A 57,671-nucleotide genomic window follows, 5' to 3' on the forward strand; every position below is an offset into this window, starting at 1 on the left:
ATTAATTCTCTGTAATAAAGTTTACGTTGCGTACCATTGGTTCCATTATCAAATACACCCACATTTTCATTTTCTGCAGTTTTAAAGTGTAGATACAATCCTTTTTTATCAGCATACTCAAAAATACGTTCCCATTGCGCCATCTTGGAAACATCAAACCTGTTTTTATGAACACCTTGATTCCACTGTTTTACGTCATTAAAACCGTTGTAGGTAGCCATTGGAACTTTTAATAGATGTGGAAATACATTTTGATCATCCCCATGTAAACTAAAGGTTAAAAACGAAAAAGCGTTGGCTCCTTTGGAGGCTAAATAATTAATAACACCTAGTAATTCGGTTCCTTTTCCGTTTTTCCAAGTATAAGCACCTGCATCGTTTGCATTGTAATCTTTTTGGTGTGGGTTCCAGTTTTTTCTACGTCCCCCTCTATTTGGTGTATTATCAAAATCTTCGTAGGCCAAGGTATTTTCAGGAGAATCTGCTCCTGCCTTAACGAACCATTTTCCATTTGGGTTACCCGGTGTCGTTCCGGAATGCCTTAAATAATGTTCCCCTACATATTGAAGACGTCCGTTAGTGGGTGCTCTAAAGTCCCTACCGGTTTTATCAGATTCGGCAATGGTAAATGACCCTTTGTCGCCATCCATAAAACCAGCGCTGGTTCCGGTATTACTTACCGCAACGTTACTTCCTTTTTTAAAAGCAACAGACCAGTTCCAAACCCCAGTACGATCAGGAGCAAAATTTACTTTCCAGATATTTCCGGAGTTACAACTACTTTCTTCCGGATTTTTACAACCGGAATAAAATCCGGGAACTTTATATGATTTATTAGATCCTGCATGGGTAAAAGTAACATCCAGTCGAAAATCAGAAAATGGATTAGGAGTTGCCGTTTCAGAAGTATTAGGTCCATTAAAGGACAAACTAATTTTATGCCATCGTTTTAATTCTCCCTCTGGGTTTTGGGAAAATAAAAAAGAAGTGCACAAGGTCAATAGAAGGAATAGTGTTTGTGTTTTCATTTTAGTTAAATTAGTTAAAAAGAATTTTAAGGTAGTTAATAGAATGCTTAAAAACTTTACGGTCAAATTTTAATAGTATCAGTTACATACATGTATTAAAACTTCAAAATGTATTTTATATTATCTTAGTTATTGATAATTTCATATTTTATTTAGGGAAAATTTAACAAATTATTAGAGTGGTTACAAAAATATGTATTTAAACCCTAAAAAACTAAATAAAAATCATATACACTACCAATTACATAATTAATCGATAAAAAGAAAGAATTTCTTTATGAAAGTATATTAAAATGTAATATTTTGAACATAAGTAGGTATTTAAGGAGTAATAGCATTTATATGTTACTCATAAATAAAAATACTTTTCTTGATCAAACTTCTAATTTGTACAGTTGCTTTAAAGCTGAGTAATAACCTGTTGAAAACCAACATTTAGAATTAATCCGGGTACAAATAAAAAGCAATCTAGGTTTTGTCAAGGCATAAATCCACTAGAAATGCAATAGACAATAATGAATGAATAGATTAAATTCGGATAGATAGAACATAGAATTAAGAAGGAAACTAAAAAATTTAATGTTTTATACTTACTTCAATTCATTGCAAAGTGATGAGAAGCATATAGATGATATATGTAGATAAAAACAACGAGCCTTTTAATTTAATTCAAGGTAGAAAGCTTGTTTGATCTAAAAACGTACTTTGTCCTAAACGTAATTAAAAGGCTCGATAAATCTTTTATTATAAAAAAGTGTATGTTATTCTTCTACTGTAACTTTTTCAGCATCTTCCTGCATCATTTTCTTATCTTCTTCAGCAATTTTAGTATGCTCCACTTTTAACGTCTGGTGCTCTTTTTCCATCTTTTCATGCTCCGCCTTCATTGCCTCATGTTCTTCTTTTAAAGCTTCCAGAGTGATTTCACCAGAGGTATGCTTAGTTTCCAGTTCAGCATGTTTTGCAAGAAGTTCCGTATGAGAGTCAATTAACTCCTGATGTTTTGAAAGTATATCACTATGTTGCTTTTCCATAACCAGGTGAAGACTATCATCTTCAATCTCTTTATGCGCATTAAGCATTTCATCATGATTATCTTTCATCGTATTATGCTCTGCCGTCATGGATTCATGTGCCGTTTCCATAGCTTCATGCGAGGCTACCATTTCTTTATGTTCGGCAGTTTCCGCAGGATTTTGTTTACAAGAAAATACTGCTAGTGTTAATAGAAAAATTACAATGTTTTTCATAAAATTATCTTTTTTTGGTTTTAACCTATAAAGATATTTAATTCCAAAAAACGCTGATGAATATAGGCTAAGTATGGCAAAACTTTAACTGTCTTAAAGCATTAAGATTAATTTTAAGTAACTGATATACAGTATTTTAAATAATTATTAAAGTTATAGGTATCTTAAAAATCACTGCTATACCATATTATATGTTTGGAAATGATTAGTTTTGACCTTTATTCATGTAAGATGCAACGTCCGATAAGTATTTATATTAGTACTTTTTTATTCCTGGTGACTTTTTTAGCACCAAGAGTTGCAAATCTACATGCCTTAGACCATTTTTCTGATGATGAAGATTCGATCTCATGCGAACTTTGTGACATTACATCCAGTTCGCAACAATTTGACTTGTATTTAGGACATACCCCTTCCCAAACTGATTATATTTTAAATTATCCCAGCCCTTATGTGGTGGATAGTTTCTATAACAGTCCTACGGCAAAAATTGCTTCTCCTTCTTCAATTTATAATAAACCTCCACCTGTTTTATAAACTCTTTATTTCTAAATATTTGAATATAGTAGTAAACTCATGGTGCATTTAAAAAATAATTATTACAAAATACGTCAGTTCGAGTGCTTCGACCAAAGGAAGAAGTATATCGAGAACAAGGATTTTGGTCAAAAAAGCTATGTAATCCTGAGTTAAACCGAAGGACTCGATATCCTCGATCAAGTCAAGAACAAGCTATTTTTTCTTCATTTCATTACGAAAAAACACTCGAATTGACGCTTTTTTCCCTAGATGCACCAGAGGTAATAGTAAATACTATTTTATATACCAATTTGTAAAAAATCTGGTAAATATTTCAGCCTAGTTGGTTTTATACTTTACCTCCCTTCGGTACCAGCTAACTTTTAGAAATAATGTAGTTTATCCTGTCTATCATTCCAAATGACCCTCTGTACTTCGCTTGGTAAGGGTTGATAAGGAACAATTCCAATTATTTCTAAAGTTAAAATTCTAAATAGTTATGTTATGATAGTTCGTATTACGGTTATTACCTTATTTATAATATCTCTTATTTCCTGCCAAAATAAAAATCAAAAAGAGTACGACCCTTCCTTTATTGACCGAAGAAAATTAGATTCGATGCTGACAAGTGATGTTTCCAAAATTTTATTAGATCATTTGTACATCGTGGTGGATAGTGCTACTTATCAAAGTTTAACCAAAAATAAACAGTGGAGAAAGACCTATGCCGCCATGGATATGGGACTACCTGACTTTGCCCCTCCCAAGGAGAACGCTACTTCCTGTTATCTAAGAGGACATAAACATTATATTGAAATCTTAGGGCCAAACAATAGCTACAACGAACCTGTAGGGAAAAGCGGTATCGGCTTTTCGCTAGAAAATGAGGGAGAACACTTTCACCTGGGGGTTAAACCAAAATTAAGGGTAGAACAAGATGCCTTTCTATATGCTACTGAAACGGTAAAAATGCCCCTTGTAAATGATGAACCAACCTGGTTTAAGGCATTTTACACCCCGAGTCCGGGTACCTCTTTACACACCTGGTATGGTTTTTACAATCCTGGTTTTTTAGATCACCTACATAAAGAGCAACACACTTCATATACCAGAGAAAAGTTTCTGGAAAACACGTATAAAGATCACAAATTATTTAATGGTATTCAGACTATTCAGCTGACTTGTACTCCTACTGATTTTCAACGCATTGCAAATGAATTAGCCTATTTAAAATGCGAATTAATTCAAAGAGAACAGAATGTATATACCATTAAAAGCGGGGATATCCATTTAGTCATTGAATACTCTGATCAGGTGGAATACAGCAGAATTAGTAAAATCACCTGTGACTTAAATAAAAAAGACAATAGTGTTAACCATCTAGGAAATCTCACGATTACTAATCAGGATAAAGTATCTGTCTGGGACTTTGATCAGATACATCAAAATCAAATCATCGAACAGTAAAATTCATACCTCATTCTTTTAAATAAACACATATGCTCGAAGCTAGAGACCTCACAAAAACCTATGGTAACCACCATGCACTTAGGCAACTTAACCTATCAGTGGACAAAGGAGAAATTTTTTGTTTACTAGGTCAAAATGGCGCCGGTAAAACGACCACCCTTAATTTATTTTTAGGATTGATTGCCCCTACCAGTGGAGAAGCGGTCATTAATGGAATTACCGTAAAACCAAATAGTAATAAAACTACCAAAATGATCGCGTATATCCCGGAAGTAGTGCAGTTATACGGTAACCTTTCGGGTATCGAAAATCTTGATTTCTTTAGCAGATTGGCTGGATTTACCTATTCAAATAAGGATTTATCTGATTTTTTAATAAAAGCAGGCTTACAAAAGAGCGCACATCAAAATAAAATTTCCTCCTACTCTAAAGGAATGCGGCAAAAGGTAGGGATCGCAATTGCCTTATCAAAAAATGCCGAATATATTATTATGGATGAACCTATCTCCGGCCTGGACCCTAAAGCAACTCAGGAATTTACTAAAATCTGTAAAGAATTAAGTGCGGAAGGTAAAGCCATCATCATGGCGACACATGACATTTTTAATGCGGTAAATGTGGGAACTAAAATTGGGATTATGAAGGAAGGAAAACTAGTCCATACTTCAGATACCGGAACTATTAACGCAACAGAATTACAAGACTTATACTTAAAAACCATCTAAACTTACAATCAAATCACTCATACAATGAACACAATTAAATTAATAACTTTCTTATTATTCCTAACAGCCAGCAGTATTTCTTTTGCGCAAGTAAGCGTTAAAGGAACTGTGGTTGACTCCCAAAATACCCCAATGCCAGGAGTCTCAATTATGTTAAAGAATGCTGAAAAAACCTTTGGCAGACTTACGGACGAGTCCGGGCAATTTGAGATTAACGCACCTTCCGGAACATATAATATCGAAATCCGCTACTTAGGGTTTCAACCCTATAAAAAAAATTTGGATTTAAATGATAAACCCTTATTTGACCTGGGAACCATTCAGTTGAATGAAGGTACCGAACAATTACAAAGCGTAGAAGTAGTAGGTCGAGCCCGGACGGATTATAATAGTGATTACTCCTTTTCGTCTACTAAAGTGGCTATAAAAAACCGGGAATTACCACAAGCAGTATCTACGATTACTAAAGAATTAATGAATGACCGACAAGCCTTTCAGATTGCAGATGCTATAAAAACTTCTAGTAGTGTGACCCACACCGGGAACTATAACCACTTTAATATCAGGGGGATTATCCAGGCAGAAGACGGACAATTGATTAACGGTCTGAGAACACGACAATATTATTTTTTACAGCCCATTACTTCTCATATTGAAAGAGCAGAAGTCATTAAAGGACCATCCTCGGTTTCCTTTTCAAGTGTAGACCCGGGGGGATCGGTAAATTTAGTAACTAAAAAACCCTTAAAAGAATCAAGAAATGAAGTAAGTGCTACAGCCGGAAGTTTTGGTACCCTTCGAGCTACCGCGGATTTTACCGGGCCGTTAAATGAGTCCGGCTCTCTACTATACCGCCTGAATGCGGCGGTTCAGGAAGCCCGGTCTTTCAGAAATCTGGTTCAAAACAATCAATTTTTAATCACACCTTCTATTACGTTTTTACCCAATAGTACGACCGCACTTAACGTAGAAATGATTTACAGTAATGGTGTAGGAAATTTGGATCGTGGTCAGCCACTTTTTGGGGCTATCAACGGAGAATTTGATTTGAATAGTACGGATATTGAAACCAACGTGGCAGCAGCAAATGACTTTTATGCTTCTAAAGAATTTATGGTCATCAGTAATTTTAGTAAGAAAATAACAGATAACATTGGGTTCAACGCCTCTTATATGAAGCAAACCTGGGAAGAAGACCTGGCTGAACACCGGGTAGCAGGTTCGGCTGCGGTAGATATTAATGGAAATAGCATCCCTACTCTAGCTGAATTGCGTTATACAGAACGACAACAATTTTGGGTGACTGATAATTACGGTGCTTTTATCAACTTTGACCTGGAGAATGAAAAAATTACTAATAAATTATTGGTAGGATATGACGGTAGCCGATGGGAACGTACTATTGGCGGAGCTTCCAACGGAGCAAGACGCTACTTAAGATTAGACGGTACTGCTACTGGATTTGATCCCGCAGAAGCAGCACTGTTTGAAACCATAGAAATTGATGGAGTACTTGCCCCCAGGCCGAATGTTGCTCATTTTAACTTGGCGGATCCTAATAATACGGCAAGAGAAACGTCAAATTACAGGATTTCAGAGTTTGCTATTCCGGCGAACCTTACTACCTCTAATGGCATTTACATTCAGAACCAATTTAAAATAGGCCGGTTTTCGGCTTTGCTAAACTTGCGTTACGACTGGTATGAAGATATATTTGATTATGAATCAGACGATGAACAATCCTTTAAAAACGAAGCTTTTATACCCAGGATAGGCTTGACCTATAAAGCTACGGATGCCGTAAGTGTCTATGGTTCGTATGTACAGGGATTTCAACCGCAGTCGAATACGGTGACCTTATCTCCATTTACAGGGGACTTTTTCTTTGCTGCTTCTCCGGCCAGTTTTGACCCTCTGGAAAGTAATAATATTGAATTCGGAGCAAAAGGTGAATTTTTCGGCGGAAGGTTAGCGACCAGTGCCTCCATATATCAAATCACCCAAAAAAACCTGTTATTACAGGACCCTAATGACGAATCCGTTTTAACCGAACGAGGGGAACAACGTAGTCGTGGTTTTGAATGGGATTTGAATGGTCACGTATTACCTAATCTGCAGTTAAGTGCTTCCTATGCCTACATCGATGCTGAAATTGTAGAAGATGATGACCCTGCTTTAGTCGGTGAACGTATCGGAGGAGCTCCGGAACATAGTGCGAATCTTTGGGGCAGGTATGATTTTACCAGTGGCGCACTACGGAATATGGGAGTGGGATTAGGTATGGAATATCGCGGAGAACGTTTTTCATGGTTTGGAGACCGTTTACTACTACCAGCCTATACTGTATTTGATGCTGCACTATATTATCGTCCAACGGGAATTGATATGCAGATTGCCTTAAAGTTTAATAATTTATTAGACGAAACCTATTGGAACGGTGCCTTAAATGCCTCTCGGGTTTTTCCGGGAGCACCTAGAAATATACTCTTGACTACAACCTATAAATTTTAACAAATGAAATGGTATGTGATTCGTTTATTCGCCCTGAACTTCTGGCGTAATGCCACCACTCCAAAGTCTTTTTATATACTGTATGCGATCTTTATAGTACTTACAGGCTATGCGACTGTGAGTGGCGTGCAAAACCATCTTACGCAAAACAAAATTCGGCAGGAACATCAAATAAAAGCCCGGAAAAGCTGGGAAGCAAATCCCGATAAACATCCTCACAGAATGTCCCATTTCGGGACCTTTGCCTTTCGTACACACCCTCCCCTGGCCATGTTTGATTATGGGTTGGAGAGTTTTACCGGGAATGCGGTGTTTTTAGAAGCCCATCAGCAAAACAGCGTTAATTTTTCTGAAGCTACTTTTTCTACTGGCAGTTTACGGTTTGGAGAATTAAGCTTGGCATTACTGTTACAATTGGTGCTACCTTTGCTCTTGTTTTTTATAGGATTTTCAAGCGTAGCAACAGATAGGCAAAACGGTACCTTAAAAATCCTACTGGCTCAGGGAGCAAGGTGGAAAGAACTTTTATTCGGTAAATCCTTAGGGCTACTGGCAATCGCTTTGTCTTTTTTTCTTCCTGTATTAATATTGCTGACCGTTGCACTTATAGCTTTTGGTGATCCGACCATGATTGATCACCTTTGGCTACGTTTTATATTGATTGGGTTAGGATATCTTATATTTTTGGTGATTATTTCCGTTTTAACAATTGTAGTTTCAGCTAGCAGTAACAATCCTAAAAATGCACTTTTACGCTTATTAGGCATCTGGTTACTGCTTTTAATATTATTGCCTAAATCTGCTCAGGCACTGGGGAATTACTGGTTTCCTACCCCTAGTAAGATAGCATTTCAATCTACTATTGAAGAACAAGTGATTGCAGAAGGTGATAGTCATGATCCTGATGACCCACATTATCAACATTTAAAAGATTCGGTTTTAAAAGTTCATCAAGTAAAAGATGTGACGGATTTACCCTTTAACTATGCAGGCTTTGTAATGCGTGAAGGAGAAAAAATAACGACGGATTTATATCATAAGAACTATGCAAAATTAATTAACATCTACGAAAAACAAAATAACGTAACCCGGTTTACTTCATTTATCAATCCGTTTACTGCTATCAAATTAGCATCCATGAGCCTGGCGGGAACTGATTTCTCCGCATATCTGGATTTTCAGGATAAAGCAGATACCTATCGTTATGAATTGGCGCAAACCATGAATGAACTACAGATGGATTATATCAGTCCAAAAAAAGAAAGTGGTTCCGAAGGAAAAAAGCACGTTATCGATCATAAACACTGGGAAGAATTTCAGGATTTTAAACACCAACCTATGGCATTTGGTAAATCCCTTTCCATAGCTTTTCCTGCAATCCTGTCCTTACTCTTATGGACGGTGATAGTGCTTATATTGTTAGTAGTTACTTCAAAAAGAGCAAAAGCAATATGAAAAAATATACCTTATTTTTACTGCAATGCATTCGGTCAAAAGAAGTCCGGATCAGTTTGCTACTTATCACCGTATTAGGTATCATTTCGATTTTTATCGGAAACAAACACCTGGAACGGCAACAACAAGCAATCGTCGAGGTGAGTTCTTACCAAAAAAAACATTTTGATCGGCAGGTAGCCTTACATCAAGATGATCTGGGGTTGCTGTTGTATTACACAAAATTTAGTTATATCAATTCATTAGACCCGTTAGCCGGGGTATCGATTGGTCAGGCAGATGTGAACCCAACGGTAAAACAAATCACCATAAAAACCTTTGAAGCCCAAAGGTTTGATACGGATTTAGTCAATCCTATGAATTTACAATCCGGGAACCTTGATCTTTCTTTTGTAATCATCTATTTATTTCCGTTGTTAGCCATAGTCCTAACGTTTAACGTAGTTTCTGAAGAAACGGAAACCGGTACCTGGTCGTTATTGGCTATTCAGGCAAAATCCAAACTTGGTTTTATCATTTCTAAACTTGCTGTTCGGTTTTTGTTATTAACCTTAATACTTGTACTGCTCTTTAGTATCGCAAAGTTTACTCTGGACATTCCTTTTACCGCTAATTTTTTAGCAATGATAGCTCTGGCTATTTTTTACCTTGTTTTTTGGTTTGTACTTTCCTTTTTTGTCATAATTTTTAAGAAGTCTTCCGGGTTTAATGCCTTACTTCTTTTATCTGTATGGTTGGTCTTAATTATACTGATACCTGCTGGTATTAATAGTTATGTATCAGCAAAATACCCAATCCCCGAAGCACTGAGTACTGCCATAGCACAACGGGATGGATATCATGTAAAGTGGGATACGGACAAGGCAACAACCATAGAAAAGTTTTATCAACATTATCCGCAATTTAAAGAATACGGGTACCCTACCGAAGGATTTAACTGGTTATGGTATTATGCCATGCAACAAATGGGCGACGATGATTCAAAAAAAGAACGGGATGCGCTAAACGAAAAAATAAAGTTAAGAGAACAGGCAAGCCGAAATCTGGCAAAGCTGGTTCCCAATATGTACCTACAGCTGATGTTTAATCAATTGGCCGGAACCGGTATTAGCCAACAACTAGATTACCTGGAGGCAACCCGTCAATTTCATGAAAAACTACGCTTGTTTTTCTATCCCAAAATATTCGAAAGTAAATCAGCTGATGTGATAGATTGGAACCAATTTACTCCTGAATATTATAACCCTACATCAAAAATAAGTCCATGGCAAAGTAGCATTCCGGTACTAATCGCATCGGTATTTATCGTACTATTTGCAATTCCAAGAATTAAAAAATTGTAAAGTTCTATGTATCTGTAATTCTATATAGAACAACTCATGGTACATTAAGGGAAAAAAGCGTCAACCCGCCTTGACCGGACGGGCAGGTTCGCGTATTTTTTCGTAATGAAATGAAGAAAAATAGCCTGTCCTTGATTTGATCGAAGATATCGAACCCTTCGATTGAACTCAGAATAACATAGCTTTCTTGACTAAACTCAACCAAGGACTTTTTGATAAGCAGCGATATAAGAAGTAATCATTTGATCCAGGCTAAATTTCTGAACAGCATATGCCCTACATTTTACAGGATTGATCTTATTTAATTTTTTAACCGCATCAACCGCTTCAGAAATGGTATGTACTACAAAACCGGAAACATTTTCTTTAATAAGTTCGGGCATACTCCCTCTGGCAAAGGCAATGACCGGGGTACCGCACATCATGGTTTCTAATACGCTAAGGCCAAAAGGTTCTTCAAAAGAGATAGGATGTAAAAGCGCTTTTGCTTCGCCCAGCAAAGTATCACGAATTACCGGACCTACATTGCCCAGATATGTGACATGGGTATCATCTATATGAGGTTGTACCTGCGTTTCAAAATAAGACTGATCTTGTATCAATCCGGCAATTTTTAAAGGGAACCCTGACTTTTTAGCAATTTCGATAGCTCGATGTGTTCCTTTATCAGGATGAATCCTTCCAAAATAAAGCAGGTAATCCTTTTTATGAGTAACAAGCGTAAACTGCTCCGGATCTACGCCATGATAAATAGTATCCAAATAAGTAAGTTCTTCATGCCTATCCGCATTTGATATGGAAATATAAGCAGAGGTACTATTATATTTTTTATAAACCGGAATGATCTTGGGAGAAGAAAAGCCGTGAATGGTCGTTATCATAGGTGTTTTTATCAACCCTGAATACGATAGTGGTAGAAAATCAAAATGGTTATGAATAATATCATACTTATCAGCCTGTTCCATGAGATGACTAATATGCAAGCATTCCAACACTTTAGGATCATTCGTACGATCTTCCTCATAAGGTAATTCGCAAACCGATTCCAACTTGGCAGAAGTAATTGAATTACCACTGGCAAAAAGTGTCACCTCAAAACCCCTTTTAACCAAACCTTCCGTGATATTGGAAGCTACCTGCTCCCAGGGACCATACTCTGTAGGAGGGGTTCTCCAGGCAATAGGTGATAACACTGCTACTCTCATTTTTTTTACGGTTAATTTAGTATAAATTTCTTGGTTACCACTAATAATTGTATTTATTACTAAAAACTGCTATTTACAATTTTTGGTGTCCGTTCAAAATAAATAAAAGTTCATAAAAATATTAAAATAAGGTGGTTTTAAACTAAAAGTAAATTGTCGTACAGAACAAGCAAGACCCCAAAGGTTTTGAAAACCTTTGGGGTCTAACTCCAGTTAAACTTGTCAAAAGTATTTTTTTTACCTTGAATAATGCTATAATATTGATTTTCAATATTATCATAATTAGTCTTGATTCTTGGTTCTAAGAGCAATAGCGACCTGCCCGTCCGCAAGTGTGTCTTGAATCTTTACCGGACAATAAGGTTTTAAAATCATATAAACCTGAAAATAGGCAAGACTTTACCATCTTTTTTCTATTTTTAAAGAACAAATGTTAGTTTTTATTAAAATAATGTTAATCTAAGAAGCTTTTGTAACATTTTGTTACGGGAAGCATCTTATATTTATATCATTCATCAAATGCTTTGGGGGGCGCTTTTGGATGCAACTTTCCTTTTCTTTAGTGGATGAATATAGATTTTACATTAGGTAATTACCTCATGTATATAAGTTTTATCAAACACTAAACATATACTTACTAAGTCATAAAGATTATAAACTACTATTCAATGAAGAGAAGAAACTTTATTCAATACGCCGGAATGGGTGCAGGGGCGTTACTAGTGCCTTCGATGCTTTTAGGGAAAGATATTTCTGCAGAAGCGTTGCTCTACCCGGGTATGGACACCGTACTGAAAAAACAAATGGCTGATATTGCCTTAAATACCGCAAAATCCTTAGGTGCTACTTATGCCGATGCCCGTATCGGCAGGTATCTTAATCAATATGTATTCACCCGCGAGGATAAAGTTCAGAATGTGGTGAATACAGAGTCTTTTGGGATTGGAATTCGGGTGATTGCAAATGGTACCTGGGGATTTGCTTCTACTAACAGTGTCACTCCCGGTGGGATTAAAAAAGCAACTGAACAGGCAGTAGCTATCGCTAAAGCTAATTCAAAAATTCAGAAAGAGCCGGTTGTATTAGCACCGGTACAATCTCATGGTGAAGTCTCCTGGAAAACCCCTATAAAAAAAGATTTTAAGGAAGTACCGGTCTCAGAAAAAGTAGAACTACTGCTATCAGCAAATGATGCTGCTTTAAAGAATGGAGCTGATTATGTAAATTCCGCATTGTTTATGGTCAATGAACAAAAATACTTTGCTTCTACGGACGGTTCCTATATTGATCAGGATGTACATAGAATTTGGCCCACCTTTACCGTTACTGCCATTGACAAAGCTACTGGTACTTTTAAGTCCAGGGAAGCTATGAGTGCCCCTGTAGGTATGGGATATGAATATATGGAAGGATTAGATAGCGAAAAGATTAAAAGTCCGGCAGGTTTTAATTTATACCGAAATAGCTATGATATGGTAGAAGATGCTACCGTAGCTGCTAAACAAGCCAAAGAGAGATTAACTGCAAAATCCGTAGAACCTGGTAAATACGATTTGGTTTTAGAACCTAATCATTTAGGATTAACCATTCACGAATCCGTGGGACATCCTCTGGAACTTGACCGGGTATTAGGTTATGAAGCAAATTATGCCGGAACAAGCTTTGCCACCCTGGATAAATGGAAATCTAAAGATTTTAAATACGGAAGCGAAATTGTAAACCTGGTCGCAGATAAAACGCAACAAGGATCCTTAGGGGCTGTAGGATATGATGATGAGGGAGTAAAAACTAAAAAATGGGATTTAGTCCGTGGTGGAATTTTAACAAATTACCAGGCCATTCGGGATCAGGTTCATATGATCAACCAAAATGAATCGCACGGTTGCTGTTATTCTCAAAGCTGGAATGACGTACAGTTTCAAAGAATGCCTAATGTATCTCTGGAACCTGGTAAGGACCCATACTCTGTAGAAGATATGATTAAAGATGTAAAGAAAGGAATTTACATAGCAGGAAGAGGTTCTTTTTCTATTGATCAGCAACGCTATAACTTTCAGTTTGGAGGTACGGTATTTTACGAAATTAAAGATGGTAAGATAGTAGGTATGTTGGATGATGTTGCTTACCAATCCAATACGCAGGAATTCTGGAACTCTTGTGCAAAAATTTGTGATAAAGATGATTATCGATTATTTGGGTCTTTCTTTGACGGTAAAGGACAACCCCCCCAGGTGAGCGCTGTTTCTCATGGTAGTTCAACCACGCGATTTAATGGTGTTAATGTTATTAATACCGGAAGAAAAATTTAATAAACCCTCAAATAATATAAAATAGAATGGCTATATATAGTAAAGAAGAAGCAAAGCAAATTATGGAGAAAGCTTTGAGCTTTTCATCAGCAGATGCTTGCGAAATAAATTTGAGTGGTAGTGAAAGTGGTAATATACGCTATGCTCGAAATACGGTTTCTACCGCAGGTCATAATTCAAATCAAACCCTGGTTGTCCAATCTAATTTTGGAAAAAAAATGGGAACGGCTACTATTGATGAATTTGATGATGCCTCCTTACAAAAAGTAGTAAAAAGAGCAGAAGAATTAGCTAAATTATCTCCGGATAACCCGGAATTTATGTCTATTATGGAACCTCAAACCTATGATACTTCGGTAACTTTTATTGAAGATACCGCTAAGATTTCACCGGAGTACAGAGCTGAAGTTGCAAATAAAAGCATTCAGCCTGCAGCGGTAAAAGAGGTAACGGCAGCCGGATTTTTTGACGATTCGTCAGGATTTGATGCCATGATGAACTCCAAAGGTTTATTTGCCTATAACAAATCTACGGATTGTAACTTTACCGTCACTATGCGAACTAATGATGGTACGGGTTCCGGTTGGGTTTCTCGAGATTTTAACGATGTTAAAAAATTCAATGCAGAAGAAGCTTCAAACATCGCTATTGAGAAAGCGATCATGTCAAAAAACGCCAAAGCTATTGAACCCGGAAAGTATACGGTAATATTAGAACCCGCGGCATCGGTGGGCTTACTTCAGAATATGGGCTATTCTTTTAGCGCCAGAAGAGCAGATGAAGGTCGAAGTTTTATGTCTAAAGAAGGTGGGGGTACCAAACTTGGAGAAAAAATTGTAGATGAACGAGTAAAAATATGGTCTGACCCACTTAATAAAGAAGTACCTACTAGTACCTGGAGCGGCGATGGGCAAGCCTTAAAAAAGACAAGTTGGATTGAAAACGGAGTGGTAAAAAATCTGGCATATAGCCGGTATTGGGCAGATCAGAAAAAAGTATCCCCAGTTCCATTTCCAAATAATTTTATCATGGCGGGTGGTACTGCTTCCTTAGATGATCTAATTAAAGATACTAAAAAAGGAATTTTGGTAACACGGATGTGGTATATTCGTAGTGTAGATCCGCAAACCCTGTTATATACCGGGTTGACCAGGGATGGTACTTTTTATATTGAAAACGGAGAAATTAAGTATCCAATCAAAAACATGCGCTTTAACGAGAGTCCGATTATCATGTTAAACAACTTAGAGACCTTAGGACAACAGGTACGTATTGACGGAAACCTGGTACCGTATATGAAAATTAGGGATTTTACTTTTAGTAGTTTATCTGATGCGGTTTAGTTTTTAAATTATAAACTCACAAAACTGGTTATCTTAAACAATTTGAGATAACCAGTTTTCCTTTTAGTAATGAATAAATTCTTCTTCACACGCCTGCAATACGAATCCGGAGACTGGGATGTTGATCAGCGCATGCCTTCTAATGTGTTAAATTCGTTGGTAGAATATACTACCCTTCCGATAGATACGCAGGAAAAGATTGTTTCTTTAGGTAGTGATGAATTATTTACAAGTCCGTTTTGCTATTTATCCGGACATAAATTAGTGGAGTTTACAACTGCTGAAGCTGCTAACTTTAAAAAATACGTAGAACGTGGCGGTTTTGTATTTGTAGATGATTGTAATCATGATATTGACGGATTGTTTGCAAAATCTTTTGAACGCCAGATGGAACGAAGCTTCGGACCTGGAGCTTTAAAAAAAATAGCAAATAATCATGCGCTCTACAATTCTTTTTTTGAGTTTGAAAACGGCCCTCCTACTACATCACAGGAGTTAAACGGCTGGGGTGATGATTTGGTTCATGATTATCTAAAAGCTATTGAAATAAATAACAGAATAGGTGTTTTATATAGTAATAAAGATTACGGGTGCGAATGGGATTATGATTTCCGAAATAAAAGATGGTATAAAAACGATAATACGCGATTTGCTATTAATATTGTAATGTATGCCCTAACCTCATAAAGTAAAGTATGGACAACGAATTAGCAACGGTAGCGCAAGAAGTAAAAGACTTGGTAGCAAAAATTGAGGTAGTTAAAAAAGAAGTCGGTAAAAAAATAGTAGGGCAGTCAGAAGTACTGGAGCAACTATTAATTGCGTTTCTGGCAGGAGGACATGCATTACTGGAAGGTGTGCCGGGACTGGCAAAAACCTTAATGATCCGTTCGCTATCAGAAACTATGGACCTGGGGTTTAAAAGGATCCAGTTTACCCCGGATTTAATGCCGTCTGATATTATTGGTACGGAAGTACTGGAAGATGATCTCTCTACCGGAAAAAAAACATTTCGGTTTACTAAAGGCCCTTTATTTTCAAATATGATATTAGCCGATGAGATTAACCGGACACCACCTAAAACTCAAGCTGCTTTATTAGAAGCCATGCAGGAATTTGAAGTTACCTACGCCAACAAAACCTATAAGCTCGATCAACCTTTCTTTATCCTAGCTACACAAAACCCTATCGAGCAATCCGGGACCTTTGTACTACCGGAAGCACAACAAGATCGATTTCTTTTATATATTAAAGTAGGCTATCCGGATGCCTCCGAAGAAGAAAAAATATTAAAAAGTACCACAGGAATAACTTCTAAAGAAATTCAAAAATCTATAGGGGCAGATGATATTCTTAAATTACAAAAAATGGTACGGGAAGTATATATAAGTGACGACCTTGTCAAAGCCGTAAGTACCATGGTTAGAAATACAAGACCGGAAACTACGGATAATGAATATATAAAAAAGTGGGTAAGTTGGGGAGCTGGCCCACGTGCGGGTCAAGCAATGATTTTAACGGCAAAAGCCACAGCTTTAATTAACAACAGACTCTCTGTAATTCCCGGAGATTTAAAAAAGGTTGCTTATCCGGTATTAAGACACCGGATATTAATGAATTTTAATGCAGAATCTGAAGGAATAACATCAGATAAAATAGTGGATGAGTTGATTAAAATAGTAGTATAAAATTTTAATTAGAATTAAAAGATATGAGGATGTGTAGAGGTTAGGCGGTGGTTTCTAGTTTTAGCGGTATGATAATGCTGATAGCAACATATTACTATAAAGGTTCATCCCTTACCCTTCCCCAGAAAAAGGGAACCTAAAAGTTCTTTCCTAAAGGAAAAATTTGAGATGAATTTTGATCAAACTAAACCTATGTATATAAAGTCAAAGCAAATCTAATAGTTCACTAATGCCACTTTTTAAAATGATCGAAAAATACAAATTGTTAGATACCTATCAATGACTAACAAAAAAAATCATACAATATTAGAACCTGCAACTATTCAGTCTGTAGTGGGATTACAACTATTAGCAAAGTCCATTGCTAATGGCTATACCTATGGTTTACATAATAGTCGAAGAAAAGGTTTGGGTATTGAGTTTAGCCAGTTCAGGTCTTATGAAAAAGGGGATGATCTAAGACAATTGGATTGGAAAATGCTGGCAAGGTCCGGTAAGTATTTTATCAAAGAATCCGAGGTAGAAACTAATATTCAGGTACAATTCATTGTAGATGCCAGTAATTCTATGCGGCATGAAGAACAAAATATATCCAAACTTGACTATGCAAAAGTTTTCATTGCAACTTTAGCCTATATTTTTGATAAACAAGGTGACAAAATAGGTTTGGCTAGTCTTAACGATACTGGTTTTCGACAGATACCTGTTACAGATCATAAAAATCAATGGAACTATTTATTAAAAAATCTTCATGAGATAAAGCCCGGGGGTACGTGGCCGATAGATTTACAATGGGCAGAAAAATTACATCAGCGTGCACATAAAGAACTTTTTATCTGTATAAGTGACGGTTACCAGGAACATGATGAATTAACTAAGTTTTTTTGTTATTTAAAAAATCCAAGAAATGAAGTAATTGTCATTCACGTATTAGGAGATAACGAACTGAATTTCTCTTATAACAAACAAGTAATCTTTGAAGACCTGGAAACCGGAAAGAAAAAAAAGGTGGATACGCAGGCGGCCAAAGAATCATACCTTAAAGCTTTACAACAGGGAACAGATAAAATTAAGCAAAAGTTACAAGTAAAAGGAATTCAATATTTTCTTTGTAACTACTCGAAACCAATAGAAGAAACGATATATCAATTTGTTGCATTAAGAAATAGGTTATTGTAATATGAGTTTTTTAAATCCTACATATCTTTGGTGCTTTTTAGGATTACTATTACCCTTGCTTATTCATTTGTGGAGTAAAAAACAACACACCACTATAAAAGTAGGTAGTACTCAATTTATTGAACCCACTTCATCTAATAGAGCCAGTAGCATACAATTAAACGAATGGATATTATTACTACTTCGATTACTACTAATCGGCGGAGTAACCCTGTTAGTTTCCGGAATGCAATTGCATAAAATCCCAAGTCAAAAAAGTATTGCTTACTTTGTGGATCCCTCCTTACAATCCCTTCCGGAGGTGCAAAAGCTTATAGATTCTCTACAAAAAAAAGAAGTAGTATTTAGTTTTAAAAAAGGCTTTCCAAAAGTTAAGTCAAACTATCAAGAAGATTCCATATCAAAAAACATTTTTCATTGGCAATTAGCCCGGGACTTAGAACATTTTCCGGCAGATAGCCTGGTGGTATTTACAAGGGCTTACTTAAAAAATACCAGAGGAAAACGACCGAAACTATCCCGAGATATTAAATGGGTAAAAATTGACGAAAATATACAAAGTACTTTTAAACCAATAGCAGCAAAGCAATCCGATAAAGGAACTACTATCTATAGAGTAAAAAGTAATGCTACGACAACTCTATTTAATAAAGAATTTTTAGAAAACAATACTGCTATAAATACTAATGGAACTGGCGATAGTATTCTTACCACTGGTTCTTATGAAAAGGTTTTAATTACTCCTACTAAAAAACTAAAAATCGGATTAAAAGTAGATGACTCCTTTAAAAACCAGAAATCTTATCTAACCGCTTCCTTAGCCGTTGTTTCAGAATACATAAATACTACCGCTGTAATCGAGAATATAAATACTGATGGTGAAATTGAAAATCTGGATATTCTCTTTTGGATAAGTACAGAGCCTTCTCCTGCCACAGAGGCTACCTTAGTGTATTACCAACCGGATCAATTTGCCGATGACTTGCTTATAAAAGAAAACAAAAAGAAATATAGATTAACGGCTCTCTTACATGCTGAAAACAGCATTCGGCAACATTTAATGGACGCGTTGGTTACCCTTTTAGGACCATCTCAAGAAATTCTAAAAACAGCCGAAAATGATGACCAAAGAACCATAGCTCCTGAAGAACTAAGAACAAATTACTCCGTTAAAAAAAAGATAATATCAGAGGTCCAGAAGTTTGACATGAATTCCTATCTATGGATAGTATTATTAGTACTTCTGGTATCAGAACGAGTTCTTGCTAAAAAACGGGTACAATAGTTATGCAACAACCTACTAACTATATCAACAAATTTAAAAACCAATGGAAAACTCAAATTCTTATAGTGATCGGGATGTATGGGTTTAGCGGAGCCATTTGTACGTTTTTAATCTTAGGCAATGTTAGTATAGCCGTGGCTACTTTTTTTATACTTATTGGTTTATTTTATTTGATCAAAAAACCGCAAAAAATTACTACGGCTAGAACAATACGTTTTATCGATCGGAATTTGCAAGAAATAGCATACAGTTCAGGCTTATTCATTAAGGAGTACAGCGAATTGTCCCGGTTGGAAAAAATCCAATACCATACTATACAGAACGCTGTAGCATTTGAATTACCGAAGTTAAAACCTCCGGTTCCTTTTAAAATTCCTATGATAGTTGCAGTAGTTTCCGGAGTAATCGGACTTATCGTAAATAATTATTTACATACGGATACCATAGAAAATAAAGATACACCACCGGTCAAAGAATTTATAAACTTTACTTCAGCTGATTCCTTATTGAATATAGCAAAACCTAAAATTACAGATCAATTTGTAATACTTCAATATCCAAGTTATACGGGTATCCCCAAAGATACACTTACTACTTTTGACCTTAAAGTTGTCGAAGGCACAGTAGCCATATGGAATTTAGAATTTGACCAACTCCCGGATTCTTTAAGCTTTCAATCTAATACCAGAAATAAAAACTTAGATGCAATACATAACGCTTATGTTTACCAACAAGAGCTACGGATTTCTGACTTTTATAATTTTACTTTTTTAAAAGATACAACATGGTTTTCTTCAGATTTACATGCCATTCAAATCATTCCGGATGAAAAACCTTCGATAGAAATTCAAAATCTGGATAAGTTTAATACGCTTGGTCAAGATGATGATAAAAACCTTCGATTTACTGCTGTTTTAGAAGATGACTTTGGCCTGAATACGGCTTATATCATCGCTACAGTTAGTAACGGCTCAGGAGAATCCGTAAAGTTTCGTGAAGAAAAATTAAATTTTGACACTACTCCTAGAAAAGGGAGTAAATACCAAAAATTAACTAAAAATATAAACCTGGACTTTTTAAAGATGGTACCTGGCGACGAACTTTACTTTTATGTAGAAGTTAGCGATCAAAAAACTCCAGCACCCAATATTTCTAGAAGCGAAACCTATTTTGCTAAAATTCGGGATACTGTTACGGATATTTTTGCAGTAGAAGGGGCAATGGCAGTTGATCTGATGCCAGCCTATTTTCGTAGTCAACGACAGTTAATTATCGATACTGAAAAATTGATTAAAGAAAGGCCTAAAATCCTTAAATCAGAATTTAACCGAAGAAGTAATAACCTGGGCTATGAACAAAAAGCATTACGGATAAAGTACGGACAATTTATGGGGGACGAATCAGAATTGGAAGTTGAAGGGGGACAAGTCCAGGAAACTCATGAACATGAGGATGAAAACTTAGTTGATCAATACACGCATAAACACGATACTGAAAATGAACATAATCTGGTTGAAGAAAAACACGATCATGAACATGAACATGATAATACTGAAAATGAAGGAGAAGCAACGCAAGAAGACCCGCTGGAATCCTACTTACATAATCACGATGATCCCGAAGAATCTACGTTGTTCACCGCATCCTTAAAAAGTAAACTACGGATTGCATTATCTCAAATGTGGGATGCTGAACTACAATTACGTCTGTACCAACCTAAAAAATCGTTACCCTATCAATACAGAGCACTCCGGATGTTGCAAGAAATTAAGAATAGTGCGAGAATCTATGTACATCGTATTGGTTTTGATCCGGAGCCTATTAAAGAAGAAACTCGGCTTACTGGAGATTTAAAGAATATAAAAACAGGTAAAGAAAAAAGAAATCATACGGACGAAAAGTTGTATCCGTACATACAGAAAGCTATTCAAAAAATTTCTGAATCTCCTATAGATAAAGAGTTTGTAGTTGTCAAAGATGAGTATTTATTGTTTAAAAATGCAGGTAAAGAACTTGCGCAAATTGCCATTGACCAGCCCGGTCGCTATTTACAGGCTTTACAAATTTTAAAAAAGCTTACGGATGGAAAAAAGATAACCACTCCGGAAGTAGAAGTGCTAAAAAAAGCATTATTCGAAGCTATCCCCAATCAGTCTAAGCAGATAGAACCAGATTCTTTTATCATAACTCCTTTAGATCATAACTACCTTAAAACTTTACAGGTAAATGGGTGAACGCATATACTTTTCAGATACTAACTATATTATTCCATGTATACTTATTAGTATATTATGTTGGTTATTATTTCTATGGAAAGAAGGATTTCTGATAAAGAAGACTAGCTTCTGGGTAAACGCTATAGTTGCGCTACTGGCAATTTTGGCTTTATTATTTTTATATACAAAACCTTATTACCTAGGAAGTTCAATAGGTAAAAGAAACCTTCTTCTAACCGAAAACTCTCAGCAATCAAAATACCGAGATAGTCTTTTACAATTATATCCTGGTATTGAAGAAATTTTCTATCAACCCAATCAACCTATTTTTAAAGAAGATAAACTTCCTAAGGAGCTTTTCATCCTGGGTGACGGGGTCAAAACCTATGATTTTTGGCAGCTCGAATCAATTCCTACTATTCACTATTTATTTTCCGATTCGTTACAAGGAATTAGTCAGGTTACTTACAACGATAACCTCGTGGAAGGAAATAAGCTTAAAGTTTCAGGGGTTTATCAAAATTCAATAGTATCCAACAGCCTTTTTTTAGAATCAGAAGGAGGTTTCGCTTTAGATTCAGTCCTTCTTAGAGGGCATCAGCTCGATACATTTTCCCTTTCTTCTACCATCAAGGTTTCCGGTAGTTATGTATATCAATTAGTAGAAAAAGACTCTTTACAGCAGATTTTAAGAACCGAACCTCTTCCGGTTCAAGTTAAAACGGCTCAAGCCTTAAATATTGTGCTACTTAACACCTTCCCTAATTTTGAGAGTAAGTACTTAAAGAATTTTTTATCCGATCAGGGACATCGCTTAGTGGTTCGTAATCAAATTAGTAAAGGAAAATTTAAATACGAATATATCAACGACCCGGACTTTCAATTTTTAGGATTTAAAAAAGAAAGCCTAACATCTCCTGACTTGATCATAATGAGTTCTTCGGTTCTTAATGTAATGTCTCAAAGTGAAAAAAATGCGCTTCACAATTCAGTAAAAAAAGAGGGGATCGGCGTTTTAATTTTACCTAGTTTCAAAGTTTCCCTAAAATCAATTCAGGAGTTTACCGGTTTTACTTTACGAAGAAATCAAAAAGAAACAGCTAACTTAAGTGAAGAAATCAACATCGAATTAGAGACCTACCCTTTTGAGATTAAACGAAGCTTACCTACCCTACCTATCTGGAAAAGTAGCGATGAACGGGTGGTTGCAGCTTACCAACAGCTTAAGAATGGTAGAATTGGTATATCTCTAATTAAAAATACCTATCCCTTATTGTTAAAAGGAAATGAAAAAGCGTATCAAGCATATTGGGTCAAATTAATTAATGCTATCATAAAGTTGCCCAACAGTAAAGTTCAATGGGAGGACAAACCAAATTTTATTTTTAAAGATAAACCCTATACCTTTCATTTTCGATCAAACTTAGCCTTACCAGAAGTTTATTTAAATAATAGCCACCAAATTCCTCTATTACAAGATCCGGAACTATCTTATCTCTGGAATGGTACTACATATCCCAAAGAAATAGGCTGGAATACCTTACAAATGGTTCAGGACACGCTACATACCCAACAATTTTATGTGTTAGATTCATCAAGATGGAAAACATGGCAAAAATTTCATCAACGTAAACAAAATAAAAACCTGGAACGATCCTTAAACACTACTCATACCAATTTTGAGCAACAAAGACCTGTCCCACTTTGGTATTTTTACTTGTTGTTTTTAATAAGTATGGGGTGGTTATGGTTTGATGGAAAAAGAAGAAGTTTATAAGTATTCTGTGGTGCCAAATTATGGAATTGCTACTCTTTTTCCCTGCTATTAAACAACAACTGATAGCAAGTAGTATATTAGATATGCAAATTAAACAGAAACCTCTTCTAGCAGTCATCTCTAAGAGAGAAAATTTGCAACAACTGAAAGCGATGATGGTTTTATATAAAAAATAAACCTAAAGCGTAAGCCATTAATATAGTAGGTACACCTTTTCTAATTGTACTTCTGTTCTCACCTTTAATAATCATTATAGGTCAGGAAAATAAGGTAATCTTAACCGGTACCGTTACCCATCGAGATACTCCGATTTCAACTATCTCAGTAGTCAATATAACTTCCGGAGAATCATCTATTACAAATAGTGAAGGAGTTTTTACTATTAAGGTTGAAGTATTAGATACACTGCGATTTAGTGCCGTCCAATTTAACAAAAAGAAAATAATAGTCATTGAAACTATAGTGGCGCAGAACAACCTCCAAGTTAAATTAGAAGAAAAAGTGATTGCTTTAGAAGAAGTGGTTGTTCGACCACATAACTTGACCGGTCATATTACTACTGATTTAAGATCATTTAACACTAAACCTGTTATCACTTCCGCATCTTTAGGATTACCAAAAGCCGAGTTAAAAGTAAAAACTAGAAATGAGCGATTGTTATTTGAAGTAGATAATGGAAAATTGATTCGTTTTCGTAAAAGAGCAATTTCTGTAAACTCAATAAAATTAATTAGTAAAATTTCCGGTAGAACAAAAATGCTTAAAAACCGAATTGAACTTGATAAAAGACTTGAAACTGAAAATAAAATATATAACTTATATTCAGAAAAGACGCTATCCGAAGAATTAAAAATTCCACTAGAACACGTTCCTCGTTTCGTAAACTTTCTTATAAATCAAGCTAATTTTTTAAAATTAGTAGAGAATATGAATGATTTGCAACTTTTAGATTATTTAAAAAATCAAGGTAAAATATACAAGAAAGCAAATCAGTTACAGTAAAGTTTTTACTTACCATAAATATCTACAATTAAAAAGTACATTTTGGGGTTTACTTATTTTTATGAAAGTACCAATCTATAAAATCCTTTCATTGGTGTCCAGTTAAAATAAATAAAAGTTTATAAGGATATTAAAATAAGGTGATTTTAAACTAAAAGTAAATTGACATACAGAATAAGCAAGACCCCAAAGGTTTCCAAAACCTTTGGGATCTAACTCCAGTTAAACTTGTTAAAAGTAATTTTTTTTAACGTGAATATCTTATAATATTGATTTTCAATATCATTATAATTAGTCTTGATTCTTGGTTCTAAGAGCAATAGTGACCTGCCCGTCCGCAAGTGGGTCTTGAATCTTTACCCAAAACTTATATAGATAAATCATCATCTTACCTCCTTTCAATTTACTGATTTTTTCGAATAGCCGAAAGTTGTTCCGCAATTAATCCCAATAGGAAAATTAGAAGTCCGGCTAAAATTAAAGTACTGCCTCCAATACTAATACCTAACCCCTGAACAAAAAAGTAGATTCCCCATATGAATCCGGAGGTGAATAGCAAAATAGCAATAGGTAAAAATATTTTTGCCGGATTAAATAGAATAACAATATTTATAATTTCAATAAATGTTTCAAATGCCGTACGAACACCTATTGTACTTTTACCCATAATCCTTTTTTTAATTAAAATAGGCTCCTCCACCACCAGATGTTTATTATTAATAAAGATTAAAGTAATAATATCGCTAAACGACATCGTGTCCGGAGTAAGCTTTAGGTATTTTTTCACCAAATCACTTCGATACAACTTCATACCTGAATTAATGTCGTAAATAGAAAAATTCATTAAAAGTTTAGCAACAGCCCTTAGAATATTCTTTCCAAATCCCCTTAAGTACGTAGCGTTAGCATTTCCCTTACGACTACCAATAACCAGATCAGCATCTACAGCTAATAATTTTTTATATAATTTAATAATATCCTCAAGATAATGTTGGCCATCAGCATCTATGGTAATTACAAGATCAGTTAAACTTTGCAGAATACCTGTTTTGATTGCCCCTCCATATCCTTTATTCACCTTATGTGTAATAATTTGCACTTGAGCAACATTTTCAAAGTCAGAAAGTATTTTTCCTGTGGTATCCGTAGAGCCATCATTCACTAATATGAGCTGATAATTGTTTTCAGTACAAAATGAAATTACCTCCGGAAGAAATATAGGTAAAGATTCTTCTTCATTATAAATAGGTATAATAACGGTTATTTCCGAATTCATTAAGGACATGGATACTATAGAAGTACTAAATTAAGGCAATATCAGACTTTTTAATGAAATAACTTAAGAAGTAGATATGAAAATATAAGAATATAAAAATTCTTACAAAAAGTAAGGTTTAATTATAAACCTAAGAATGAAAAACCACATCCAAATATAAAATCAATACCAATATTACTCATTTAATCGAATTTTATTGCACTTTATCTAAAAAAGCATATTTTTGTGAATAAGCTTGAATGGTTTTAAAATCTAATTATTTCACTTTACAAAAGAAATGAACATAACATCAATTTTACATAAATACAGGTTTTTTGTTTTATTGATCATTTTACTAACCACATTATTTATTTACAAAAATCACTTTGACAACCCCTTTTTTTTTGATGATTCTCACACTATAGTCCAAAATGAATCAATAACTACTTTAAACAATTGGACAAATTTTTTTACGGATGCTAGTACGTTTAGTTCCTTACCAGCAAATCAATCCTACCGACCGTTAATCACATTAAAAAATGCAATAGACTATCAACTAGGAAATGGACTTGATCCAGTATTTTTTCATATTCATATATTTATTTGGTATTTGGTTTTAATCGTTTTGTTTTTTTTTCTGACGATCCGCTTATATACATCAAGCGAAGAAACAAATTATAGGTTATCGGCAATTGCTTTATTTAGTACGTCCTGGTTCGCTTTTCATACCGTAAATGCGGAAACTATAAATTATATCTGTGCGCGATCTGATTCCTTTTCTGCTTTATGTACCGTTGCCTCCCTCTTGTTGTTTATGAATAAGTCCTTAAGAAAATATGGTATTTACCTAATTCCAGTTGTACTAGGAATATGGACCAAACAAACCGGGGTAATGATTGTACCTATAGTCATTGCTTACTTATTACTTTTTGAAGATCAACACTTTATTTACAATTTTAAGAAAATCTCAAAATCGGATATTATAAACTTTGGATTAAAAATTTCACCCTTGTCAGTAATTGCTGTAGGCCTATTTTGCATCAATCAATATTATCTTACTCCGGAAGTTACAGTTTCTACCAACTATACAGTAAGTAGGTTTGAATATATAAGTACACAATTTTATATCATTCTACATTATCTAGGAAGCTTTATACTTCCTATTAATTTGAGTGCAGATCCGGATTTTACTATCATCAAGCCTTGGTACGACTTTCGTATCTTAACAGGATTAGTAGTTATTTTAATTCTTGTTACAATTATGGTAAAAACAAGTTTTTACAAAAAATGGCGACCTGTAAGTTTTGGTATTGCCTGGTTTTTTATTGCCCTTTTACCTACTACGCTCAATCCGTTATTTCAAATTGCTAATGACCATAGAATGTTTTTTCCGTTTATAGGTTTATTCATTGCGGTTCCATGGACAGTATATTTAATAGTGTGTAACTATAAGGTATCAACAAACCCAATTTTTAAAATTGTACTATCCGTTCTAGTAATGTTCATATTATTTGGACATGCCTATGGTACTATGCAGAGGACTGAGGTCTGGGATAGTAGAGCATCTTTATGGAAAGATGTTTCTATAAAAAGCCCAAAGAATGGAAGGGGTTTAATGAATTACGGATTAACTTTTATGGAAAAAGGTAATTATAAAGAAGCAATTAGATTATTTGAAGAAGCTCTTCTTCTAGAACCTAATTACTATTCATTACAAATTAATTTAGGAGTTGCCTATGCAGCGATCAAAAAAAAGCAATTAGCTGAAAAATACTTTAAATCTGCCATAGCGATAAAGTCTTCCTCTCCATCTCCCGAATACTTTTACGCTAGGTATTTATTTAGAAATAACAAAATTGGTGTTTCAAAAAAATATGTTCAGTATGCTTTAAAAAAAAGTCCTAATCATTTACCTTCAAAAGAATTACTAGAAAAAATCGAAGAAAAACAGCAGATAGCCTCAGAAGAATGGCAGGAATTAAAAGTTAATATTACTACTAATTATACCGAAGAGGAATTACTGAACCTGAGTTTAAAATATTATACCAAAGGATTATACGATAAAGTAATTTCCATTTGTACTATTCTACTAGAAAAATACCCAAAAAATTCAAGAGCTTATAACAATCTTTGTTCTGCTTACAATCAAATGGGTAAATGGCAACTGGGTGCAAATGCTTGCAGAAAAGCTTTGGAGTTAGACCCTGACTATAAACTCGCCCAAAATAATTTAAACTGGTCTTTAAAAAATATCAATTGAAACATGTTAAACAATAAAACAATTGCAGTTGTCATTCCTTGTTATAACGAGGCTACTCAAATTTCTATGGTAATCGATAGCATGCCAGACTTTGTAGATAGAATTATTGTGATTGATGATGTTTCAAAGGATAAAACTATAGATGTAGTAAAAAAATATCTAAATCCTTCTAATAAATCACAACTAAAATTAGTCTCAAACCTCTTTACTAATATTGTACCCAATATATATAACCAGGCGGACATTGAGGTCCACCGTAAAAATGTAGAAGAAGTTAGTAAATTTACTCCTGTTAGGATTCATAATCAAAATCCCGAAGAAGATAAAATAATTCTTATTGAGCATATTAAAAACGGTGGGGTTGGAGCGGCGGTAGCCACAGGTTATAAATGGTGTAAAGATCATGATATCGACTGCTCTGTAGTAATGAATGGTGACGGACAAATGGATCCGGCAGAATTACACTCAATTTGTAGCCCTATTGTTTACGAAAATATCGATTATGTAAAAGGTAATCGATTGATTCATAAAAGTGCCTGGATAATTATTCCTAAAATTAGGTTTTTAGGAAACTCCATACTTAGTATCTTAACTAAAATAGTTTCCGGGTATTGGGGAATTTCAGATACGCAAAGTGGTTATACAGCTATGTCTAATAACGCATTAAATTCCATACCCCTATATAATATTTATAAAAGATATGGTATGCCAAATGATATTCTTGTAAAACTAAATATAGCATTCTGTACCATTCGAGAAGTAAAAATAAAACCAGTTTATGGAGTTGGTGAACAGTCCACTTTAAAAATAAGGAAAGTTACATTTCCTATATTATTTCTTTTGATTCGCTCTTTTTTCAAGCGTTTACGTGTGAAGTACTTATATAAAAGTTTCCATCCTCTGTTTTTATTGTATTGGATTGCTATTATTATAGGTACTATCAATTTATATTTTTTATACCATTTACTATATAATTTCTTTATTCCAAATTCAAAGACACCTACGGACTATCTTATCATATTTATATTTTTAACCATATCCGGATTTCAATCTTTTTTATTTGCTATGTGGATGGATATTCAGGATAACGAAAGTCTATCGAAATAATTAACCTAAATTTATTTAAAATTTGAATAAAATTGATCATTCCAAATTACGGGCAACTCCGGAGTTAGAGGATTTCTCCGGAAAATATGAAGATGAAAATTTTATTTCTAAGTATTTAGTTGAATCTTATTTTAAGTCGGTTCAAAAACTAATAGATAAAATAAAACCTATTAGATCCGCTCATGAAATTGGCTGTGGCGAAGGAAGATCTACTAAAAAATTGAAGAAGATGGTATCCTCTTTAACCGCTTCTGAGTTTGTTCCAAAACTGGTAAAGAAAGCAACACTTTTAAATCCGGAGTTAAAAATTTTTGAAGAAAGTGTTTACGATTTAAAATATGAAAATGCCAGCGTGAATTTACTATTTCTATTAGAAGTTTTAGAACACCTTGACCATCCTGAGACAGCTTTAGAAGAATTACAAAGAGTCTCCGGACAATATTTAATCTTAGGAGTACCACGTGAACCCTTATGGCGTTTTTTAAATTTGTGCCGATTTAAGTATTTAAAAGATTTAGGAAATACACCCGGACATTTAAATCACTGGTCTAAAAGATCTATAATTAAGCTGATAGAAAAAAAATTTGGTGAAGTGATAGCAGTACAATCTCCTCTTCCTTGGACAATTGTTTTAGCTCGTAAAAAGGCATAAATTTTAAATGTGTGCACTAATTAAAAAATTGTTGATAAATAATAGAAACAGACAATTAACCCAGCGATACTTAGTAGTAAGTTTACTTAGTTATTCGTTTGTCTTTTCCGGATTATTTTTTCTCATACAAATTTTAGGCTTAAATGAATCTCTATCTTTTTTTATAGTATATGGTATGAACTACTTATTTCTTTATACGGTTCAGCTAAAAATTATATTTAAAACTAATCATAGTAGAGTAAAATTAATAAGATTTATAATTTTTATTTTGACCTTTTACCTCCTAAGTAATATTATTTATAACTACGCTTTAATACTTGGCTTTAATTATTTTATCGCCACTTTAATAACTATAATCATATTATTTCCTTGTAGAATAATAATTTCTAAACACTTCGTATTTAAGTGAAATTATTATATTTTATTTAACAACTTCAAACAGACTTTAATTGTAGCTAAAATACGGTTTTTACTTACTTAAAAAACTTAAATATTGCTTTTTATCGTATTTTAATACCTTTAAACGAAAAAAAATACTATTTTTGTAAATATTATATTGTTAAATAAATTTTAAAATATTTGAAATCTTAAAAGTATTTAAAGGTATAAGAACTTTTGTTAACTATAATTTAAGAGATCTAAGATTTTCTAAAACAATTGCCCTACTTATGAAAATAAAATTACTCATCGTTTTTTTATTAATTTTTGTTTGTTTCAACACTCAGGCACAAGTAAAAATTGGTGACAATCCAAATCAAATTGATAGTTCTTCCATATTAGAGTTAGAAAGTGCTGACAAAGTATTTGTTCTCACAAGAATTTCTGAAAATCAAATGAATGCTATTAGCCCATTACCGGGTGCAATGGTTTTTAATACTACTGCAAATTGTGTTTATCAATTTAATGGTACTGTTTGGGAGTCCTTATGTAGTTCGGGTACCGGATCAGAGACCGTAACTTTTGTATTAGATAATAATGATGGAACTTTTTCCTATAGAAATGAAAATAATATAACTACCAATATAAATAAGGCACAACTTGTTCAAAATTCAGACGGAACCCTAACGTTTTCGAATGGAAATGGCGTACCGATTACTTTTATAGGTACCGATAATCAAATAGCCAGCGAAGTTACATATAACAATTCTTCATCTTCTTTAACTGCTACAAACGTACAAAGCGCAATTGACGAACTTGCAAACGGAACTATTAATGGTATTGATGGAATAAACTGTTGGGATTTAAACGGTAATGGTATTAATGACTCTTCTGAAGATATTAATAATGATGGATTGTACAATACTCTAGATTGTCAAGGATCTTCAGGAAGTACGGGAGCTACGGGTGCGACCGGAGCGCAAGGACCGCAAGGTAATACGGGTGCTACTGGGGCAACCGGAGCACAAGGAACGCAGGGTAACACTGGAGCAACTGGAGCTACAGGAGCACAAGGACCACAAGGGAACACGGGTGCTACTGGGGCAACCGGAGCACAAGGACCGCAAGGGAATACGGGTGCTACTGGGGCAACGGGTGCGACTGGAGCGCAAGGAGCGCAAGGAGCGCAAGGTAATACTGGAGCAACTGGGGCAACCGGAGCACAAGGACCGCAAGGTAATACGGGTGCTACTGGGGCGACCGGAGCACAAGGACCACAAGGAAATACGGGTGCTACTGGGGCAACGGGTGCGACTGGAGCGCAAGGACCGCAAGGTAATACTGGAGCAACGGGTACGACCGGAGCACAAGGACCACAAGGTAATACTGGAGCAACAGGTGCAACCGGAGCACAGGGAGCACAAGGTAACCCTGGAGCTACTGGGGCAACCGGAGCGCAAGGACTACAAGGAGATACGGGTGCTACGGGTGCGACTGGAGCACAAGGACCGCAAGGTAATACTGGTGCTACTGGGGCAACAGGGGCAACCGGAGCACAAGGACCGCAAGGGAACACGGGTGCGACCGGAGCTACCGGAGCACAAGGACCACAAGGGAACACGGGTGCTACTGGGGCAACCGGAGCACAGGGACCACAAGGTAATACGGGTACTACCGGGGCGACCGGAGCACAAGGACCACAAGGAAATACGGGTGCTACAGGGGCAACCGGAGCACAAGGACCGCAAGGAAATACGGGTGCTACTGGGGCAACGGGGGCAACCGGAGCACAAGGACCGCAAGGTAATACAGGTGCTACTGGGGCAACGGGGGCAACCGGAGCGCAGGGACCACAAGGGAACACGGGTACTACTGGAGCTACTGGGGCAACCGGAGCACAAGGACCGCAGGGTAATACGGGTGCTACTGGGGCGACCGGAGCACAAGGACCGCAAGGTAATACGGGTGCTACTGGGGCAACCGGAGCACAAGGACCGCAAGGTAATACGGGTGCTACTGGGGCAACCGGAGCACAAGGACCGCAAGGACCGCAAGGTAATACAGGTGCTACAGGTGCTACCGGAGCACAAGGAGCGCAAGGTAACACGGGTGCTACCGGAGCACAAGGACCGCAAGGAAATACGGGTGCTACTGGGGCAACGGGTGCTACTGGAGCACAAGGACCACAAGGAAATACGGGTGCTACTGGGGCAACCGGAGCGCAAGGACCGCAAGGTAATACTGGAGCAACGGGTGCGACCGGAGCGCAAGGACCGCAAGGTAATACTGGAGCAACGGGTGCGACCGGAGCACAAGGACCGCAAGGTAATACTGGAGCAACGGGGGCGACCGGAGCACAAGGATCGCAAGGTAATACTGGAGCAACGGGTGCGACCGGAGCACAAGGACCGCAAGGTAATACTGGAGCTACTGGGGCAACCGGAGCACAAGGACCGCAAGGTAATACAGGTGCTACTGGGGCAACCGGAGCGCAGGGACCACAAGGGAACACGGGTGCTACTGGGGCAACCGGAGCACAGGGACCACAAGGACCGCAAGGTAACACTGGAGTAACGGGTGCGACCGGAGCACAAGGACCGCAAGGTAATACCGGGGCAACGGGGGCAACTGGAGCACAGGGACCACAAGGTAATACGGGTACTACTGGGGCAACCGGAGCACAAGGACCGCAAGGTAATACAGGTGCGACCGGAGCACAGGGACCACAAGGAAATACGGGTGCTACTGGGGCAACCGGAGCACAGGGACCACAAGGAAATACGGGTGCTACGGGTGCGACCGGAGCACAAGGAGCACAAGGAAATACGGGTGCTACTGGGGCAACCGGAGCGCAAGGACCGCAAGGTAATACGGGTGCTACAGGTGCAACCGGAGCACAAGGACCGCAAGGACCGCAAGGTAATACAGGTGCTACAGGTGCGACCGGAGCACAGGGACCGCAGGGAGCACAAGGAAATACGGGTGCTATTGGGGCGACCGGAGCACAGGGACCGCAAGGTAATACTGGAGCAACCGGAGCGCAGGGACCACAAGGAAATACTGGAGCTACTGGGGCAACGGGGGCAACCGGAGCACAAGGACCGCAAGGTGACACTGGAGCTACTGGGGCAACTGGAGCACAGGGACCGCAAGGCAATACCGGGGCAACGGGGGCAACTGGAGCACAAGGACCACAAGGTAACACGGGTGCTACTGGGGCAACGGGGGCGACCGGAGCACAAGGACCACAAGGTAATACAGGTGCGACCGGGGCAACGGGTGCGACCGGAGCGCAAGGACCACAAGGAAATACGGGTGCTACTGGGGCGACCGGAGCACAAGGACCACAAGGTAATACAGGTGCGACCGGAGCAACGGGGGCAACCGGAGCACAAGGACCGCAAGGTAACACTGGAGCAACAGGTGCGACCGGAGCTACAGGAGCACAGGGACCACAAGGAAATACTGGAGCTACTGGGGCAACGGGTGCGACCGGAGCACAAGGACCACAAGGAAATACGGGTGCTACTGGGGCAACCGGAGCGCAAGGACCGCAAGGTAATACTGGAGCAACGGGTGCGACCGGAGCACAAGGACCACAAGGAAATACGGGTGCTACTGGGGCAACCGGAGCACAAGGACCACAAGGAAATACGGGTGCTACTGGGGCAACCGGAGCACAAGGATCGCAAGGTAATACTGGAGCAACGGGTGCGACCGGAGCACAAGGACCGCAAGGTAATACTGGAGCTACTGGGACAACCGGAGCACAAGGACCGCAAGGTAATACCGGAGCAACGGGGGCAACCGGAGCACAAGGACCGCAAGGGAACACGGGTGCGACTGGGGCAACGGGTGCGACTGGAGCACAAGGACCACAAGGAAATACGGGTGCTACAGGTGCAACCGGAGCGCAAGGACCGCAAGGTAATACAGGTGCAACCGGAGCACAAGGACCGCAAGGAGACACTGGAGCTACTGGGGTAACTGGAGCACAGGGACCACAAGGAGATACGGGTGCTACAGGGGCGACCGGAGCACAAGGACCGCAGGGTAACACTGGAGCAACAGGGGCGACCGGAGCACAAGGACCGCAAGGTAATACGGGTGCTACAGGGGCGACCGGAGCACAAGGACCGCAAGGAAATACAGGTGCGACCGGAGCACAAGGACCACAAGGTAATACAGGTGCGACCGGAGCAACGGGGGCAACCGGAGCACAAGGACCGCAAGGGAATACGGGTGCTACTGGGGCGACCGGAGCACAAGGACCACAAGGTAATACAGGTGCGACCGGGGCAACGGGTGCGACCGGAGCGCAAGGACCACAAGGAAATACGGGTGCTACTGGGGCGACCGGAGCACAAGGACCACAAGGTAATACAGGTGCGACCGGGGCAACGGGGGCAACCGGAGCACAGGGACTGCAAGGTAACACTGGAGCAACAGGTGCGACCGGAGCACAAGGACCGCAAGGTAATACCGGGGCAACGGGGGCAACCGGAGCACAAGGACCGCAAGGTAACACTGGAGCAACAGGTGCGACCGGAGCACAGGGACCGCAGGGACCACAAGGTAATACAGGTGCTACTGGGGCAACCGGAGCGCAGGGACCACAAGGTAATACGGGTACTACTGGGGCAACCGGAGCACAAGGACCGCAGGGTAACACTGGAGCAACCGGAGCACAGGGACCGCAAGGAAACACTGGAACTACTGGGGCAACCGGAGCACAAGGACCACAAGGTAATACGGGTGCTACCGGGGCAACCGGAGCTACAGGAGCACAAGGAAATACTGGGGCAACTGGAGCACAGGGACCGCAAGGGAACACGGGTGCTACTGGGGCAACCGGAGCACAGGGACCGCAAGGTAATACCGGGGCAACGGGTGCAACAGGGGTAACCGGAGCACAAGGACTACAAGGAAATACTGGAGCTACTGGGGCAACCGGAGCACAAGGACCACAAGGTAATACGGGTGCTACCGGGGCAACTGGAGCACAAGGACCACAAGGTAATACTGGAGCTACTGGGGCAACTGGAGCACAAGGACCGCAGGGTAACACTGGAGCAACGGGTGCGACCGGAGCTACAGGAGCACAGGGACCACAAGGAAATACCGGGGCAACGGGGGCAACTGGAGCGCAAGGACCGCAAGGGAATACGGGTGCTACTGGGGCAACCGGAGCACAAGGACCGCAAGGTGACACTGGAGCTACTGGGGCAACCGGAGCACAAGGTAACCCTGGAGCAACGGGGGCGACCGGAGCACAAGGAAATATGGGTGCTACTGGGGCGACCGGAGCACAAGGAGCACAAGGAAATACAGGTGCTACTGGGGCAACTGGAGCACAAGGACCACAAGGAAATACGGGTGCTACAGGTGCGACCGGAGCACAAGGACCACAAGGTAATACTGGAGCTACTGGGGCAACCGGAGCACAAGGACCGCAAGGTAACACTGGAGCAACAGGTGCGACCGGAGCTACAGGAGCACAGGGACCACAAGGAAATACTGGAGCTACTGGGGCAACGGGTGCGACCGGAGCACAAGGACCACAAGGAAATACGGGTGCTACTGGGGCACAAGGACCGCAAGGTAATATCGGGGCAACGGGGGCAACCGGAGCTACAGGAGCACAGGGACCACAAGGAAATACTGGAGCTACTGGAGCAACCGGAGCTACAGGAGCACAGGGACCACAAGGAAATACTGGAGCTACTGGAGCAACCGGAGCTACAGGAGCACAGGGACCGCAAGGAAATACTGGAGCTACTGGAGCAACCGGAGCTACAGGAGCACAGGGACCGCAAGGTAATATGGGTGCTACTGGGGCGACCGGAGCACAAGGACCACAAGGTAACACGGGTGCTACCGGGGCAACCGGAGCGCAAGGACCACAAGGTAACACGGGTGCTACTGGGGCACAAGGACCGCAAGGTAACACTGGAGCAACAGGTGCGACCGGAGCTACAGGAGCACAGGGACCACAAGGAAATACTGGAGCTACTGGGGCAACGGGTGCGACCGGAGCTACAGGAGCACAAGGACCACAAGGTAACACTGGAGCAACCGGTGCTACAGGAGCACAAGGACCGCAAGGTAATACCGGGGCAACGGGTGCGACTGGAGCACAGGGACCGCAAGGTAATACTGGAGCAACCGGAGCGCAGGGACCACAAGGAAATACTGGAGCTACTGGGGCAACGGGGGCAACCGGAGCACAAGGACCGCAAGGTGACACTGGAGCTACTGGGGCAACTGGAGCACAGGGACCACAAGGGAACACGGGTGCTACTGGGGCGACCGGAGCACAAGGACCACAAGGTATTACAGGTGCAAGAGGCCCAAGAGGTTTAACCGGTCCCGCAGGACCTAGTGGACCTGCCGGAGCAAACGGAGCAAATGGTTCCAATGGAACTAATGGAATCAATTGTTGGGATACTAATGCTAATGGTGTAAACGATATTGCAGAAGATACTAATGGTGATGGTAATTACGATACCTTAGATTGTCAGGGGGATCCTGCCTCTGATGACCAGGAATCTGATGAAGTGGATCTTTCTACTGATTTAACTATTGGAGGAACCTTAACTGAAAATGTACAAGAAGCATTAGTAGCATTAAATAATAAACCTTTTGAAAATATATATACTACCGATGGAAGCTTAACTGGGAACCGTAGAATGGATATGGCTGGGTTTAACCTTCAATTTGATACGGACACTAATGCTGATACAAATGGTACTATTAATCTAAGAAGGACTAACAATGGGAATAGTATCGGTATAGCCTTTAGAAATTCAGGAAATAATTATGATGCAGCTATTACTATGCCAGGGAATGTAAGTAATGGACTTGAATTTAGAACACTAAATAATCAACCTAATATACAAAATGTTGGTATTGCCATGGAATTAGATGATATCGGACAAATGGCACTTCCTGAATATGGTGAGACTCCGGTAAAATTTGAAGGTACAAATAGTGCGGTAAAAGCATTAGGTGTGGAAGCTGATGGAAAAGTGGTAGAGTTAAATACGGCAAAATCTTCCAGAATCTTCTATCCTCCTTCTATTGAGGTGGATGTATCAGCTAATACTACCTATACCATTGATTTATACGCGCAGTATATAGCACAGTATGCAACACCTACAGTAGGAAGTGCCGGAGCTCCTCCTGCCATCCCTACCTATGGTGCAACCGAATTGTATTATTATGTAACCTATGCGGATCCAACGGTATTTAATACGGGGAGTATGGTAATCACTAATGATGGAAAACTCACCTATACGGTGGTGAACCAACCTTCTGATTATAATACTTTGATTAATGTAGTATTTGTAGTAAAGTAATAGTAACCTGGTAAAACTAAAATTGATGATCGTTCCTATAAAAACGAATATAAAATACCTGACTATTCTAATGACTTTAAGTTTTGTGACCATTACTCAAAACTTATGGAGCCAGGATACTTATAGAGATAATTTTAATGGTGTTAGTTACAATAGAAACAACGGAAACCAAAATTGGAACGGAGCCTGGTATGAAGGAAATGGAGAAACTACGGATCCTAATAACGGTAGAATACGGATTGTCAATAATCAATTACGATTTAGAAATTTAGATAATGCGTTTATAGGTAGAAATGTCGATTTATCCGGTTATGAGGTAGCCATACTTACTTTAAACTATAACCGTACGAATGGAAGTGAAAATATACTGCTATGGTTACTGGACGGAACTGGTAACTTTCAATCCATTCAGCCTATTTTAACTGGAAATACCGGAACTTTTACTTATTTTATCCCTGCTATTTATTTACATACAAATAGTGCCATCGCTTTTAACTCCGCTACAGGAGATTGGGGAGATAATAATACTATATTTTTTGATAATGTTCAGATAACTGCGTATGATGCTACTATCTCCATTAATAATGTATCAGTGACTGAAGATGTTGGATCGACTAACTTTACCGTTTCTTTAGAAGGAAATACTGCTGCCTTTTCTATTGACTATAATTTTACCAATGGAACGGCTACCAATACGAATGATTTCAACGGTACTAATGGAACTTTAAATTTTAACGCCAATGCTAGCCAAACTCGAACTATTAACGCACCTATTATTAATGATACTGCTATTGAGAATGATGAATTATTCTTAGTAAATTTAACTAACTTATCTAATGGGAATGTCTATATTTTAAAAGATGAAGGTCGTGGGAATATTATTGATAATGACGGATTTATTATTGAAGATGGGATTACTGTAAACAGCTGTAATAATGGTTTTGCAGATACGGGAGGAACAAATGCTAATTACAGCGATAACGAAAATATAACCTTTACCATATGCCCTGATAGTGCAGATAGATATGTTGAAGTACTTTTTAATAGTTTTGATCTTGAAAATGGCTTTGATTTTTTACGTGTATATAATGGTACTTCCACCTCTGCTCCTCTTATAGGTGCTTTTACAGGTACCACTATTCCTACCGGAATTATATCAGGGGATTCTTCAGGATGTTTAACTTTTCAATTTATCTCAGATAATATTATAAACAACGCAGGTTGGGATGCAACTATAAATTGTAAGGAACAATTTTTAGAAGTATCAGATCTTACAGTTAATGAAAATGCAGGTACGGCAACTTTTACCATAACGCTCATTGGTTCCAATACTGCCTCCCCTTTTACCGTAGACTATCAAACGCAAGATGGAACTGCCCTGGCAGATTCTGATTATGTTTCGGTAAATGGTTCTTTAAATTTTAACGGTACTACCGGACAATCCCGAACAGTAACTGTTCCAATCATAAATAATAATATTGGAGAGGATGATGAAGTGTTTAGTCTGGTCTTAAGTAATTCTAGTAATACCAATGTTGGTCTTAGCAATGGAACAGCTACCATTACGGATGACGGGGATACCCCGGTTAATGCTAACGTACCTTTAACTTTATTTGATGAGTTTAATGGCTATTATGATTATGCCCTAACGGGAGATACCTTTAGAAATAGCGCAAGTGATCTATGCTCAATTAAGAATAGTTCTAATAATATTAATTTAACTACGGTCATTCCTGGAACGGCTACGATAAGAAAAGCCTATCTTTTATGGTCACATTCGGGTGATTCAGCTGATGATGTAGTTACTTTTGAAGGTCAACAGGTATCAGCATTTTTGGTAAATAAGTCTTCTATTGCAAACAGACAATTTTATGGAATGGTAGGAGATGTTACAAATATTATTAACAATATACCTGACCCTTCTTCTAACCTATATGACTTTTCAGGCTTATCTATTGATACCAGTAATTTTTATTGCGGAGCAGGAGTTACTTATGGAGGGTGGTCACTTATGATATTTTATACGGACCCTTCTTTCCCGGCAGTAGGAATCAACTTTTATAATGGATTTAATAGTCAACAGGGAACCGCCAGTACCAGCTCTTCTACTAATTATACCCTTGATGGATTTTATGCTATCGATTCTATGGGAGCTAAAACTACGGTGTTATCCTGGGAAGGAGACGTAGGTCTTGCCAATAATGAATCCTTAACCATTTCAAATGGTGCCGGAACTGTTGTAGATGCTAAACTTATAGGTGATGGAAATAATAACGGTACTTCGATCGACAATCCTTTCAATTCTACTCTATTCGATAATACGGACGGAACTACGGTGAATAGAACAACGCTGGGAATGGATCTGGATACGTACGATATTTCTCCTTTTATTGCAGCCGGAGAATCATCAGTAACGACTACGGTTAACGTAGGTCAGGATTTTGTGATTTTAAATGCTGTATTATTGAAAGTACCTAGTAATCTTATCTCAGGATTTGTATTTGAAGATGTAAACTATCCTGGAGGAAATGGAAGAAATATGGCTTCCTCTTCAGGACTACCGGTAGCTAATGCCGTGGTCGAATTGTATGATAATACCGGAACCTTTTTAGAAGACACCACTACGGACGCTTCCGGAGAATATACTTTTGGGGGTATGGCAGATGGAACCTACTCAGTTAGGGTAGTTAACAATACAGTAAAGTCTAATCGTGGTGGAGGCGCTACTTGTACAACATGTTTACCTGTACAAACCTTTACCTCTGATTATCTTGCTAGTGCTATCTCTGAAATTACTACAAAAATAGGTGGAGAAAATCCGGGAGGTACAGATGGTGCCGCTGGTAACCTGACAAATGCACAATCTATTGGAAATGTTACAATAAATAGCGAAGGAGCTGTTAATTTAAATTTTGGTTTTAATTTTAATACAATTGTAAATACTAATGCCAGCGGACAGGGTTCTTTACGACAATTCGTAATCAATTCAAATGCACTGGATGAAAATGGATTAAATATTGAAGCGAATTCTATTTTTAACCCTAACCCCGGGGAAGATGTTTCTATTTTTATGATCCCCCCTACCGGAGATCCGCTAGGTCGAACAGCTGATTCTAATTTTAATGCCGGATACTTTGACATTCATCAAAATACCGCTGCAATTCCAATAATTACTGATAATAATGCTCATGTAGACGGAAGGACACAAACTGCTTTTTCCGGAGATACAAATATAGGAACTGCGGTAACTAACGGTTCTGTTGTAGGAACTAGTGCAACAACTTTACCATCATATGACAGACCGGAGATACAGGTAAGGAGAAACGGAGGTGATGTTTTTAAAATACGAGCTTCTAATACGGTAATTAGGAACCTATCCGTTTTTGGTGGGAACCGGCGTGCCATACGGCATGATTCCGGAACTAATAATTTAATCTTACAAAATTTTTTAGGAGCCGATGCTACTGGAGTAAGGGGGACAGTTACCGTAACTACTTATATGGATGAAGGTGTTGAAATCCGTAATGGAGAAGTGGTAGTAGATGGGAATTATATTGCTTTTGCTACGGATCAAGGTGTTTTTATAAACGGCGGAAACTCTGCCCTTATACAAAATAACTATCTGACTGATAATGGATTTGCAGGATGTGGATTTAACCTTGATATTAGGGGTGGTAATACGATAAGAATAGAAAATAACTGGATTGAAAATGCTGCCTCTTATGGAATCAATGAAAATATTGGAAGGGTAATTATCTTAAATAATACTATAACAGAGAATGGTGGAAAAGCTAGTTGTGCTAATAAAGCCGGAATCCGTTTAAATCGTGGTAATTCGGAAGTCAGTGAAAATATAATATATGCTAATGGTGGATCCGGTATTATAATTACAAATCCAAATTTAGCAGGGAATCGTATCTCGCAAAATTCTATTTATGCAAACGGAACTGCAACTCCTAGTCTGGGTATTGATATTAATAATAATGGTGTTACAAAAAATGATACTGGCGATGCTGATGGCGGACCCAATGGTTCTTTAAACTTTCCTATCATAGAAAGTGCTACGTTATCCGGCTCAAACTTAAGAATTATAGGATGGGCTCGACCCGGGACATTGATCGAGGTTTTTAGTACAGATATTCAAGAAGCATCCGCTAATCCTGGAGATAATACTATTAATGGTCCTGTAGGAACTGTTTCCAGGGATTATGGTGAAGGACAGATATATCTGGGAAGTGGTACTGAAGGTAGTAGTCTGGATACTGAAAATACAGCGTCTTCTTATAATGATGTAGATGGAAATCAAGATAACACTAATAAATTTCATCTGTTAATCCCCCTATCCCAATCAATATCCGTAGGTAGTTTGATTACCGCAACTGGAACTCTAAACTCGAGCACTTCAGAATTTTCACCGGAATATATTGTAAAAAGCGGGCGCTTAATTACAAACCGTAGAATCACCTATAGAACTACGCCCCCTACAAACTAATTACTCACAAAGTTTAAAATAAGTTATTATTGTGTATTTAAACTATATAAATATACATTTAATCTATTTTTTAAGAATATTTTAAGAAAAAAGATTATATTTGTAAGTAAATAAATGTATATTTGTACTATATCAAAATTACGGTTAAAACGTAACTGATGTAAGCCCCAAACATATGAATATAATATTATACATTAACTTACTTATACTTAGTTCTGTTTCTTTAATCGGACAACAGGCTTTTCATAATTTCGGACCCATACGTATTCATGAGATGGGTCAGGTTGGTTTTCATACGGATGTAATTAATGACGGTGCTTTTAATCAGAATTTAGGTTTTACTGGTTTTTATAATTTAGATATGCTCACGGTTTCCGGTTCTGTACGACCGGAATTTTATGAGATGGAAATTGACGTACGAGGAGATCTTTTCTTGGAAGTTGCTGTAGGTGTAACTAATTTCAATACATTTACTAATGGTAAAGTTTTTACTCCCAGGGATGATAAATTCGTATCCTTAGACTTTTTACAGGATGCCTTTCATATCAATGCGGATGACGAAAGACATGTAGATGGGTATTCAACTTTAAATGGTTTTTTAAACTTTACTTTTCCTATCGGGGACGACTTTCGAATTAGACCTTTGCGTATAGAAGATGAAGCAGCTATTACTACCTCTAGGGCAGCTTACTTTTTTGAAGACCCAAACCGTCCTTTTTCCTTTCCAGGTACCTACGATACGAGTAATTATGAAGAATTACTATACGGTATCAGCATTTTTGAATTTTGGGATTTGGATGGAGATATTGCCACCCCGGTTACTTTAACCTGGGATGATAATAGTAATATACCAACACTAGTCGATAATCTGGAAGACCTACGAGTAGTAGGTTGGGATATTAAAGAAAAAAGATGGATCAACCTGGGTAATGCGAACTACAGTGGTACGATTGACGAAGGAGAAATTACCTCAGACCTGATCATTCCTGATAACTATGCCATCCTTACTTTTGGATCATCCAGTAGCCTCTTAGATGGAGATTTAGAAATTTATACAGCGGTTTCACCTAATAATGATGGTAAAAATGACTTCTTTAGAATAGATGGATTGGGTAGATATCCTTCTAATAAAATCATGGTATATAACCGATGGGGGGTACTGGTATATCAAAGAGACAACTATCACCTGGTACAAGATACCGACGGTTTTAAAGGTTTATCCGAAGGACGTAGTACAATAAATGCAGATCAGGAGTTACCCGTAGGAACTTATTATTATGTACTTCAAATTGAAGGTGGAAAAGACCGAGCCGGTTATATTTATATCAATAAGTAAAAAATCACCTGCTTACCTCCTATTTTAAGCTAAGTACTAAATCATCTGCCTCCATCAGAGTTCCTGCTTTTAAATGTATTTTTTTAACGATTGCATCTTCAGTTGCAGTAATGGTAGTTTCCATTTTCATTGCTTCAATAATAAACAAAGCTTCGTTTTTCTTTACTGCCTGACCGTTCTTCACTAATACTGATGATAAAGAACCCTGCAAAGGTGCTCCTAATTGTTTCTCGTCCGCTTTATTTACTTTTACGTTTTCAACTTTAGTAACTTTAACCTTTTGATCCTGAATTTCTACATTCCGGGTTTGCCCGTTTACTTTAAAGAATACGGTTACTTTACCATATTCGTTAGCTTCCCCTACGGAAATCAGTTCAATTAACAATATCTTACCTCGATCTAATTCTACGATAATTTCTTCTCCCGGAGTCATTCCGTAGAAAAAGTTTTTAGTCGGTACGTTAACTACATTACCGTATTGTAAATGGTGGTTATAAGCCTGGGTAAACACTTCGGGATATAATTGATAAGATAAAAAGTCAGTAATATCCAGTTCTCTTCCCATTCCTTTCTTAAAAGTTTTGATGAAACTATCAAACTCCTTTTCAAAATCAATAGGTTCCAGGTGTGCATTAGGACGATCCGTAAAAGGTTTTTGTCCTTTTAAAATCGTTTTCTGCAAGTCTTTAGGAAAACCTCCTTCAGGTTGTCCCAGGGCTCCTCTAAACAAATCAATCACGGATTGCGGATATGACAAGGTATCACCGTTTTGCCGTACATCTTCGACCGTAAGGTTATTACTTACCAGATATTGCGCCATGTCCCCCACTACTTTTGAACTGGGTGTTACTTTTACAAGATCACCAAACAACTCGTTTACTTCACCATACATTTTTGTAATTTCATGAAAACGGTCTGCCAGCCCCAGGGCGGTTGCTTGTGCTTTTAGGTTAGAGTATTGTCCGCCGGGAATCTCGTTTTGGTATACTTCTCCACTTCCGGCTTTTAATCCGGATTCAAAGGCGTAATAGTATTCTCTTACGTCTTCCCAATAGTTCGCATATTGATTTAAACTATCTATATTCATTTTTTGTTCCCGAGGATGCTGTTTGAGCATTTCCAGTAACGAATTAAAATTGGGTTGTGAAGTAAGCCCGGATAAGCCACTTAGGGCTACGTCCACTACATCTACTCCGGCTTCAATAGCTTTTAAATAGGTTGCGGATTGGATAGAAGAAGTATCATGTGTATGCAGATGAATTGGGATTTTAATTTCACTTTTAAGCGCGGATACCAGTTCTGAGGCGGCGTAAGGTTTAAGCAAACCAGCCATATCTTTGATCCCTAAAATATGTGCTCCGGCATTTTCAATATCTTTAGCAAGTTGCACATAATAAGCTAAGGTATATTTGGTTCGTTTAGGGTCTAAAATATCTCCGGTATAGCATAAAGAACCTTCTGCTAAACCTCTTGTATGTTTACGTACGTGTTCGATACAGGGCGCGATAGATTTCATCCAGTTTAACGAGTCAAAAATTCTAAAGACATCGACGCCATTCTCCCAGGATTCTGCCACAAATTTTTCTATCAGGTTATCCGGATAGGCTTTATACCCTACCCCGTTTGAACCTCGAATTAACATTTGTAATAGAATGTTAGGTATGGCTTTCCGTAAAGACTTTAATCGTTCCCAGGGATTTTCTTTTAAAAACCGCAGACAAACGTCAAAAGTGGCACCTCCCCAGACTTCCATACTGAATAGTTCAGGATGGTTTTTTGCATAGCCTTCTGCTACTTTAAGCATGTCGTAAGTACGCATCCGGGTAGCTAACAAACTCTGGTGGGCATCTCGCATGGTAGTATCGGTAAAATGAATTTTCTTTTCATTTTTTAACCAATCTGCGAATTTTTCCGGCCCTAATTTTGTCAATAGGTCCTTAGTACCGGAAGCATAGGTTGCTTCCTGATCAAAAGCAGGAACTTTAGGGGTTACAAATTGTTTGTCTAACTCCCGTTTTTTGACATCTGGGTTACCGTTTACAATAATATCCCCCAGAAAAGTTGCCAGTTTGGTTGCTCGGTTCCGGGATTCTCTTACTTTAAATAATGATTTTGTATCCCGAATAAAATTAACAGTCACCTGCCCTTTTCTAAAGGTATCATGAAGTAGAATGTTATCCAAAAAAGGCATATTGGTTTTAACCCCTCGAATCCTAAATTCGGATAAGGCCCTACGCATTTTTCTACTAGCACCGTCAAGCGTTCTTCCGCTCGCGGAAATCTTTACCAACATGGAGTCAAAAAACGGAGATATTTTTACCCCCTGGTATACACTTCCGGCATCCAGGCGAATTCCGAACCCGGAAGCACTACGATACGTGGTTACCACCCCGTAATCCGGTTTAAAGTCATTTTCAGGATCTTCGGTAGTAATTCTACATTGCAGGGCAAATCCGTTTACCCTTAGGCTTTCCTGGCTTTCTATTTTTATTTGTGTATCAGAGAGTTGATACCCCCCGGCAATAAATATCTGGGTTTTAATAAGGTCTACTCCGGTAACTACTTCTGTTACGGTATGTTCTACCTGCACCCTTGGATTTACTTCAATAAAGTAGATGCTTTTGTCATGATCTACTAAAAACTCAACCGTACCGATATTGTTATAATCTACCGCTTTACAAATGCTAAGTGCATATTGATATAACTTATCCAGAATTTCCTGGTCTACTCCGTAAGAAGGTGCATATTCAATTACTTTTTGATACCTTCTTTGTACCGAACAATCCCGCTCGAACAAGTGTACCATATTCCCATGCTCGTCAGCAACAATCTGCACCTCTATATGTTTTGGGTTTTCTACAAATTTTTCTAAAAACAAAGTTCCATCACCAAAGGCGTTTAAGGCTTCCCGTTGAGATTCCGGATACGCCTTTTTTAATTCTTCTTCTTCCCGTATCACTCGCATCCCACGACCTCCCCCTCCGGAAGCTGCTTTTAACATCACCGGATATCCTATTTTTTTGGCTTCCTGGAGTGCAATTGTTACGGATGTCAGGTCTTTTTTATTACTTTGAATAACCGGGATATTATTCTTTATAGCAACTTCTTTAGCCGTAATTTTATCTCCTAAAGCTTTTAAAACTGAAACTTTTGGTCCTATAAAAATAAGTCCGTTTTTTCTACATTCTTCGGCAAACTGCGCATTCTCAGATAAAAATCCATATCCAGGATGAATAGCATCTACGTTGTTTTCTTTGGCCACTTTAATGATTGCCGCACTGTTTAGATAGGGTTTTAAGGGTTCATGGTCTGCTCCAATTTGATAAGCTTCATCAGATTTATATCGGTGTAAAGAATAGCGATCTTCAAAAGTATAAATACCTACTGTATTAATATTGAGTTCTGTACATGCTCTAAAAATCCTAATGGCAATTTCTCCACGGTTAGCAACTAATACTTTTTTAATTTTCATAAAAAGTGAAACAGGTTTGGTGATGGAAGCTAAGATATTAATTACGCCTGTTAAGCACAACTATCTGTTGTTATATAATAGTATACACTTTTAATTATTAGATAGCTAAAACAATATCAAATAATGGTAAGCTCTCCATAAATAATTAAGTAATTACTATAATACTGGTTATTATTTAAAATCTAAAGAGCAAGTTATCTGCTTTCATTCGTATACTTTTAATTCAAAATACATAGCATGTAATATTCGATAATCTTTGAAAACTTTATTGCTAAAGACAACTAAAAGATTCGGTTATTCACCGCTATTTTAAAAGGAGTTGTTAGTTCAAATCACATTCACATGCATATAGAATATATGCTTAAGTTGAGTGTTAGCTGTTTGGTAAAGTAGTAAAAGGAAGAACCTCATGAAAGTTACAACAGGAATTCCACAATTGAGTTACCCTTATTAGGGGAAACATTTGTGGGTAAGTGGTTATGGCGTTTGGAGTACAGGAAATTTTACTACTGATATGGTCAATGCCTATTTAGGACATCATAGAAAAGCTGATAGTGATAATTCCAATTTTATATTGAAATAAGGCTTAGAGACTTTAGTCCTTAGAAAAACAAAACCCTGCACTAAAAGTGCAGGGTGGTTTAGTTTCATATATATATATATCCACTATATCTCACAATTAGATGAATATATTAAAATTGAGAAAAAAGGAATAGGAATAGGCTTACGTTTTAACGACCACATAACCTGTTACTTCTATTACTATACATACGTCTTACTGCAATTTGATCATTATTTGACAAATTATTCAAGTTTTCTAACGAACCAGGAGCTCCTATATCTTCTGTAATATCCATTATTGATCGTCCATCAATGACTGGGGTACCTGGAACTTGCACTACACCTCGTAAATTTGAATCTGTTGCATGAACAAATCCAATACAATGTCCAAATTCATGGGCCATAATATTACCCCATTGTCTTTGCGTAATTTGCCTACCATTAAATGCTCGTATAGATTCATCTATTCGTATTCTGTTACCTACTCTTCCATTACTTGGAAACCGGGCATCTGCAGGAGCACCCTCACCTGGTACACCAGCTATAATATTAATATCAGGATTGTTATTTACTAACACTAACCTTAAGGTGGTACCATTAACTCTATTCCATAAATCAATACCCCTTCGAACGCTTCTTCCGGCAGGTGTATTTCCTAATCTGTTTCTAACTCTAACATTGCGTATTCTATTACAGTCTACAATTCGGAAATATGCTTGTTTTGTATTAGAGTATTGTTCTATCAATCCCAAAGGTAAAATTAAATCTCCTCCTAGAACTATCTCTCCTTTACGCATTCTAGGAGGCACGGTTTTAACATCAAAGCCAAGATTCTCAAGTTTCAATAGAAGTTCGGGAGTTACCTCTTGTTGATTTTCTTCTTCAATGGTTTGAGCGTCATTACTGTCATCCTTTGTACATTGTACTATGCTTAAAGCCAAAATGACTAGCATAAAAAATTTGAAAATTTTCATTATGAAATATATTATAGGTTAGCTTATAAATTTAGATAATCAAGATTCTTTTAAATGTTAGCTAGCTAACATTTAAAAGAATCTTAAGCAATATTTAAATCAAGACATACAATATCTACAAGCTTATGGTTATGACATGACCGTAGGCTTACCCTATACCTATCGGATTTAACTTATTTTACCTTTTCAATCATAGCTAAATCAATATTAAACAGCAAAGAGGATTTATAAATAAAAGATTGAAGGTTAAGGCAAAAGTGCAGGCATAGCTTTAGCTAAATCAAGGCTTTTTAATGTAAAAATTCAAGTTTTTTCTATGAAGATTAGGGATAATAAATTTAATTCACAAGTAGAAATCTATTGACTTTAGCCTATGCATAACAAAATTGCAAAACTTAATTAGGGTCTGCTGAAAAACTCAGCCTTCATTGATTTTCAAGTTTATGATCGAATTGGTTTGGTTTTGAATAAAGTTTTCACTGAATAAGATTGCTTTTATCCAATAGAGTGCCACCTCAGCCAAATGGACTAAGTTGAGCACTAATATGATACTTGCAATCCAAGACTCACTGGTATTTTCAAGCCTTGCCCTTATACGGTTTAAACCATATGCTGTCTTTGCTTGACCAAACTTTCCTTCAATTGGATTACGTTCCCCAGGGCTTACTTGATTTGACAAAGCCTTTTTGGAGGGCCTTCCAAGGGGTTTGGCCCTGAGATTGATCCCTTTTTCTTTTAGGTACTTACGGTTCTCTCGGGTACAATATATTTTGTCAACCAAAACGTTCTTTGGATAATGACCAAACCGCTTTCGGTACTTCTCCACACAATCTTTCAATCTGGTACCCTCATTGTAGGCTTCCCAACTAGTATCATCCAAAAATGAAAAACCATCTACCAGTGCCATGTTTATCTTGGCACCAAACTCCACTTTTGCATTTGTTTTCCCACGCACTATGGGACGAACATGGGGTTGGTGAATGCTCACAATCCTATGGTCTACACTTTTGGTCTTAGTATCGTACATCAACTTTTGTTGCCTGTAGAGTTCCTGGATGACCAGCCAATATTTATACTCTTGCCTATCGAAAGGGATCCGGTCAAGGGTATCCAAAATACCTTCGATGGAACGTATATTCCTATGGAGATACTTTAATTGCTTCCCTATAGCAGACCGTATCTCTTTATGTGTTTTTCTTTTCTTTTGCGCTGTCTTTAGATATTCTTTCCTTGCTTTTTCCCTGTAGTTCCTCGGTTTAGTCTCTAAAGGGGAAAGTTTATAGGCAATATCCAACAATGATTCGGATTTCTCGCGCGCATCATTGAGCAAATTTAGATCCGTAGGATATGCTATATCTTGTGGACAAACTGTTGCATCAACGATCAAAGTCCCTTTGTGAGGTGGGTCTTCACCATCATCCCTTGCATCATTTGATCCTTTTTCTCTAATTTGTTCTGCTTCTCGTTTTATTTGTAAAATTCGCTGGTTAATAGCATTAATCTGTTCCAGGCCAAGACGCTTGCGGAACTCTACGAAAAGAGAAGGGTCGAACGCAGGTGCATCACTAAATGAAGAATAGCCTAAAAAATACTGCATATAGATGTTCTCAGAAATCTGGTCAACCGTCTCCCTATCATCTAAATTGCATAAATGTTTGATGATGATTGACCCTAAGACAACCCTTGGGCTTAAATCAGGACGGCCTGTCGATTTTTCCGGAAAATGTTTGCGATAAATGGAACACAGTTCATCCCAAGGAAGTAGCTTAGCCAAACGAACCCAACGGTTAGCAGGGTTCAATTCTCTCTCAAAAGGACTCTCAAAACCTTCTAAAACCAACTGGTTTTGACTTACATATTTGGGAGTAGGTGCACGCTTTTTTGAATGTTTTGTCATAATAACCTTGCACTTGATTGCCTAAATATAACTATAATGCCTTATAAAACAATAGATAAACAGTTTCTCAGCAGACCCTAATTAGCATGGTATTAGTAAATAGTTTAAATTATTTAGAAAATCTTAATTAAATTAAGGAAATTCAGATATACAAAACCGAGGCTTTTTTTACTTCTTTAAAACTTTAAAGGTTTGGACTTTCTGATTTTGATTCTGAATAGTGTTGAAATAAAGACCTGAAGAATAATTTTTAAGATCCACCAGGCTATTACTATTCCTAACCTTTTTAGTAGAAAAAACACGTTTCTTGGAAGTGTTCCACACTGAAATTGAGTTTATTTTATCTTCTGAATTAATATTCAAATTATTTTCTACCGGATTGGGGGGTTAAATTTATACTATTTAAATTAATTCTTTCATCCACAGTCAAAGTTTGAGCACGAACTGTAAAAGAATGGGTAACCACCTCTTCGGTATCTAATGTACTTTCTACAGTCCAATTACCTTCTACATTAGGTGTTTCAGAGAAAAACCAATAAGATTATACAAAATCATATGTTAACTCCCTTGACCAGGAGAAAGCTAAAGACTCATCCGGCTGATAAACCCTTAGATTTAAATTTTGATTTAATTGATCTTTTAGAAAGACATTAAAATAAATAATCTCACTAAGGTCAAATACATTTTTTTCATTTATAATCACTGATTCCGGACAGCCTGCAAATACAGGATTTGCGGTATTAGTGGTAAGTGCATTGATTGTAGGATTTCTATAAGGTTTTTGATTTTAGACATGGCGCATTTTGAGTAGGGTGGGTATAGGCTCCTTCTCCTAATGCTTGTGATTGTAGGAGCCATCCATAAAGACATAATACAAAGGTGAAAATTAATGTTGTACTTTTCATATTAGATGATCTGTGATTTCATTAAGACACTAAGATACAAATATTTATGTAGATTTCCCCGTAAACTTTTTTAGGTAAAACGATGATATCTTAATTTAGCTAAGGGTAAGCAATATATTGAATAGCGACTAAATGATATTAGAACCGTGTGAATAATAGCAGGCTCCTAAAATTTGATAAAAATGGGTAAAACTACCTTTGAATTTTAGTATAAAATTTTTTAAAGATAACAATAAAATGACTATGCATTTTTGTTATTTAGCATAAACTGAAGTATGATTTAAGTTATGATAGTAACTTTATTTTAACTAAAGAAATTCAGAATATAGCTATAATAGTCGACTAATGTAAAATTAATGAACAATAACATAGAGGATTCTGTAAGAAAAACTAAAAAACCCTGGCCTACCCGGGAGGCTATGGCACAGGTGTACGATTTAAATTTATGGGGTGGGAATACCGGTGAATTTTACTCGGGGGAAGGTTCTCACCATCCGGGTTTAGTTACCCCTTATCTGGATGCGGTAATTTCTTTTTTATCGTCTTTTACAAATCCGATTAGTATTTGTGATCTGGGTTGCGGAGATTTTAATGTAGGTAAAGAGTTACTACTATACACTCGAGATTATATTGCGGTTGATATTGTACCAAATTTAATTGCATATCATCAAAAGCGGTATACCCGGGATCATCTTGAATTTTATTGTTTAAACATAGCTAAGGATACTTTACCTCCTGCACGTTGTGCTATTTTACGACAGGTTTTGCAACATCTTTCTAATAGTGAAATTCAACAAATAGTCCCGAAGTTAGCCCATTATCAATACGTCTTGCTTACAGAACATCTTCCTAAAGGTGATTTTATTGCCAATAAAGATATTATATCTGGACAAGGTACCCGGTTAAAGAAAAATAGTGGTGTGGATTTACTGGTACCTCCTTTTTCTTTTCAAGCTGTAGCGGTTAAAGAGCTTTTATCTATAGATTTAGATACTATATCTTCTGGTTCAAAAGGTAAAATTGTTACGGTATTGTATCGGATGTTTTAGTGAAGGATTGTTATTTGTTAATTGTTATTGGTTAATTGTTGTATTACTAATAAATTATTGAATGCAATACGATTAATAAATATTATAAGTTTGATGGAAGATGCTTGAAAAAGTATAAAAATTACTATTCTATTGTATTGAGTAATTCGTTTTTGCTACCTACAGGCAATAGTGGAAATAATATGGAAATTAAATCGTTATTTTCACTGCTTCACTTAAATTAACTACGAAATTAGCCTCTTAAGCAAGCTCAGGAAAAAATCATTTGTTAGGTTTTTGATTTTAAAACATTATTTAAGAGCATCTTAGCTTAAATTTTTTATCATATACAAGCTATCCCAAATTTCGTCTTCGCGAAATTTAAAAGTACTGGTTTTATCCGGTTGAATTGCAAATCCTTGTTTTTCATATAATTTGATGGCGTTTATATTCCATCCATATACTCTAAGTTCTACGGCATGGGTAGGTGTAACTTTTAGAATCTCTTCAATCATTATTGAAATTAGTTGTTTCCCTAAGCCTTTGCCACGGTAGTGCGTATCTCCAATTAAAATCCGGGATAGACAGGGTAAATTGTAAGAAAAGTTTAATTCACAATGACCTATCACCTGATTTGACTCAACAATTACTATCTTTTTAGGTTGAAGCTTTCTATTTTTAATATAGCCATCTAGTTGGTCAGTAGTCAAAGGATAAGTAAATAAAGGTCCTGCAAACTGTACTAATTCTTTTTCAGAAGGAATCCAACTGATCAAACGATCAAAATCATCTTTTATAAAGGGTTGTAGGTTGATTTCCATATTTATATTACTATTTGATAAGGGCTCAAGACCTGCCTGCAGACGGGCAGGTCACTATTGCTTCTAGAACCAAGAAAAAGGGCATTTATTTACCATTAAAACCGAAAATTACTGATCACTGGTAGTAACTAAGTTAACTAAGTTTAACTTTTAAAATTTAACCTAACAACTACTTTACCATCAATTTATAATCATTCAGCATCTAAAAGTGAACGTAGTGAACGATCTTATTCTTTAGCATATTAGCACCTAAATCTAAAGTACCGCATCCAAAAGTGAACGTAGTGAACAGTTCAGCATCTCAATACTCACTACTTAAATCTCAATACTAAATCATCAATCTACTTACTTAAATACATCTTCCTACGCGAATATAAATCGTAGAACTGATCGTCTTTTAAATCATCGATAAACAAAATACTCTCCCCGGTACTTTTCATCTCTGGGCCCAGTTTTTTATTTACGTTTTTAAATTTATTAAATGAAAACACGGGTTGTTTAATTGCATATCCGTCTAAATGAGGTTTAAAATCAAAATCTGTCACCTTGTTTTCACCTAACATTACCTTAGTGGCATAGTTTACGTAAGGTTCACCGTAGGCTTTAGCAATAAAAGGAACGGTTCGCGAAGCCCTTGGATTGGCTTCAATGATGTATACCGTATCGTCTTTAATGGCAAACTGAATGTTGATCAATCCTACCGTATTTAACGCCAAAGCAATTTTATGCGTATGGTCTTTAATTTGTTGCATTACGAATTCTCCCAGGTTAAAGGGCGGTAGGGTAGCATTAGAATCCCCGGAATGGATTCCGCAGGGTTCAATATGCTCCATAATCCCAATAATATGTACATTCTCACCGTCACAAATGGCATCAGCTTCGGCTTCAATGGCACCATCCAGGTAATGATCCAGTAATAATTTGTTATTCGGAATTTTACGAAGCAGGTCTACGACGTGTTCTTCTAATTCTTGTTTGTTAATTACAATTTTCATACCCTGCCCTCCCAGTACGTAAGAAGGTCGTACTAAAATCGGGAAATCGAGTCGGTCAGCCACTGCCAAGGCTTCATCTGCATTTTCAGCGGTATCAAACTCCGGGTAGGGAATGTTATTTTCTTTTAACAACGTAGAAAAATTACCCCGGTCTTCGGCAAGATCCAGAGATTGGTAACTGGTTCCCAGAATTTTAATACCGTAGCGGTCTAGTTTTTCAGCCAACTTTAAGGCGGTTTGTCCTCCTAACTGAACAATGACCCCTTCTGGTTTTTCGTGGCGTATGATATCGTAAATATGTTCCCAAAATACAGGCTCAAAATATAGTTTGTCTGCCGTATCAAAATCGGTAGAAACGGTTTCAGGATTACAATTGATCATAATAGTTTCATACCCACATTCTGCCGAAGCTAAAACTCCGTGTACGCAACAATAATCAAATTCAATCCCCTGTCCAATCCGGTTAGGTCCTGATCCCAGAACGACAATTTTCTTACGATCACTAACTTTACTTTCGTTATCCACGTATATGGTTCCGTCTGCCGATTGAATTTCGGCTTCAAAAGTAGAATAGAAATAAGGGGTTTGTGCTTTAAATTCCGCAGCACAGGTATCTACTAGTTTATAAACACGGTTGATATTAAAATCTGAACGTTTGGTATACACTTCACTTTCATAACATCCCAACATATGGGCAATCTGTCGATCGGCAAAGCCTTTTTGCTTGGCTTCTAATAGTAATTCTTTGGTAATAGATTCTTTATCGTATTTTGAAATTTCTTTTTCTAAAAGATGTAGTTCTTCGTATTGTTTTAAAAACCACATATCGATTTTTGTAATCTCATGGATTCGGCTTAAAGTAATTCCCATTTGAATGGCATCATACAGCACAAAAACCCGATCCCAACTGGCATACTTTAGTTTTTCAATAATCTGATCGTAATTTTTATAGCCTTTTCCGTCAGCTCCCAGACCGTTTCTTTTAATTTCTAAAGACTGTGTGGCTTTGTGTAGAGCTTCTTGAAACGATCGACCAATTCCCATTACTTCCCCTACGGATTTCATCTGAAGTCCAAGGGTTCGATCGGACCCTTCGAATTTATCAAAGTTCCAACGGGGTATTTTTACAATGACATAATCCAATGTGGGCTCAAATAAGGCCGAAGTGGACTGGGTAATTTGATTACTTAACTCGTCTAAGGTATATCCGATAGCGAGTTTTGCTGCTATTTTTGCAATCGGATATCCGGTAGCTTTTGACGCCAATGCGGAAGATCTGGATACCCTCGGATTAATTTCGATAGCAATAATATCTTCTTTTTCATCCGGACTTACCGCAAATTGTACGTTACATCCTCCGGCAAACTCACCAATACTTCGCATCATATGGATTGCCATATCCCGCATCCGCTGAAAGGTCTTATCACTTAAGGTCATCGCCGGAGCTACGGTGATGGAGTCCCCAGTATGAATTCCCATAGGATCCATGTTTTCGATCGTACAGATAATCACTACATTGTTATTGTCATCTCGTAACAACTCTAACTCATACTCTTTCCAGCCGATCAAGGCTTTATCAATCATTACTTCATGAATGGGAGAAGTTTCTAAGCCATGCGTTAATTTATCATCAAATTCTTCTTCGGTAAATACAAAAGAAGCTCCTGCCCCACCCAGAGTAAATGAGGATCGAATCACTAATGGAAAACCAAACTCCTGAGCAATTTCTTTTCCTTTTAAATAAGAACCGGCAGTTGCCTGCGGAGCCATTCCAATACCAATCTCAAGCATCAGCTCCCTAAATTTCTCACGATCTTCAGTAATATTAATAGCATCAATATCTACTCCGATAATAGAAACTTCAAAATCTTCCCAAATTCCTTTTTCGTCTGCTTCAATACAAAGATTTAAAGCGGTTTGCCCTCCCATAGTGGGTAGTACCGCGTCGATTTCGGGATGATTCTTTAATATTTCAATAATAGACTTGGTGGTTAACGGCTTAAGATACACATGATCTGCCATCGACGGGTCGGTCATTATGGTTGCCGGATTGGAATTAATTAGTATGGTTTTAATTCCATCTTCTCGCAAGGATCGTAATGCCTGGGTTCCCGAATAATCAAATTCACAAGCTTGACCAATAATAATTGGCCCGGAACCAATAATTAGAATTGTTTTTAAAGAATCATTTTTTGGCATGGGTGTGGTAATATATAATATTGTAAAGTTATTTATGAGATATAAAAAAAGGTGTTACTCTTAAAAGAAACACCTTTATTATTTACTAGTGACGAATCATTAGTGTTTATGTCTTATCTCCGAAGATACGGATAATTTCTTTCTGCCTTTTGCTCTTCTTCTCGCCAGCACTTTTCTTCCGTTTACAGAAGCCATCCGTTCTCTAAAACCGTGCTTATTCTTTCTTTTTCTTTTTGAGGGCTGAAATGTTCTTTTCATCGTAACTGGCTATCTTTATATTTCTTCTTTAGAAAATCTTCGTTTATGGTTTAGAATTTACTTACTCTAAAACTGCGGGCAAATATACGAAGAGTTTTTACTTTGGCAAATGTATATTTTAAAATTATTTATCCAAAAAAAATACGTTCTTTGCAAAATTGAAATTTTATCGTGAATATACTTGAGAAAACAAATGAATAAAAGATTTTCAGCAGGTTATCGATTCACGATGTAATTAGGTTTTACTTTATGTATAATAAAAATATTAAATTAATTATTGCTGCTTTGATAGTAGGTATTGCTATTTGGCAAATTATTGAAGGATATATTGGCAATGGTATTATGCTTTTCTTACTTGCCGGCATCTTTGTTTTTCTTTATTTTAAAAACGAATTTATCCTGTTATCATTCTTAAAATTAAGAAAACAGGATTTTGAAGGTGCCAAAACCTGGTTATCGAAGATCAAAAATCCGGAAACAGCCCTTACTACCAAACAACATGGGTACTATAATTATTTATTTGGGATTATGAATGCTCAAACGAATATTACCCAAGCCGAAAAATATTTGAAAAAAGCAGTTAAGTTAGGGCTATCTATGGATCAAGATCTGGCTGTAGCCAAACTAAATCTTGCCGGTATTGCTATGACTAAAAGACGTAAACGAGAAGCGCAATTGTTACTAACCGAAGCAAAGAAATTAGACAAACACAACATGCTAAAAGAACAAATCACTATGATGAAGCAACAGATGAAAAAAATCTAATTGTTAATTAAGGCATACTATTTGTAAACTTCTTAGCGTTAGTAAGGTGTTGTTTGATTACGGAAGGTTGTGAGGTATTTTCTAAATTATTGGGAAAATAGTATCTTTAACAAATTATTTAGATTTTACACAACATCTATAAAAGTTTTGTATGAAAAATTTGTTTGTTGTTCTATGTATTAGTGTATTTACTATTTCTTCATACGCACAATTAGAAACTAAAGTTCCTTTTTCCGTAGCTATTGCAGCGCATATTAAAAAGTATAATATCAAAAGTAAAAATGCGTATAAGGAGCAAGATATAGAATACGCAGAATTTCTTTTTGACTCTTTGGTAAATAATCACCTGGTTGGAACTTATATGGATAATTTTACCATGAACCCTATTAAAGGAGATCCGGTAAAATTTGAAGAATTAAAGAAACCTATCTTTTTAATTACCTATGCTACCTGGTGTGTTCCTGGTGAAGGACAGGTTCCTGCATTAAATGACCTGGTTGACCGGTTTCATGATCAAATTGATTTTGTGGTACTCTTTTGGGATACCCCCGAAAAAATTAAAACTGTAGAGCGAGATTATAGCAATCAGGCACACTTGTTTTATGTAGATGAGCGAACGAATAGGGATACTTATATTATTAATAATCTAAAAC

General features: G+C 37.5%; 38 protein-coding genes (2 of these 38 only partly in view). 27 read left to right on the plus strand and 11 right to left on the minus strand.

What is annotated here, in order from left to right:
• Together NBT05_RS17440 and NBT05_RS17445 are read right to left on the minus strand one after the other, a co-directional pair.
• Positions 1 to 1,028 carry the start of a DUF5060 domain-containing protein gene (locus tag NBT05_RS17440; RefSeq protein ID WP_265771175.1) on the minus strand. 1,684 nt of this gene lie to the left of the window's left edge, so only the first 1,028 of its 2,712 coding nucleotides appear in the window; the start codon lies at positions 1,026 to 1,028; its stop codon lies beyond the left edge, outside the window.
• 761 nt (positions 1,029 to 1,789) lie between these two features.
• Complete coding sequence (locus NBT05_RS17445) at positions 1,790 to 2,278, minus strand: hypothetical protein (RefSeq protein WP_265771176.1); 489 nt, start codon at positions 2,276 to 2,278, stop codon at positions 1,790 to 1,792.
• Between the two features lie 231 nt (positions 2,279 to 2,509).
• Between NBT05_RS17445 and NBT05_RS17450 the strand changes: the two genes are divergently transcribed.
• From NBT05_RS17450 to NBT05_RS17475, 6 genes are all read left to right on the plus strand, one after another.
• Positions 2,510 to 2,815 (plus strand): hypothetical protein, encoded by a 306-nt coding sequence (locus NBT05_RS17450; protein WP_265771177.1) that lies wholly within the window; start codon positions 2,510 to 2,512, stop codon positions 2,813 to 2,815.
• A gap of 486 nt (positions 2,816 to 3,301) precedes the next feature.
• The gene (locus NBT05_RS17455; protein WP_265771178.1) at positions 3,302 to 4,264 is read left to right on the plus strand and encodes a DUF5829 family protein; all 963 of its coding nucleotides are present in this window, start codon (positions 3,302 to 3,304) and stop codon (positions 4,262 to 4,264) included.
• Positions 4,265 to 4,296: 32 nt separating this feature from the next.
• Entirely contained in the window at positions 4,297 to 4,992 is a 696-nt protein-coding gene (locus tag NBT05_RS17460; protein ID WP_265771179.1) for an ABC transporter ATP-binding protein, read from the plus strand.
• 24 nt (positions 4,993 to 5,016) lie between these two features.
• Positions 5,017 to 7,503, plus strand: a complete 2,487-nt coding sequence (locus tag NBT05_RS17465) for a TonB-dependent receptor (RefSeq protein ID WP_265771180.1) — start codon at positions 5,017 to 5,019, stop codon at positions 7,501 to 7,503.
• A gap of 3 nt (positions 7,504 to 7,506) precedes the next feature.
• Positions 7,507 to 8,958, plus strand: coding sequence for an ABC transporter permease (locus NBT05_RS17470; protein ID WP_265771181.1), 1,452 nt, complete (start codon positions 7,507 to 7,509; stop codon positions 8,956 to 8,958).
• Positions 8,955 to 10,301 carry a DUF3526 domain-containing protein gene (locus tag NBT05_RS17475; RefSeq protein WP_265771182.1) on the plus strand — a complete coding sequence of 449 codons (1,347 nt, stop codon included), beginning with the start codon at positions 8,955 to 8,957 and terminating at the stop codon, positions 10,299 to 10,301. Before NBT05_RS17470 ends, NBT05_RS17475 begins: the two co-directional genes overlap by 4 nt.
• A 197-nt stretch (positions 10,302 to 10,498) precedes the next feature.
• On the opposite strand, the gene NBT05_RS17480 is transcribed toward NBT05_RS17475, so the two are convergent.
• Entirely contained in the window at positions 10,499 to 11,506 is a 1,008-nt protein-coding gene (locus tag NBT05_RS17480) for a glycosyltransferase family 4 protein (RefSeq protein ID WP_265771183.1), read from the minus strand.
• 668 nt (positions 11,507 to 12,174) lie between these two features.
• On the opposite strand from NBT05_RS17480, the gene NBT05_RS17485 reads away from it, so the two are divergent.
• The 9 genes from NBT05_RS17485 (at position 12,175) to NBT05_RS17525 (ending at position 24,305) form a co-directional block, all read left to right on the plus strand.
• Positions 12,175 to 13,815, plus strand: coding sequence for a TldD/PmbA family protein (locus tag NBT05_RS17485; protein ID WP_265771184.1), 1,641 nt, complete (start codon positions 12,175 to 12,177; stop codon positions 13,813 to 13,815).
• A gap of 26 nt (positions 13,816 to 13,841) precedes the next feature.
• The gene (locus tag NBT05_RS17490) at positions 13,842 to 15,158 is read left to right on the plus strand and encodes a TldD/PmbA family protein (RefSeq protein ID WP_265771185.1); all 1,317 of its coding nucleotides are present in this window, start codon (positions 13,842 to 13,844) and stop codon (positions 15,156 to 15,158) included.
• A gap of 69 nt (positions 15,159 to 15,227) precedes the next feature.
• Entirely contained in the window at positions 15,228 to 15,845 is a 618-nt protein-coding gene (locus NBT05_RS17495) for a DUF4159 domain-containing protein (RefSeq protein ID WP_265771186.1), read from the plus strand.
• An 8-nt stretch (positions 15,846 to 15,853) separates the two neighbouring features.
• Positions 15,854 to 16,846, plus strand: coding sequence for an AAA family ATPase (locus NBT05_RS17500; RefSeq protein WP_265771188.1), 993 nt, complete (start codon positions 15,854 to 15,856; stop codon positions 16,844 to 16,846).
• 279 nt (positions 16,847 to 17,125) lie between these two features.
• On the plus strand, positions 17,126 to 18,025 hold the full coding sequence (locus NBT05_RS17505; protein WP_265771189.1) for a DUF58 domain-containing protein: 900 nt from the start codon (positions 17,126 to 17,128) through the stop codon (positions 18,023 to 18,025).
• Position 18,026: 1 nt separating this feature from the next.
• Positions 18,027 to 19,310, plus strand: coding sequence for a BatA domain-containing protein (locus NBT05_RS17510; RefSeq protein ID WP_265771190.1), 1,284 nt, complete (start codon positions 18,027 to 18,029; stop codon positions 19,308 to 19,310).
• 2 nt (positions 19,311 to 19,312) lie between these two features.
• Complete coding sequence (locus NBT05_RS17515) at positions 19,313 to 21,544, plus strand: tryptophan-rich sensory protein (RefSeq protein ID WP_265771191.1); 2,232 nt, start codon at positions 19,313 to 19,315, stop codon at positions 21,542 to 21,544.
• A complete protein-coding gene (locus NBT05_RS17520) occupies positions 21,537 to 23,303 on the plus strand; it encodes a hypothetical protein (RefSeq protein WP_265771192.1) in 1,767 nt (588 codons plus the stop codon). Before NBT05_RS17515 ends, NBT05_RS17520 begins: the two co-directional genes overlap by 8 nt.
• 462 nt (positions 23,304 to 23,765) lie before the next feature.
• On the plus strand, positions 23,766 to 24,305 hold the full coding sequence (locus tag NBT05_RS17525) for a hypothetical protein (RefSeq protein WP_265771193.1): 540 nt from the start codon (positions 23,766 to 23,768) through the stop codon (positions 24,303 to 24,305).
• 403 nt (positions 24,306 to 24,708) lie between these two features.
• On the opposite strand, the gene NBT05_RS17530 is transcribed toward NBT05_RS17525, so the two are convergent.
• Complete coding sequence (locus tag NBT05_RS17530) at positions 24,709 to 25,581, minus strand: glycosyltransferase family 2 protein (protein WP_265771194.1); 873 nt, start codon at positions 25,579 to 25,581, stop codon at positions 24,709 to 24,711.
• 277 nt (positions 25,582 to 25,858) lie between these two features.
• Between NBT05_RS17530 and NBT05_RS17535 the strand changes: the two genes are divergently transcribed.
• From NBT05_RS17535 to NBT05_RS17570, 9 genes are all read left to right on the plus strand, one after another.
• A complete protein-coding gene (locus tag NBT05_RS17535) occupies positions 25,859 to 27,820 on the plus strand; it encodes a tetratricopeptide repeat protein (protein WP_265771195.1) in 1,962 nt (653 codons plus the stop codon).
• A gap of 3 nt (positions 27,821 to 27,823) precedes the next feature.
• Positions 27,824 to 28,927, plus strand: a complete 1,104-nt coding sequence (locus NBT05_RS17540; RefSeq protein WP_265771196.1) for a glycosyltransferase family 2 protein — start codon at positions 27,824 to 27,826, stop codon at positions 28,925 to 28,927.
• Positions 28,928 to 28,949: 22 nt separating this feature from the next.
• The gene (locus tag NBT05_RS17545; RefSeq protein ID WP_265771197.1) at positions 28,950 to 29,579 is read left to right on the plus strand and encodes a class I SAM-dependent methyltransferase; all 630 of its coding nucleotides are present in this window, start codon (positions 28,950 to 28,952) and stop codon (positions 29,577 to 29,579) included.
• Positions 29,580 to 30,923: 1,344 nt separating this feature from the next.
• Entirely contained in the window at positions 30,924 to 32,531 is a 1,608-nt protein-coding gene (locus tag NBT05_RS18400) for a hypothetical protein (RefSeq protein WP_322874188.1), read from the plus strand.
• A gap of 3 nt (positions 32,532 to 32,534) precedes the next feature.
• Entirely contained in the window at positions 32,535 to 33,944 is a 1,410-nt protein-coding gene (locus tag NBT05_RS18405; RefSeq protein ID WP_322874189.1) for a hypothetical protein, read from the plus strand.
• 30 nt (positions 33,945 to 33,974) lie between these two features.
• Positions 33,975 to 34,862, plus strand: coding sequence for a hypothetical protein (locus tag NBT05_RS18410; RefSeq protein WP_322874190.1), 888 nt, complete (start codon positions 33,975 to 33,977; stop codon positions 34,860 to 34,862).
• Between the two features lie 917 nt (positions 34,863 to 35,779).
• On the plus strand, positions 35,780 to 37,315 hold the full coding sequence (locus NBT05_RS18415; RefSeq protein WP_322874191.1) for a hypothetical protein: 1,536 nt from the start codon (positions 35,780 to 35,782) through the stop codon (positions 37,313 to 37,315).
• 25 nt (positions 37,316 to 37,340) lie between these two features.
• Entirely contained in the window at positions 37,341 to 41,807 is a 4,467-nt protein-coding gene (locus NBT05_RS17565; protein ID WP_265771198.1) for a beta strand repeat-containing protein, read from the plus strand.
• 175 nt (positions 41,808 to 41,982) lie between these two features.
• Positions 41,983 to 43,143 carry a gliding motility-associated C-terminal domain-containing protein gene (locus NBT05_RS17570; RefSeq protein WP_265771200.1) on the plus strand — a complete coding sequence of 387 codons (1,161 nt, stop codon included), beginning with the start codon at positions 41,983 to 41,985 and terminating at the stop codon, positions 43,141 to 43,143.
• A gap of 19 nt (positions 43,144 to 43,162) precedes the next feature.
• Here NBT05_RS17570 and NBT05_RS17575 read toward each other — a convergent pair whose 3' ends face one another.
• The 4 genes from NBT05_RS17575 to NBT05_RS18480 all read right to left on the minus strand — a co-directional run bounded on the left by NBT05_RS17575 (position 43,163) and on the right by NBT05_RS18480 (position 50,371).
• Positions 43,163 to 46,615 (minus strand): pyruvate carboxylase, encoded by a 3,453-nt coding sequence (locus NBT05_RS17575; protein WP_265771201.1) that lies wholly within the window; start codon positions 46,613 to 46,615, stop codon positions 43,163 to 43,165.
• A 731-nt stretch (positions 46,616 to 47,346) separates the two neighbouring features.
• Entirely contained in the window at positions 47,347 to 48,150 is an 804-nt protein-coding gene (locus NBT05_RS17585; RefSeq protein ID WP_265771202.1) for a hypothetical protein, read from the minus strand.
• A gap of 418 nt (positions 48,151 to 48,568) precedes the next feature.
• A complete protein-coding gene (locus NBT05_RS17590; RefSeq protein WP_265769941.1) occupies positions 48,569 to 50,047 on the minus strand; it encodes an IS5 family transposase in 1,479 nt (492 codons plus the stop codon).
• A 168-nt stretch (positions 50,048 to 50,215) separates the two neighbouring features.
• Complete coding sequence (locus NBT05_RS18480) at positions 50,216 to 50,371, minus strand: hypothetical protein (protein WP_416346200.1); 156 nt, start codon at positions 50,369 to 50,371, stop codon at positions 50,216 to 50,218.
• 937 nt (positions 50,372 to 51,308) lie between these two features.
• On the opposite strand from NBT05_RS18480, the gene NBT05_RS17595 reads away from it, so the two are divergent.
• Positions 51,309 to 52,001 (plus strand): class I SAM-dependent methyltransferase, encoded by a 693-nt coding sequence (locus tag NBT05_RS17595; RefSeq protein ID WP_265771203.1) that lies wholly within the window; start codon positions 51,309 to 51,311, stop codon positions 51,999 to 52,001.
• 305 nt (positions 52,002 to 52,306) lie between these two features.
• Here the strand turns inward: NBT05_RS17595 and NBT05_RS17600 are convergent, their stop codons facing one another.
• The 3 genes from NBT05_RS17600 to rpmH all read right to left on the minus strand — a co-directional run bounded on the left by NBT05_RS17600 (position 52,307) and on the right by rpmH (position 56,253).
• Positions 52,307 to 52,801: a GNAT family N-acetyltransferase gene (locus tag NBT05_RS17600; protein ID WP_265771204.1), complete on the minus strand. Its 495-nt coding sequence runs from the start codon at positions 52,799 to 52,801 to the stop codon at positions 52,307 to 52,309.
• A 341-nt stretch (positions 52,802 to 53,142) separates the two neighbouring features.
• Positions 53,143 to 55,995 carry a carbamoyl-phosphate synthase large subunit gene (gene carB, locus NBT05_RS17605; RefSeq protein WP_265771205.1) on the minus strand — a complete coding sequence of 951 codons (2,853 nt, stop codon included), beginning with the start codon at positions 55,993 to 55,995 and terminating at the stop codon, positions 53,143 to 53,145.
• Between the two features lie 99 nt (positions 55,996 to 56,094).
• Positions 56,095 to 56,253 carry a 50S ribosomal protein L34 gene (rpmH, locus tag NBT05_RS17610; protein ID WP_130286612.1) on the minus strand — a complete coding sequence of 53 codons (159 nt, stop codon included), beginning with the start codon at positions 56,251 to 56,253 and terminating at the stop codon, positions 56,095 to 56,097.
• A gap of 249 nt (positions 56,254 to 56,502) precedes the next feature.
• Here rpmH and NBT05_RS17615 point away from each other — a divergent pair, with 249 nt between their 5' ends.
• Both NBT05_RS17615 and NBT05_RS17620 read left to right on the plus strand, forming a co-directional pair.
• Positions 56,503 to 57,018: a DUF2892 domain-containing protein gene (locus tag NBT05_RS17615; RefSeq protein ID WP_265771206.1), complete on the plus strand. Its 516-nt coding sequence runs from the start codon at positions 56,503 to 56,505 to the stop codon at positions 57,016 to 57,018.
• A 151-nt stretch (positions 57,019 to 57,169) separates the two neighbouring features.
• Positions 57,170 to 57,671, plus strand: partial view of a TlpA family protein disulfide reductase gene (locus NBT05_RS17620; RefSeq protein WP_265771207.1) — the 5' portion only. The gene runs 368 nt beyond the window's last position; the window shows 502 of its 870 coding nt (coding positions 1-502); it begins with the start codon at positions 57,170 to 57,172; the stop codon falls past the right edge of the window.

Origin of the sequence: Aquimarina sp. ERC-38 (assembly GCF_026222555.1) — a bacterium.
In the GTDB taxonomy this organism is placed as follows: Bacteria; Bacteroidota; Bacteroidia; order Flavobacteriales; family Flavobacteriaceae; genus Aquimarina.

What these genes read in the sequence shown, in the direction of transcription:
- NBT05_RS17445 (WP_265771176.1), bottom strand. Translation starts at nt 2,278, where the DNA reads ATGAAAAACATTGTAATTTTTCTATTAACACTAGCAGTATTTTCTTGT.
- NBT05_RS17450 (WP_265771177.1), top strand. Translation starts at nt 2,510, where the DNA reads ATGCAACGTCCGATAAGTATTTATATTAGTACTTTTTTATTCCTGGTG.
- NBT05_RS17455 (WP_265771178.1), top strand. Translation starts at nt 3,302, where the DNA reads ATGATAGTTCGTATTACGGTTATTACCTTATTTATAATATCTCTTATT.
- NBT05_RS17460 (WP_265771179.1), top strand. Translation starts at nt 4,297, where the DNA reads ATGCTCGAAGCTAGAGACCTCACAAAAACCTATGGTAACCACCATGCA.
- NBT05_RS17465 (WP_265771180.1), top strand. Translation starts at nt 5,017, where the DNA reads ATGAACACAATTAAATTAATAACTTTCTTATTATTCCTAACAGCCAGC.
- NBT05_RS17470 (WP_265771181.1), top strand. Translation starts at nt 7,507, where the DNA reads ATGAAATGGTATGTGATTCGTTTATTCGCCCTGAACTTCTGGCGTAAT.
- NBT05_RS17475 (WP_265771182.1), top strand. Translation starts at nt 8,955, where the DNA reads ATGAAAAAATATACCTTATTTTTACTGCAATGCATTCGGTCAAAAGAA.
- NBT05_RS17480 (WP_265771183.1), bottom strand. Translation starts at nt 11,506, where the DNA reads ATGAGAGTAGCAGTGTTATCACCTATTGCCTGGAGAACCCCTCCTACA.
- NBT05_RS17485 (WP_265771184.1), top strand. Translation starts at nt 12,175, where the DNA reads ATGAAGAGAAGAAACTTTATTCAATACGCCGGAATGGGTGCAGGGGCG.
- NBT05_RS17490 (WP_265771185.1), top strand. Translation starts at nt 13,842, where the DNA reads ATGGCTATATATAGTAAAGAAGAAGCAAAGCAAATTATGGAGAAAGCT.
- NBT05_RS17495 (WP_265771186.1), top strand. Translation starts at nt 15,228, where the DNA reads ATGAATAAATTCTTCTTCACACGCCTGCAATACGAATCCGGAGACTGG.
- NBT05_RS17500 (WP_265771188.1), top strand. Translation starts at nt 15,854, where the DNA reads ATGGACAACGAATTAGCAACGGTAGCGCAAGAAGTAAAAGACTTGGTA.
- NBT05_RS17505 (WP_265771189.1), top strand. Translation starts at nt 17,126, where the DNA reads ATGACTAACAAAAAAAATCATACAATATTAGAACCTGCAACTATTCAG.
- NBT05_RS17510 (WP_265771190.1), top strand. Translation starts at nt 18,027, where the DNA reads ATGAGTTTTTTAAATCCTACATATCTTTGGTGCTTTTTAGGATTACTA.
- NBT05_RS17515 (WP_265771191.1), top strand. Translation starts at nt 19,313, where the DNA reads ATGCAACAACCTACTAACTATATCAACAAATTTAAAAACCAATGGAAA.
- NBT05_RS17520 (WP_265771192.1), top strand. Translation starts at nt 21,537, where the DNA reads ATGGGTGAACGCATATACTTTTCAGATACTAACTATATTATTCCATGT.
- NBT05_RS17530 (WP_265771194.1), bottom strand. Translation starts at nt 25,581, where the DNA reads ATGAATTCGGAAATAACCGTTATTATACCTATTTATAATGAAGAAGAA.
- NBT05_RS17535 (WP_265771195.1), top strand. Translation starts at nt 25,859, where the DNA reads ATGAACATAACATCAATTTTACATAAATACAGGTTTTTTGTTTTATTG.
- NBT05_RS17540 (WP_265771196.1), top strand. Translation starts at nt 27,824, where the DNA reads ATGTTAAACAATAAAACAATTGCAGTTGTCATTCCTTGTTATAACGAG.
- NBT05_RS18415 (WP_322874191.1), top strand. Translation starts at nt 35,780, where the DNA reads ATGGGTGCTACTGGGGCGACCGGAGCACAAGGACCACAAGGTAACACG.
- NBT05_RS17565 (WP_265771198.1), top strand. Translation starts at nt 37,341, where the DNA reads ATGATCGTTCCTATAAAAACGAATATAAAATACCTGACTATTCTAATG.
- NBT05_RS17570 (WP_265771200.1), top strand. Translation starts at nt 41,983, where the DNA reads ATGAATATAATATTATACATTAACTTACTTATACTTAGTTCTGTTTCT.
- NBT05_RS17575 (WP_265771201.1), bottom strand. Translation starts at nt 46,615, where the DNA reads ATGAAAATTAAAAAAGTATTAGTTGCTAACCGTGGAGAAATTGCCATT.
- NBT05_RS17585 (WP_265771202.1), bottom strand. Translation starts at nt 48,150, where the DNA reads ATGAAAATTTTCAAATTTTTTATGCTAGTCATTTTGGCTTTAAGCATA.
- NBT05_RS17590 (WP_265769941.1), bottom strand. Translation starts at nt 50,047, where the DNA reads ATGACAAAACATTCAAAAAAGCGTGCACCTACTCCCAAATATGTAAGT.
- NBT05_RS17595 (WP_265771203.1), top strand. Translation starts at nt 51,309, where the DNA reads ATGAACAATAACATAGAGGATTCTGTAAGAAAAACTAAAAAACCCTGG.
- NBT05_RS17600 (WP_265771204.1), bottom strand. Translation starts at nt 52,801, where the DNA reads ATGGAAATCAACCTACAACCCTTTATAAAAGATGATTTTGATCGTTTG.
- carB (WP_265771205.1), bottom strand. Translation starts at nt 55,995, where the DNA reads ATGCCAAAAAATGATTCTTTAAAAACAATTCTAATTATTGGTTCCGGG.
- rpmH (WP_130286612.1), bottom strand. Translation starts at nt 56,253, where the DNA reads ATGAAAAGAACATTTCAGCCCTCAAAAAGAAAAAGAAAGAATAAGCAC.
- NBT05_RS17615 (WP_265771206.1), top strand. Translation starts at nt 56,503, where the DNA reads ATGTATAATAAAAATATTAAATTAATTATTGCTGCTTTGATAGTAGGT.